Genomic DNA, 54,386 nt, shown 5'->3' with positions numbered 1-54,386 from the left:
AGTACCCCTTTTATTTCTTTTGCTGCCTGATGAGATAAAAGGGAGTAATAATAAGTGGATCTTGTCGACGATCCTAAGTCTTTTTCGTTCCTGTAATATAAACAGAATAAAACCTCTTATAACACAAAATTCTAAAAATCTAATACATAACCCTTATCGCCAACACAAATCATTCGCATTACGATCCCTGTTCCTTTTTCAGTGTCAGAAAAATATTATGGAAAACGTATCTGAACAAATGATTTTCGCCAGTGACAATGTGACTGCATTTACAAACCCTAAAAGCGAATCAACTTTTATTTTCAATCAACAAAACCTTGTTGATTATGAATCGGGTTCTATTCAAGCATTATCCTATGTACATCAAGCAATTAGTAGTAATCACAAAGTCTTTAATGGCAAGCTCGCTAATGAACTCAAAGATCTTGTCAGCAAAGTAAACTTAGATTCACCCGTAGGCAATACACGACAAGCATTAGAAGAACTTAAACACATTTATTTAAACAATGCTGTGTATTTCCACAACCCAAAATATGTCGCCCATTTAAATTGCCCTGTAGCGTATCCCAGTGTGATTGCCGAACAAATTCTTAGCGCCATTAACTCATCACTCGATACTTACGACCAAAGTGGTGCTGGCACATTAATGGAACAAAAGCTCATTGACTGGACTTGCAAGCAAATAGGATTTAATAGCGAAGCAGATGGTATTTTCACAAGTGGTGGTAGTCAGTCTAATTTAATGGCGTTGTTAATCGCAAGAGACTACTACGCTCAAACATTTCAAAATACCTCGCTACGTGATTCTGGGTTAACTGAACAAGCGACTCGCTATAAAATATTCACCTCTGAAGTCAGCCATTTTAGTGTGCAAAAATCCGCAGCCATTTTGGGACTTGGTTATGACGCTGTTGTATCAATACCAGTCGATAACGCATTTAAAATGGACACCCATGCACTAAAGCACGCCATCGAAAAAACCATTGAAGAGGGTGACACCCCTATTTGCGTCGTTGCCACCGCAGGTACAACTGATTTTGGCAGTATCGACCCACTACATGCAATTTCTCAATTATGTAAAGCACACAATATGTGGATGCATGTTGATGCTGCTTACGGCTGCGGGTTGCTGGTCAGTAAGCAACATAAAACAAAGTTAAACGGCATTGAAAACGCGAATTCCGTTACCGTGGATTATCACAAATCGTTCTTACAGCCAGTCAGCAGTAGCGCGTTCTTTATGCAAAATGGTCAACATTTTTCGTTACTTACCCACCATGCAGATTACCTCAACCCATTAAACACCGATACTGAAAAAACGCCGAACCTTGTTGATAAAAGTCTGCAAACCACACGTCGCTTTGATGCCCTAAAATTGTGGCTTACCTTACGTGTTATGGGCGCTGAGCAAATTGGCAACGTGTTCGACAAAGTGATTAAGCTCGCTAAGCAAACACACGCGATATTAAATCAAGATGATGAGTTTGAAGTGATCCATCAACCAGAGATCAGCACCTTGGTGTTTCGTTTTTACCAAGAAAGCTTATCCAATGAGCTACTAAATACCATCAACAATCAAATAAAGGAAAAATGCTTTAAAGCTGGAGAATGCGCAATTGCCCGCACGAAAGTAAAAGGCGTGCAATACCTTAAATTTACCCTACTTAATCCAACCACCAGCATTAAGCATATTTCTGAAATTTTATCTGAAATCAAAGCCCATGCGTATCTTGAACTCTCACAACAGGTAACGGACTAATACCATGCAACCAACCTATGATTTTATTGCGATTGGCCTAGGCCCCTTTAACCTTAGCCTTGCTTGTTTAACAGAGTCAATCAACGATTTAAACGGTTTATTCCTTGAACAACGTAGCGAATTTAATTGGCACCCGGGATTAATGATCGACGGTGTTCATCTGCAAACTCCCTTTATGTCTGATTTAGTGACCCTGGCCGACCCAACTAACCCATATAGTTACTTAAATTATGCAAAACAAAAAGGTAACTTATATCAGTTTTATATTCGTGAAGACTTTTTCTTACTGCGAAAAGAGTACAACCAATACTGCCAATGGGCGTCAAAATCACTTAGTAATGTTCAATTTGAGCGACAAGTCGTTCAGGTAGATTTCAATGAATCTGAGAGCCTTTATTGCATATTTGCTAAAGACAGTGCGGGTAATACACATCAATACTTTGCCAAACACCTTGTTTTAGGCACTGGGCCTGTGCCAAATTATACCGCTGCGGTTAATAAAAACGCAGACGATATTATCCACTCAGGGCAATACTTAGCTAACAAAGACGCGCTCACACAGGCTAAAAAATTGGTGATTGTTGGCTCTGGCCAAAGCGCGGCTGAAATCTATTATGATCTGCTAACAGATATTCGTTCACATAATTATGAACTCACTTGGGTAACACGGGCACCTCGCTTTTTCCCACTTGAGTATTCGAAGTTAACCCTAGAAATGACGTCGCCTAATTATGTGGACTATTACTATGATCTGCCACAAGTAAAAAAAGACGCATTAATTGCAAATCAAAAACACTTATATAAAGGCATAAATAGCTCTCTTATCAATGAAATTTATGACCTCTTGTATCAGTTAAAGCTCGATGGCGATGTACCAACGCGGTTACTCACTAACAGCGAATTAAAATCCCAATCAGGCCACAGCATAGCGTTTCAACAAACCGAGGCCGAGCACAGTTTCACACTTGAATTCGATAAATTAGTCATGGCCACAGGTTTTAGCTACCAAGACCCAGCCTTCTTAAGCGGTATTGAGTGTCAGATAAACCGCGATAACACAGGGCGTTTTGCTGTATCACGAGATTATTCTATCGACAAGCAACAACGTATTTTTGTGCAAAATGCAGAGTTACACACCCATGGCTTTGTCACCCCAGATCTTGGCATGGCATGTTATCGCAATAGCCAAATAATCAACCAGATTTTGGGCTATGCACACTATCAGGTTGAAACGCATACCACATTTCAAGAGTTTTTAGCGCCTGAAGCAACACCCTGCTCTGAAGGGGAAAATATGTAATGCGTATTTCGCTTAAAACCAGTTTGATTTTACTGACACTCATCTCAGTAATCTGCGACACCATGATTTTGCCTTTTTATCCTACTTTCTTTGCTGATCGTTTTGGCATAGATAATAGCCATCATGTAGGTGCTTATATTGCTGCTGTGTGCTTTACCGTTATGTGTGCTTTTCCCTACTGGGCAAAACTCGCCAAACGCGTTCATGAGGTACATATTTGGGTCGTAACCCAACTCATAGCAGCCTGCTTAGGTATTGCGTGTTTTTTTAGTACTGACATTGTTTGGTTCTGGGTTATTTCACTTGCGATGCTGGTATTTAAAGCCAGCTACCTACTGATATATCCATTTGTATTACGTTTAGAAGATCAACAATCCCATTTAGGTATTGTTGGCCTGTTTAGCGTATTGATGCATTTTGGTGGTATTGGTGGCGCATTACTCGGTGGTTGGGTAATTGATTTAACCGATATCCAAACCATTTATTTGATTATGGCACTGGGCGATATTGTACAAGTAGGTGTGTGTTTATACCTAAGTAAGCAACTCAAGCTGAAGTGGGCATTGCATCCAAAGGTTTCTTCGCCTGTATTACGTAAAAAAATACCAAATTTTATTTACACCATAGGTCTGGTGTCATTGTTCGTGTATTTTGCCGGGTTTCTTGCACGTCCTTATTTCACACTGTACTGGCAACATATTAGTGGTATCAGCAGTACCTTTATTGCCGGATTAATGTATGCAATTCCCGCTTGGATGGCATTGTTTGGGCTTATTCTCAGCAAAAGTCGCCGCTCACTTAACTGGACCAGCCAGCAACACATTCTTGCTGGGCTAGGGTTTGCAAGTATTGGTTTGTGGCTACAAGCATCGCCTGATTGGCAGAGTGTTATTGCTGGCCGTATTGTACTCGGCTATGCAATGTTTGTAATCACGGTGAAGCTTGAGGTGTTATTGTTTTCGCTCAGCCAACCAGAGCACTATGGCGAAGACTTTGCCAAAATCCATTTTATGCAAAACCTAGGGGTTATTGCCGCATCATTTTTAGTTGGATCTCTCGTACAACCCAACGCCTACGATACACCATTTTTAGTTGCATCAGGTGCAATGGCACTGACGTTTTTCGTTTTTATTGGCCTATTCAAAGTATTTACGCATAGCCCCACACATTCTCAACCATTACCGCAAAATCAGCCTACTTTAGAATCAGAGAAATCTTAAATGAAACAGATAGATCATGTTACTTTGCAAAGCCCACTTTTGGGTCAAATTAGCTTTAAGCCATTTTTACCAGACCACGACAGTAGCTTATTACACAGCTGGCTAACCCAACCCTATGCAAAATTTTGGGGAATGGAAAATGCTTCAATTGATGAGGTCAAAGCTTTTTATTCAACGCTGATAAACAGTGGACATGAAACAGCTTATCTTGGCTATATCAATGGCACTGCCCAGTTTTTGATAGAAATTTATGATGTGTCACAACACGAAATCGCCTCTCATATTGATATCACAGCAGGCGATATTGGCTTTCATATTTTATTAGCACCCAACACGCATCCTATTCGTGGTTTTAGCCATGATGTGATGCAACACTGTATGCAATTTATATTTGATGAATACCATGCAACGCGAATTTTAGTCGAGCCAGATTGTCATAATCACAAAGTCCACGCCCTTAATTTAAGTGTTGGTTTTCGTCACCTTAAAACCGTTCGCTTAAAACAAAAACAGGCTTTGCTGGGCGAACTAACTAAAACCGCGTTTAATCACAGTAAACAGTATGCTAATCATTTAAATAGCTCAATTCAGATAAATCACAGTTCGCCCGATGCGACACAATTCGCATCGCACATAAAAACAACACATTGGCAAAAAGCAAACCGACAGCTTATCGTTAAAATGATCACCGAGTTTTCTCATGAGCGGCTAATTACACCGTTTGAGTTAAGTACAGGTAGTTATTTGCTAACCAACAATAATGAGCTAGTGACTTATCACTTTTCTGCAAAGCAATTACCCCTTGATCATCTTATGATCGATGCATCGAGCCTAGTAAAAACAAATAACCAAGGGGAGCAGCAAGCTTTGGATGCCCTGGCGTTTCTATTGGAATTTGCCTCAAAGCTCGGATTAGCAGATCAGCAACTGGCTACCTACTTAGAAGAAGTATCTAGCACTTTAAGTTCAGCCTGCTATAAATACGCAAAACGATCATTCACCGCCCCCGAGTTAGTGCATCAGTCATTTCAAACGGTAGAGTCTGAAATGACCCATGGCCACCCCAGTTTTATTGCCAATAACGGACGCATTGGTTTTGATGCAACAGATTTTCATCAATACGCACCTGAAGCCGCATCTCCAATACAGATTATCTGGCTAGCAGGTGCTAAAACGCATACAGCATTTAATGCAATAAGTGATATCAGTTATCAGTCATTAATCGATAGCCAACTGGATTTAAGTGAGCAGTTACTCTTTGAAAAACGGCTTGCTGAAAAAGGCTTGCTACTGGATGACTACTACTTAATCCCAGTTCACCCTTGGCAGTGGGAAAATAAACTTGTTCACTTATATACCCGTGAATTAGCAAATAATACGCTAGTCTGTTTAGGTGTTGGATTTGATAAATACTTACCACAACAATCTATCCGTACCTTGTTTAACTTATCAAAGCCTAATAACTACTATGTGAAAGTAGCATTATCAATTTTAAACATGGGCTTTATGCGCGGTTTGTCGGCCAAATATATGGCGGTGACTCCGGCAATTAATCAGTGGGTCTATGATTTAGTGCTGAACGATACCACCCTATCTTCTCTTAATTTCGTACCGCTGCGCGAGCTTGCCACACTGGGCTTTAGTGGCAGTCATTACGAAGATAGTCAATTAGGGGATACACCTTATAAAAAAATGATCGCAGCCCTTTGGCGTGATAACCCTACTAATTTAATCGACAATTCAGAGCAACTTGCAACCATGGCCAGCTTGCTGCATCAAGATAATAATGGCAATGCGTATATAGTGGCCAAAATAAACGCATCAAAGCGCTCACCTGAGGCATGGCTAAAAGCGTATTTAAAAGCGTATTTAATCCCTCTGCTGCACTGCTTTTATAAGTACAAATTGGTGTTTATGCCGCACGGTGAAAACTTGATTTTAAGGTTTAAAGATCATGTGCCAGTAGGTGTCTTTATGAAGGATATTGGTGAGGAGGTGTGTGTGCTTAATTCACAAGATGAATTACCCGAAGAAATCGCACGCATTGCTATCACTATGCCAAAAGAGCTTGAACTATTGTCTATTTTCACAGATGTCTTTGACTGTATTTTCAGATACATGGTGCCATTACTCGCGCAAGAAAATTGCTTTACACCAAAGCAATTTTGGCAATTAGTTGCAACTGAAATTAACCAATATCAGGCAGCCCACCCTGAACTAAGTGAGCGCTTTGCACAGTACGACATATTCTGCGAAGAATTCGAACTCTCATGCTTAAATCGCTTGCAGCTTAAGAATAACAAACAAATGGTCGACTTAACGGACCCAGCAAATAGCCTGCAATTTGCCGGAAAGTTAGCCAACCCCATAGCATTGTTTAAAGACTAAATGGCCATTCAAACCAATAAAGGGTGCACTAAAGCTGTGTTGGCAACTTCAATAAGTACAGTGCCCGAGGTTAAACTAGTGGGTGATAGTGACATTAATTTTCACTATCATCCCAATGCTATCTCTTCACTTTATCGCACCTTGCAAGAAAAGTTCAGTCACACAACACGTGCGTACCACGTTGTGAATTTATGGCGACAACTTATTTGGCAACCCATCTATTTATCTGTGGCTAGTTGCTACCGCGCCAAAATAAGTACAAATCTTCATGAGCTGAAACAAGTACAAACAGAAAACATATTGTATGGTTTGCAGGTGACAAACATTGTGACTCACCACACACTGCAACATGCGATTAATGCCAATATCCATTCATTAAGAAGGTGTTTGGATCACGCCTTCAATACCATGAAGCAAGTCTGCCATCTCTCGTATGGACAGAGTGTAAAAATCGTTTGCGATATTCTGGCAAACGCTTTTGTCCGAGTGTCAGGTATCGCGCAAAGCGATGTATTAACCGCTGCACTGAGTGAGTGGCAACACGCCCTTTTTAATAAACAACATACTTTTTTAGATAGGCAAAGCAATTCACAAAAAATCAAGCTAGCAACCTGCTGCTTACATGTTCAAATCGAGCCCAATAACCCGTGTGAAAATTGCCCCAAAAATTCCATTAGGAGAACAACACATGCCAACTAATCGCTTGGTTTCCATTGATATCGCTCGTGGCATGAGTGTCATTATTATGATCTGTGTGCATACATTGTGGATGTATGCAGATAAAGACACACAATCGAGTTCTTTACTGGGTGATATTATTCACTTTCTCGGTAAAGGCACCGCGTCATTTCTTGTTGCTATGGGAATCTCATTGATGCTATCAAGGCGACAATCTAGTCGTGATTTACTTTTTCGTGGCCTAACAATTCTCGCAATTGGTTACAGTATGAATTTTCTAAAATTCGTACTGCCCATTATGCTGGGTGTCATGCCTGAGTCATTTGTCGCTGCTTATGAGTGGAAAACACCTTTAAGTTTCTTTCAATATCAATACCTCATCTTAACCGGTGACATTCTTCAAATGGCAGGCTTCTCGTTGATTATTCTTAGTGCTATTACGCAGTTTATTAAGAATGAGTGGGGGTATCTTATCGTTGCCTTGGCAATAGCTGTGAGCGCTAAGCCATTAAGTGGTTGGACGCCAGGCATTGCCGGGTTAGATTATTTAGCCAAAGTACTGTGGGGCAATACCTATCAAATATATTTTCCACTTTTCCCGTGGTTAAGCTGCATTTTGGTGGGCATGTTTATCGGTAAACGGTTTGTGCAAAGTCACAATAGTGTCGCGTTACACAGCGACTGCTTGAAAATGGGTATAACTTTGACCTTACTTGGTGGCGGGTTGATGGCATGGGATTTTGATTATCATTTTGGCAATTTTTTCCATACTGGATTTGGTGGTATCGCCTATTTAATTGGAGTTAACTTAATCGCTTTGTGGTGCCTCAATAAACTACTAAAAAGCGTTATATTCGAACGATTACATGGTCTATTTAGTTACTGTTCGCAGCATGTTACTAGCCTTTATGTAACCCAATGGGTGTTAATTTGTTGGGGCATGGCGATTGTTGGATACCAAACCATGAACTCGTTACAAACAATAATGTTAATGCCCTTAACGATTTCCCTAACGCTGCTTTGCCATTATGGCTATGTAACAGCTAGAAAGAACCTAAGTCTTAACAAATATGCATTGAAACGAGCACCGCAAGTTGAGTGATTTAGAGATTTAAAACCGCTTTTACATTTGCTAAATAAGTTTGCGATACTGGCACTTCGGTGCCGTTTTGCAAAACAAGAATGAGCTTGCGCCCGTCTTTTTTAGTATCTACCACGGCGTATTTGGCTACCCACCATGAGCGGTGAGTTTGAAAACCGTCATAATGCTCAAGCTTCGCGAGCGCATCTTTAAAACGCATTAATAACAGATGCTCGCCTTTATCTGTTTTTACATTTAAGTAGTGATCGTCCATTTGCAAACAAATTAACTTACCGCGTTTGGCAATGGGTAGCTCATTAATTAATTCATCAACGGCTTGGTTTTGAATGGTATCGACTTTTTTAGATTCTAATGCCAATTCTTCAGCACTTTCTTTTAGTTGCTGATGTTGTTGCATCATAAGTGTTTTAATTGAGCTTACACCGGCAATAATACCGCCGATGAATAAACTTGCGAGAAAAGACAGCGGCAGTGATTGCCAGTAGTTTTCAAACGCATCAAAAAAGCTTTCAATAATAAAGGGCGCTAAAAACCCCATAATTATGCTTGCTACTAGCGTAGAAATAACCAACCGCACCGGCGAGTTATTCAAGGGCTCAGGAAGCACCGTCATCAACCATTTCGAAAAAAAGTGCATAGTCGGTGAATAAACAGCATACCCTGTAAAGCAAATCACAGTCCAAAAAGTCCCAGCATACAGCATATCAATTTGATGCATACCAAAGGGTCTTAAAAACGTTAAAAACACCACAAAAACCGCAACCACCAGCGAATCGCTAAGCATATCTTTCGCTCGCCACAATTCGGTTAAAGACTGATTTTGTTGGTTTATTTTACGATTCGCCAATTTAACACCACCACATTCGACTTATTTTACGAAGTTTTCAGCAGCACTGACGAAGGCGCCATTGTTGCATTAAAAAATTCACTTTAACGTTTACCTCACGAGCAAATAACTGCTCGAATAATTAACTCAAATATAAGGACAAACAATGAAACTTTTAAAACTATGCGTAATTGCTTTAAACCTTTTTATTCTACCTATATACGCGCAAACGGTGCAATTTAATATTGAGGCCGTAAAACATGATACAGGCAAACTTTATGTACAGCTGTTTAAAGGTGAAGACAATTACAAAAAGGGCAAGGCATATAACGCAACCATTGTAAGCGCTAAAGCGGGCGACGTAATGGTGACGTTTAATGATGTTGAACCCGGTCAATACGCCATTCGCTTTTTTCATGATGAAAATGATAACGGCAGCCTCGATACCAATATGTTCAGCATTCCTGTTGAAGGGTATGGCTTTTCGAACAATGCGGTAATCAACTTTGGTCCTCCAAGCTATCGTGAAATGGCCTTTAACGTCGCTGAAGCACCCGTTTCTAATTCATCAAAAGTAAATTACTAGGAGCGTATAAGATGCAGCGAAGAGATGCGATTAAAAGCTTATTTGGTTTGTCTGTGGTGGCCGCATGCTCTCCACTGCCCACCTTTGCAAACCTAGCGAGCAAGCAATCAGACCCTTTAGTACTAAATGCCAAACTGTTTGCCAAAGCAAAAGCCAGCAACCCAAATTTAATTGGGTTTGAAGGCCTTGATAATGATTTACCGCTACAACAGCTTACCCTTGAAGGTAATCTGCCAAGCGATTTTAGAGGCGCGTTTTATCGCAATGGCCCTGCAGTGCATCAACGCGGCGAACAACGATACCTGCATTTGTTTGAAGGTGATGGCATGATCCAGCATTTCAACTTTACAAACAAAGGCATTACACATCAGGCAAAGTTTGTACAAACACCGAAATATCAGCAGGAGCAAAGCGCCAGCAGGTTTTTATTTTCAGGGCCTGATAGTCAGTTACAAAATAGCCTGTCGGTAAATAACCCCGACGCTATAAATACCGCAAATACCAATGTGATACCGGTCAATGGTGAGCTTTGGGCGTTGTGGGAAGCAGGCTCTGCAACCGCATTAGATGCAACAACACTGAATACCAAAGATTTTGTAAACTTAGGAAACAACTCCCGTTATGGGAACAGCTTAAAAGGGCTGGCATTTTCAGCCCACCCTAAGGTTGAAGCCGATGGCACTATTTGGAATTTTGGCAGTACCATTACCGGCGACATTGTGCTCTATCAGCTAAATAAATTTGGTATCACGCAAAAAGTAAACTTGCTCAAAACTGACTATCGCGGTGGCTTGCTGCACGACTTTCTGATTACACAAAACCATTTATTAATTATTTTACCGTCTTTAGACCGAGACAAAACCGACGAACGCTTTTTTGGCGCTATTCGCTTTAAAGATGAATTACCGATGCGGGTATTGGTGGTTGATAAAAACACCCTTACTTTAAAACGTGAATACCAGCTAGATGCGGGCTTTGCCTTTCATTTTGGCAATGCGTGGGAAGATGCACAAGGCACAATCCGTTTTGATGCTAGCCTTTACCCGAATATTGAAACGCTGCATTACATGAGTGAGTTAATGCGTGGCAATACACCCGAAGCAGCACCGGCAAAAACGGTTTTATTCACCTTAAATCAAAATGGCACATCAGATAAACAAACTGTCGATGGCATCAGCGAGTTCCCTCGTATTTACAGTCACTTAACTGGGCTAAAAAATGAGTTATTGGTGACGTTAACATCGATACAAAGTGATGTGTGGAGCGACAGTGTGCGCATTGTTAATGTAAATAATGGCAAGCAAGATACCTTTGTGTATGGCGAAGACTTTTTGGTTGAGGAGCATGTTATTGTTGATAACACACAACAAGAAGGAAGCGGCTATTTAGTGGGCACAGCGCTTCATGTGCCGTCAAAGCGCACCTGCGTTAATATTTTTAAAATAGGTCATGTTAGTGATGGCCCAATTTGCCGCGCTTGGTTGGGGCAAGCCTTACCGCTTGGCTTTCATGGTAATTTTATGGCGGTTTAACAATTCTTGACAATGCTTTATGGTGAACTTATCTATAATTCACAACTCAAAACAGAGACTTATTTAAAAAGGACGCACCATGAAGCCATTGTTTTATTTATCACTTTTAGCGCTTTCAAGTTTAGCATCTGCCAACAGCCATTTACCTAATCACCGCCATATTGCAATTACCGGCTACGGCGAAACCACAGTTAAGCCAGATATCGCTATTTTGCATTTTTCGGTAGAGCATACCGATAAAAAAAGCGCAGAGGCTAAAGCTGAAGTTGATAAACGCTTTAATACCCTGTTAAAAGGTCTTAAGAAATACAAGATTAGCGAAAAAGACATTATCGCATCACGCATTGCGGTATCACCGCGATACGAGTATTCGCAGCAAGAGCGCAAACAACTGCATGTTGGCTACTCTACAAGTCGCTCAATTCAAGTAACCGTGAACGATTTAACCATGCTTAGTGATGTGATGGATTTAGCGTTAAGCGTTGAAGTAAACCAAATTCAACGTGTTGAAATGGCTTCGTCAAAAGAAGAACAGCTCCAGCAAAAAGCAGTAGAACTTGCTATTGAAAATGCAAAAACCAATGGTGCAGCCCTCGCCAATTCGTTTGGCGCAGCACTTGGCAAAGTTTACAGTATTAACGCGCAAAATTACGACCAAATTAAGCATTACGGAACAATGGAAAAAATGGGTAATGCACGCATGATGAGTGCTGATATGGGGTCGGTTTCGCCCGGTACTTATTTACAAGACGACCTCACCTTTAAAGCCACAATTAATGTGGTGTTTGATTTAAAAAGTAAAAACTAATTTGTGGGTTAATAACAAACCAATTGCGAACACAATTAATACAGCAATAATTGCTAGAAAATAATGTGTTATCTAACGCTTAGGTTAGTTATAGTGGGCAGCGAATAATCGCTGCCCAAGGTTTTTAAATTACATGCGTAAATCCGATAAAAAATTAGATAACCAAATCCGCATTGCGCTCACTGCACTTTGCGAAGAAACCCTTAAAAACTTAGCGGGGTTTTGCTGGGTTACGCACACAGTTAACTTTCAAAAATTTCCGCAAAGTTTGCAAATTACCTGCGTTTTTGAAGACACAAATGCCTTATCCAATTTTACTAATAGCGAGCACTTGCACTCAGTCCGCTCGCAAATAGAACAAACGCTTAAACAACTAAATATTAATACTGCTGCTATCAAAGAGTGTGTTACTTTCGTAACCAAACAGGATGCACCTTAGTGCCTCTTTACACCTATAAAATGGAGTTTTTATGATTAGATTATTACTTTGCCTTATCGCATTTTCGCCAATTACCTTATTTGCTAATCAAAATGTGATTAGTGTTGATCGCGTAGTACCCCATAGTTTTGAACTGGCATTTCCAAACGAGCGCAATATCGAACCTGAATTAAGCGACTTCCATGTAAAAAATTTTGTGTTAATGAGCAACGAAAATGGTGAGCGTTTCGCCGTTGTGACCATTCAAAACCTTGCCAATGGCTCACGTACGCTCAATCATAAACATTTAATGGCACAAGTTAGCAATGGCGCGCGTATTCGCCCATTAGCATTTGAGCAAATGTTTAAAGACGATGAAACCTTATCGCTCACTATTCAGTTTGGTGAAAGTAATTTTCCATTATTAACCGTTTATTCTCGCACTAAAGGCTAAATTTCAAGGCGAACAATCGAGGCAAATAACATGATTACACGTAATAATGCAGGCTTAATTGTTGTTGATATTCAAGGAAAACTAGCAAGCCTAATGGCTGGCGGTGATGCCTATATTGAACATTGTTGCGCGCTTATCTCGGGCGCTAAAATTCTTAATCTTCCGATCATTTGGCTTGAACAAAACCCTGAAAAATTAGGTGCAACACACCCTAAAATAGCAAACTTACTGGCCGATATTACACCTATCACAAAATACACCTTTGATGCCTTTCGCGAGCCCGTGTTTATGCAAACAATTGAGCACGAAAGTAAGGCCCATTGGTTGGTCTGTGGTATTGAAGCGCATATTTGTGTTTATCAAACTTGCTCAAGTTTGCTGCTCAACAATTATCAAGTACACTTGGTGGGCGATTGTATTGCATCTCGTAAAGCAGAAAATAAACAGCTTGCCATCACTAAACTACAGCAATTAGGTGCACATATTACGGGGCTTGAAATGAGCCTGTTTGAATTAGTAAAAGATTGCCGCGACGAGCACTTTAAAGCGATATTAAATTTAATTAAATAAGCTGAGCTTAGGTTAAATAATATTAATGTTTCGTGTTGTTTAATCGCATGACTTACCTGAAACACGCGCTACTATGGTAAACTTGGCGCGTGTTTTATAAATAAAGTTGTTCCCTGCAATGATCCCGAGTAAATACCAACGTTTTGTCTTTTCTTTTTTTATGGCACTGTTAATGTCATTTTTAATGTCGTTTGTTATTACCTTATTCAATGTTGGCTTTGTTGATAATTTAATCTCACTCTGGCTAAAAGCCTGGGGTTTTGCATTTGTTGTTGCGTTTCCAACAGTTACCTTAGTTGCACCTGTTGTAAATAAACTCACCCGCCTTTTTGTTGCACAAGATTGATAAACAAAATTTAATTAAGTCATTTAAAAACATAATATTACAATCCATCACAATCGCTAGACTTGCGCTTTCATTTACGTCATTATTTCAAATTCTTAACAATAAAAATAAAGGACTAAAATGCAAGCGCCAGTATTTAAAGCGAGCCTAATTGCATCGAGCATTCTCTTACTCACGGCATGTGGTTCCGACGACAAACCGAATAAAGCTCCAACTATTTCAAGCAATATTGCCAGTGCCTACCCTGAGCGTGGTGATGTTGCTATTGCCATTACACTTTCAGACAGTGACGGTAGCATTAAGTCGTCAAATGTCGTGCAAAGTAGCGGCCCAACGGTCGAGTTCACATATGCTAATGGAAATTTAAGCTTTACTGCGCCAGAAGTTGCCAGCGATAGCGCTGTCGGTTTTACCGTAACCGCAAGCGACAACGACGGTGCCCAATCAACGCTTAACATCAGCACCACCATTACCGATGTAAACCGCGCACCAATTGCCGACGCATCTCAAGTACAGGTTGAATTTAACCAAGCGCGAGAGTTTGATTTAGGCATTTCAGATCCTGATGGCGACACGGTACAAATTGCAATTAAAACTGCGCCGCAACAAGGTGAATTAACCTTACTTGAAAACAACTTATTTTCTTATACGCCTAGCCTAAACAGCGCTGAAGACCAAGAGTTTGAAATCACCTTAAGCGATGGTGACCTTGAAACAACGCAGCTAGTCAGCATTCAATTAGTTGATACAAGTGCCCCTGTAATTGTGACCAAAACCCCTGAATCAAACGCACGTTTAGTCGCAGTTGATAGCAACATTACAATTTCATTCGATGATGTATTAGACGCAACCAGCGTTACCACTAATTCAGATGCACAATGTAGCGGCAGCATTCAGGTAAGTAACGATAACTTTGTTACATGTGTTGCGCTTGACGTAAGCTCGGCAACAACTGATGCTAACCCAACTGTTTTAACCTTAAACCCAGCTCAAAGCCTTTCTGCATCAAGTGATTACGTTGTAAAAGTAACGGGTGATGTTGCCAACTTCCACGGCACGTCGCTTGTTGAACAAAGCTTTACATTTAAAACTGAAAACAGTGATCTGCTTATTTCAGAAGTGTCATCGTCAAAATATTGGGAAGATAACCGTTGGGTAGAAGTTTATAACGGTACGGCCAGCCCTGTTTCACTTGCAGACTACCAAATTGTTGCCGAAAGCATTAACTATACCGATTGGAGTGATACTGGCGTAAGAGCTTTTGCACTTTCAGACAAAACCCTCGCACCGGGTGAGTTTATCGTGCTACAAGCAAAGCATGGTAACGGCTACTGGCAACAGAGTGTCGCTGAATCAGATCAGCTAATGTTAATTTCAGACGAATCAAATATTCACCCTGAATGGTACTACTCAGGCGGTTTTGTTGAATTACAAACGGTGTCTGGTACAACGATAGATTTTGTTAGCTTTGGCGAAAATGCCTACCTGCCAACTGACGCAAGCCAATGGCAAGCAGGTAATAATGCCGCGCCAATGGAAGAAGAGCTAGGTATGAGTGTTGTTCGCACAGCGCTTGATAGCGATACAAACTCAGCGCAAGACTGGCAAGTAAGCTATTACATGACGCCGGGCGGACAAAATGACGTAAGCTGTAATACCGATGACGACAACGACGGCATTCCAGATTGTGCCGAACAAGAAGGCGCAACCTTTGCAGGCCTACCACTTTATGAGTGGGGTGCTCGCGCGGGTGTAAGAGACATCTTTATCGAAGTCGACTACATGGAAAGTAATGACCCAGGTATTCAATTGCATCGCCAAGCATTAGATTCAGTTAAAGCGGCATTTGCAGCGCAAAATATTGCAATGCATTTTGATGCCGGTGATTTATACCACCAAGCTGAAGGTATTTCGCCAGCCGACTATGACTTAGGTGGTGGTAACCAAGTTGATTTTTACGCGCAAACTAACTTTGCAGGTTCAGCTGAAGCACCAAGTATTCTTGACCATAAAGTGAAAAATTTCGACATCAAACGTCGTCCTATTTTCCACTACATGCTAATGGCAAATAGTCAGAACGAAGATGGCTCGGCGGGTTCTTCAGGCCTTGCTGAAATCAACGGTAATGACTTTATTATTTCTATGGGTAACTGGGGTTTTAGCTTAGAAACCGAAATAGACCGAAATGTTGTTTACAACATGCAAGCAGGCACGATTATGCATGAGCTAGGTCACAACCTAGGCCTTGGTCATGGCGGTAACAACCACACCAATAACAAACCTAATCACCACAGCGTAATGAACTACTTGTATCAATTAAGTGGTTTATCAACTATCGGTGAAAGCGAAGGTGACCGTTACCACCGTCGTTTCTTCTCTGGTAACAACAACTGTTTCCCAGAAGACGCACAATTAATTGATGGCTTTACCTCTGCACCAGAAGATTTCAAAATCAGCTACTCACACGGTGTTAATGGCACAATTAACGAAGCTCAAATCGATGAGTCGCTTGGTTTAGTTAATGCGAATTCTGTTGCGGTTGATTTTGATTGTAACGGCAACAGCAGCGACGTATTAACTAACTACGACTTAAACTTTGATGGCCAATTAAGTGCCGAGCTTAACGACTTTAACGAATGGGATAACTTAGTACTTAACTTTACGCGTTATTGGAGTGGCGCAAATGGTGGCGCTACGGTTTCATCAAATGAGCAACAAAAGCCACAAAACGTTATGAACTCTGATCTACAAGAAGTTATTGTTGAGCAAGCGCCATCTAAGGAGCTGTTAAAAATGATTTCTACCGCTGGTAAATAACATGAAAAGAGTAACGATTGTAATCTTGTTGTTACTCTTGGTGGGCTGCTTTGATAGCAGCTCGCCAGATTGGCAATTGACTAACACGGGCTTAAATTACCAAAACGTTGCGGTAAATTTTAACGCGCAAACACTGGCAAATTGCAGTGATTGTAGATTAAAAAATACATCTCAACACTCGCCTCAAGGCGCGGTTAAATTTACCGGCCTCTACCAAAAAGATGCGTTAGTTGCCGCTTACGGAGAAAATACACAGTTAGAGGTTAAAATTCCAAACGATGCGGGGCGAACCGTGTTTAAGGTGTTGGCTAAAAACAGCGCGTGGCAATTAGAAAGTGAAAGCAACAGCTTTGCACTTAGCGAAGGTGAAGTCACAAATATTACCGTTTATGGTACTAATTACGTCATTTTACCGCTGAAACTCTCTAAGCAACGCATAAACTATATTTGGCTGAAGCAATAGGTTAGGGTTGAGTTGGCTAGTTAGTATGAAATTAGCCAACAACACACAACATATAAGTAAGGGGCATTTAATGAAAGTTTATTTATCAGGTGAAATCCACAGTGATTGGCGCGAGCAAATTATTGCTGGCTGCCAGGCTAAAAATCTCGATATTCAGTTTGTCTCACCAAATACAGATCACGAATCTAGCGATGCTGCTGGCGATTGCCTAGGCGAAGAAACTAACTCATTTTGGCGCGACCACAAATCAGCAAAAGTAAATGCAATACGTATTCAAAATGCTATTAAATCATGTGATTTAGCGATTATTCGCTTTGGTGACAAATACAAACAATGGAATGCCGCATTTGATGCAGGTTACTGCGCAGCCCTTGGCAAGCCCTACATTACGCTGCATAGCGAAGAAATTGTTCATGCATTAAAAGAAGTAGACGGCAGCGCGCAAGCGTGGGCTACATCACCATCACAAATTGTCGAAATTTTAGCGTACACGCTTAATTCATGAATTTAAGCCTGTTTGATCCAATCCAATTAGGATCAGTAACACTCAAAAATCGTATTGTTATGGCGCCTATGACGCGTTCGCGGGCGTCGCAACCAGGCAACATTCCTAATGACCTAATGGCAACCTATTATGCACAGCGTGCAACTGCAGGCTTAATTATTAGTGAAGGAACGCCTATTTCAGCGGTAGCGCGCGGCTACTCACTTACGCCAGGTATTTATACGGAACAGCAAATCGCTGGTTGGCGAAAAGTTACACATGCAGTACACGAGCGCGGCGGCAAAATTTTTGCTCAGCTGTGGCATGTTGGCAGGCGTTCCAGTACTGCTATCGAAGGATTACAACCACTGGCACCATCGGCGATAAAAGAACCCGACAAAGTTTACGGCCCACTATCAAATGGCGAACTTGGCATGATAGACACCACAATGCCAAAAGCCATGGATTTAAACAATATTCAAAATACGGTGGATGACTTTGTTATTGCTGCGAAAAATGCCATGCGAGCGGGGTTTGATGGGGTAGAAATTCATGGTGCACACGGTTACTTGCTAGATCAATTTATGCGCCGTTATGCCAATACACGCGATGATAAATACGGTGGCTCAATTGAAAACCGTATTCGATTAACAGTTGATGTGTGCCAAGCCGTGGCTAATGCAATTGGCAGCGACAAAGTGGGGCTGCGTATTTCGCCATTTGTTACCAGCAGCTTTCAACAGCATGACAGCGACATGCCAATCTTGGCCCTAGCACTTTTAAAGGCGCTCGCACCCATCAAGCTCGCTTATTTGCACCTATCTGAAAATATTGGTAATTATCAGCCAATCACCGATACGTATCGCAAAAAAATGCGCTCGCTTTACCCACATCCAATCATGTTAGCAGGCGGTTTAACGCAAGAGGTTGCTAACTGCTTTTTAAAGAAAGGCATGGCAGACGTATTTGCCTTTGGTACAGCATATATTTGTAACCCCGATTTAGTTGAGCGCATGCAGCGCAATATACCGCTAACGCAATTAGCCAATGATGCACACAGTTCGTTTTATGGTGGCGGTGAAAAAGGCTATACCGACTACCCAACCAGTTGCAGTTTTGCACAAAAATCCGTACGCTAGCGCCTCTCTCATCAAAATGGAATTATGATGACTAAACACCTCATTACTTTACTCTTATTATGTAACCTGTTTGCCTGTGCTATGTCGCCTTTTAACAACGACATTAAACAAGGGCATTTTCGTATTGAAAATACCAGCTACGATAATAGCCAAGGCAGAACAGAATATGTTTACCTGATGTGTCATAAGCACAAACCCGCTACTTGGGTTACTGCACGGCAATACCCTGCGGGCAAACACAATATTTGGGTAAAAGCGACTTACCAAGAGGCAAATAACCACAACTCGTACCAAGTTGCATTTGCCAATTTCAACCTCACCTTACCAGCTGGCGGAAACTATCAACTAGCACACACTATTCACGATGAGTCGATTTCAATTTGGTTGCAAGACATCAATACACTTAGCGCAAAATCAGAAGTGGTTACTGCTAAATTAACTCGCAACAATATTGCAAACAGCACTAAACTTATTAATCAATGTAAGCAAGGAACTGTTTAACATGCAATTTGAATCCATTTTTCATCATGCAGCGGCTGATATCACCGCGCTCTTTACCCATGTTTTTAGCGACGCTGACGGCGCAAAAGCAGGGTTACAAATCGGTGAACTGACCGAACGCATGCTTAACGACTGCACAAACGAAGAACTGATTGGCTTTGTAGCAAAAGAGCACAATACGCTTTTTGCCGCAGTACTGTTTAGTAAATTATGGATTAGCAATCAGCCAAATCTTACCGCGGTGATCCTCTCGCCCATGGCTGTTGCATCGTCGCAACAAGGCAAAGGCATCGGGCAAGCACTTATTAACCATGCGCTTACGTATTTAAAAACACACAACGTGGATTTTGTTGTAACCTATGGCGACCCTAATTTTTACAGCAAAACAGGGTTTCAAGCGGTGGCTGATACCGTGTTAATTCCGCCTTTTTTGCTGTCGTACCCCCATGGTTGGCAAGCGGTTGCGCTTGGCGATAAACCACTTAGCGAACTAACTGGCGAAGTACGTTGTGTATTGCCTCTTAATCAGGCGTGTTATTGGTAATTTATGAAAACAATCGGTCTTTTAGGTGGCATGAGTTGGGAGTCTACGCTCAACTACTACAAAGCCATTAACCAAGGTGTAAAAGCCGCGCTTGGCGGACTTAATAGCGCAGAAATTTTACTTTATAGTGTTAATTTTGATCATATTGAAAAACTGCAACGGGCAGGCGAATGGCAAAAAATGGGCGACATGCTAGCAAAGTCCGCGCAAGATTTAGAAGCAGCAGGTGCGCACTGCCTACTTATTTGTACCAACACCATGCATAAAGTAGCGCACCAAATTGAAGACAATATTTCGATTCCGCTGCTGCATATTGCCGACGCCACCGCAGCACAATTGATACAAGATAATATATCGCGCGTTGGTTTGCTTGGCACCGCATTTACCATGGAACAAGGCTTTTATAAAAACCGACTAACAGAAAAGTTTGGTATTGACGTTATTGTGCCCAACCAAGAAGATCGCGACTGTGTACATAGCGTTATTTACAACGAACTCTGCCTTGGCGAAATCAATCTTGAGTCAAAAGAACGTTACCTTGCAATAATCAATAAGCTTCACCGCCAAGGTGCGCAAGCGATAATTCTTGGCTGTACTGAAATCGCATTATTAGTATCACAAAACGATACGGAGATTCCCCTTTACGACACCACAGGCATTCATGCCGATGCCGCAGTGAAGTTTGCACTTAAAAACTAACTTTTAAGTGCAGCCGTGTGTTTTACAAAAACTCAGTTATTGGTGTTTACCAACCTGCCAACCATTGTGTGTTAGGTGTTCTTTTCCTGCCGCAACAGCGCCCGCTTCCATAGTTGTGCCCATGCTGTCGTTCCAGCGGTTTAAATAACCAAACAGTGATATAACACCCAAAATTTCAACCACTTCACCATCATCCCAGTGTTCTTTTAAATTTGCCGAAATCGCATCATCAACCGCGTTAGGCACGCTTGATGCTGCTAAGGCAAATTCAAACGCCGCTTTTTCAGCATCAGTGTATAAATCGGATGTTCTAAATTGCCAAATATGCTTTAAACGTTCATCGCTACCGCCATAACGCTCAGCCGCTAAAATTGTATGCGCTTCGCAGTAACGGCAACCGGTATTTGCGCTGGTGATGTAACCAATTAAACGCTTTTGCTCTGCTGTTACGCGCCCATCATTTGCCATTACCGCTTTGTTTAAATTAATAAATGCGCGGGCTATTTCTGGGCGAATTTGCATGGTTAAAACACTATTTGGGCAAAAGCCTAAGGTTTCGTTAAAGAACTTTGCAAGCTCTGCCACTTCGCTATCGTGATCGGGTGATAAAGGGGTTACTAACGCCATGCTATTTCTCCTGTCGATTATATTTATGTTGCATATGCAACATAAATATAATCGAGCCACTAAACCATGTCTAGTTTTTGTACATACTTATTTCTCAGTGTTTCACATCGGTTAAATATGCTATTTTGCAGCCATTACCGTGCCTAAATATAAAAATCAATAACGCGCTATGACAACAAACAAACGCCAAACGTCTTTTTCATTAAGCAGTAAAACCAATGACGCGCTTGATCTCTATCAGCAGGTTCCCTACCGCATTGCAACCGCCAGTAATTTACTGGTACTCGATAGAGACGCCTATGTAAAACAAATTACCGACCTAGACACCCGAGCAATTCGCGTACTATTAAATGTTGGCTCGTATGGGCCTATTAATGCGGCTGATATCGCTTACCAAACGCGCTTAGACCCCTACTCGGTAACCCGTGCGATTAACGGCTTGCTAAAAAAAGGGCTAATTTTAGCGTCGAACGACCATCAAAAAAGCCGCAGTAAACTGGTTGAAATCAGTGACAATGGCAAACCAATTTACCAAAAAATTTCTGACTATATGGCTAAGCGCTGCGATGCTGTATTAGCAGGCATTAGCGAAACGGAACAAGCAACATTAATGATGTTGTTAGAAAAAATAGAGCTCAATACCGAGAAAATGCTAGCAGGCAATGCCAACACTGTTGCGAAGCAAGGCGGCACCCCAACACGCGACCAAAGTGAACAAATTCGTTGGTTTAAACGCACACAAAAGCAATCGCAATAACGTAGCCAAACAAGGGAAATACCATGATCCGACTCGCTAACAAGGATGATTTAGCTGGCATTTTAAAACTCTATAACGAATTGCGACCAAGCGATCCTACGTTGCCCGATTCACTTGCCATTGAGCGCTGGCAACAAATAATCAATGACGACAGAACCCATGTGGTTGTAGCAGATATTAATGGCACACTTGCAGCCACCTGCGCGCTCAGTATTAATTTAAGTATTGCCGTTGGCGCACGCCCTTTTGGATTAATTGAGCATGTTGTAACGAGTCGCAATTTTCGCCGCCAAGGATTAAGCCAACAAGTGCTCAGTTATGCAATTGATTTAGCATGGCAGTTACACTGCTACAAAGTCATGCTGCTGTCTGGCGCAAAGCTAAATGGTGCCCACAAAGTGTATAGCGCAGTAGGGTTTGATGGCGATAGAGAACGGGGTTTTGTTATAAAAGCGCCAGATATGGCAGCGCAAAATAATTAATCAGCTCTTTAATCAAGAGCACAGTTTAAACCCTTTGCTTGGCTGTAAACACGCTGCACTAAGCAAACTTTTAGGCTTCTCTCGTATTTAAATTAAACCGCTGCCTTACGTAATCCAAAGTTTTGCGCCATTAAATAATGCCCATAAATACACGCAAAACTTAACGTTGTAAGCGCGAAGCTATACTGATAATCTACTGAAATAATTAAATAAAAAATAATTAGTCTGCACGAGATAAAGCGCTTAAATCATTATGCATACTAATACGCTGTTATATTTCCAAGGAGAACGGATGCAATTTCTAACCAATATGTTTCAAGATCTTCGAATATCTAAAAATTCAGTTGAAGGTAATCAAACAAAAATTCGTTCGTATCAAAATGAAGCGCATGTTGACACTCTTTCCGAAAAAATAGACCAACTTTATATTATGAACTTGGCAGCGTTAGAGCTATTAAATGAATTGGGTATATCTGAAAAACAAATTATGGAGAAAATTGAAGAAATAGATCTTCGAGATGGAAAAGCCGATGGCAAATTAGCACAGCCAACTGAGTGTTCTGATTGTGGTCACAGAATTTCAAAGCGTCGCACAAATTGCTTTTATTGTGGAGCAAAAATAAATAATTTAGGTTTCAAAGCAACTTAACAATTTGTTGAAGCTCCTTCGTCACTAATTTTTACCAAGTATTATCAACACTATTAAGTTTCAAGGAGTGAATATTGAACACAGGAATAGCGCTAATTTCAGTGATAGCAGGCGCTTTAATCTGCTCACCATTATTTAAGTACATGTACAAAGCTGTTGTTACTAACGCGCCTGATTTCGATAGTGGTTATAAAGAAGTGAAAAATAGAGATGCAACAGATGACTTTATTCATGCTAATGGCTCTAAAGATCAGACAGTAAACACATTTGCCGCATACAACCTAGTCGTGCTTCTGTTACCGCTAGTCCCTTCGTGTTTTATAGCGGTGCCCTTGTATTTCTTTTTCTCATGGTTATATGCGTTTATTTAAGTCTAACAAGGTGCTTAAGCTACGCCGCTTAACAAAATCATTAGCCATAAAAGGAGAGGTTTTTGTTTAACTCGTTCAAAAAATTAATAGCAAAAGGAAGTTGGCATTCATTAGCCGCTATTATTGTTGTGCTTGTAGCTGGGCCAGAAATCATGATGAGCATAGAGCTCATGGCGATGGTTGAGTTACTTGGTGCTTCAACTTTTGTTTTAATGTATGTTGCTGGCTTTAAGTTGTTTTTTACTAAGCTTGCAATTAAATATAGAAAATTCGAACGCCATTCTGTGTTAGTTATTCCGCCACTATCAATTTTAAAACAAATGCCGTCGTTAGCCTTTCATGCAATACCAGAACGCACTTTCAGTCTCTGCTTTTTTGGTTTTATAGCCGTTGGTATGGGCTGTATTTACACAAAAATGCTTATAGCTGCTTAACAAAACTAACAATCTGTTTAGCATAGAAAATACTGTTGGCTTTTATCCTTGCCTCACTTATTCTAGCTAAAACTACTTTGCGCTTTTTCGCTATAAAAGCGCAGTAATGCGAACATAAGGCGCAAAATCGCTCACTTGCAAACTCAACATAGGGATATACGTTTTGACATTGAATACCGTTATTTCGCTCGCACTACTTTTTGCTACAACTGCAGTTAATGCCATTGTGATAAGGCACGATGTAGACGATAAAAAGTACCTAGCGCTTGGCGAGCAGTATTCACCGTCTGTTGCTTATATTGCTGGTTGCGCCGCAACCGTAATTAATAACAACTGGCTGCTAACCGCAGCGCACTGTGTAGCAGGTAAAGAAAGTGACATTTTTACTGCGCGGCATATCAACAACCATTACCGCGTCGCAAAAATTGTTACCCACCCTAAATTTAAACGCGCAAATGACGAATTTTATGATGCAGCGCTGGTTCAATTAAAAGATCCCCTAAAAAACGCAAAACCAGCGGCGCTAAATCAGCAAAAAAATGAGATTGGCCAACAGGTTATTTTTGTTGGCAGAGGCACCTTTGGCAACGGGCAAGATGGCCTTATACGAGATGATGCTAAGCAGCGAGGCGCAACAAATACCGTAGCAAGTGCTAATGAGCATGTGATTGGCTTTACCTTTGATAAACCCAAAACGGCTACTCAGTTTGAAGGCATAAGTTCACGCGGTGACAGTGGCGGCCCTGCATTTGTTATTGTTGATAACACACCGATTGTTATTGGCATAAGCTCGTATCAGGTTGGCAATGGCACTCCTGAGGGGCACTACGGCGTTAGCGAATATTACACCCGAGTGTCGTCTATTTACCCTTGGCTACAAGGCGTTATCGACAATACAGCACCCGCTTTAGTACCAAATCACTCGCTGATAAATGCGGTGGTAAATAATGATTTAAGCGCACTAAATAAAACAATTACTAAATCTACACTCAATCAACACGCCGTAATCACCGAGGCGTTTTATCAATCGGTAATACTTAACCGTGTTCAAATGGCAAAAGCCTTGATTGATCAAGGCGCAAAATTTGAAAATATCATCATCAATAAAGATTCATTGTTTGCATTTGCGTTAATCAACAACAAGCACGACTATTTTCGCATGCTACAAAATGCCGCAGGCAACAAAAACCAACTGCATAATTCAAACAGCACCGTTCTGCCATTATTTATAACTAGCTTTCGTAAAGACCCTTATTTATTGGCAGGCGCGAAGCTACTAATACAGCAAGGCGCAAACCTAAATGCCCAAACTAAAGCTGGCGATACTGCATTAATACTTGCTGGCTGGAGCACCAACAATTTTGAATTAGTAAAATTACTGGTATCAAACGGTGCTGATTTAAATATCGCGAATAACAATGGCGACACACCCACCATTGATGCCGCGTACTTAGGAAAAATTGAAAATTTGCGTTACTTACTTAAAAACGGTGCCGATACATCACGCAAAAATAAGCGTGGCAAAACCGCGTTAGACGTTGCTAAAAGTAAAAACAATAAATTGGCTATTGCATTATTAAGTGCTGAGTTGCCGCAATAATAAAACGCATTTTATATAAGCAAGCTCGATACGTTGAGCATTTTGATAAACAAGTTAAATTGTGCAACACCACACTTGGCTCGATTATCTAACTGACGGTTGTAATACCTTGTTATAGTTAAATAAATTTACTTTATTATAATACTAAAGGTGTCTTTTTAGGCATTGTTTTAGGATGGTAGAGTGCCATTAGGTATTAGCGCGTTAATGCCGCCGCCTTTTTCCTTATCAGTGTAAAATAACACTTGTAATTTATTGAAAAAATTAAATAAAATAACTTATCAACCCATAAATTAACGGTTATGGATAACTTGCTTAAATCGAAATGCGCACTAATAAACGGTTAAGCGAGCAGACGTTTAAAACTTTTGGAAATGATCAATGAAATTATTTTTGCATTCACCAAGTTCAAGTTCTGAGATTACAGATATTTATAAACAGGCTTTTAGCGAGGCAGTTAGATTGTATGTCGTATCGGCATACCTTACCGAGTGGGATACAAGCCTAGAACTTAATTCAGAATGTAAAAAATTCAGAGTTATTGTTGGAAAGGATTTCGGTATCACTAAGAAGTCAGCATGTTTAGATCTAATGGGATGGCTTCCTGCAGAGAGAAAAAGTCAATTTTTGGTTGCAGATGCCATTGACGGCTTTCATCCAAAAGCAATTTTCTGGATTGATAAAAAAGGTAAATCTTTTTCCTTGATAGGGTCTTCAAATTTAACCAAGGCCGCTTTTGAGAAAAACTATGAAGCCAATATATATTCTGAAATTTCAAAGAATGAATTTACCAAGGCTGAAAAATGGATAATGGAAATCGAGGAGCAATCAGTAGTTGTTTCAGAGGATTGGCTTAAGGAATATCAAGAGAGAGAGACTGCTCCTAAGAAGAAAAGTAAAAAAAATAAAGGTGAAGGCTCTAGTATCATTACGCTAAAGCTACCAAACCCTTCGGGTTCTAAGCAGCAAGTAAAAATAAGAAGGAAGCAATTGGCTGCACATGAGAACTTAAAAGATAGGCTGGAGAATTACTTTCTAGAATGTAGTTTGGGTAAAATTAGTTCGTCTGAATTCTATGATCGATTACCAAGTGTTTGGAGCTGGGAATCAGGAAACAGACTTCAAGGGTCTGGCTGGGAAAGAAAAGGTAAGGCTAGTAACTTCAGAGAACTTTCAACTAGCTTCATGAATATACTGAATTCCAGATCAGATGACCGCGATGATATTGTTGTTCGTGAACTCGACCGCCTTAAAGCGTCAAAAAACGCAGCTAGAAAAGCATTTTTATCAGAGATACTTTGTTTAACATTTCCTGATAAATACCCAGTTCTTAATAAGCCTGTTCACAATTATATCTCAGATATTGCGTTTCGAGCACCAAAAGGAGCAAGTGAAGGTGCGGCATACATAGATCTTGCTAAAAAACTACGTGCATCACTTGCCCAAAATCCCAAACATCCTGCCAAAAACTTAGCAGAGCTAGATACTGTAATTTGGTTGGAATACGGAGAGTAATCGCTTAACAAAAGGCTGAAGCCTGACTCCTCAATCTGTCACTTTTTGTGCATAAAAAGTCAGTTTGCTACTTAATTGAGTCCAGCGTTATACGTTCATCAATAGTGGGGAATTTAATGTTACTTGAGTTAGTACACAAGTTTGGTGAAGCCTTTTTATCGGAGTTAGAAGAAGCACAATATTTGGGTGCTGAATTGAACTCTTTTCCTAGCGGATCTTGCGAGATAACTAGCCAAATGCTCGCATTGTATCTCTGTTCTAACGGCATTAACGATGTTGTATATACTAGAAATCAGACAAGCACTTTAAATGCAGGTTCTATTCATTATTGGGTTATTGCTGAAAACACCATTATAGATTTAACAGCTCATCAATTTGAAGAATTCAAAGGTCATTGCTTTTTACCTCTTGATTCCGAATTTCACGGGAGGTTTGAGCAATTGTCTGAACATAAACCAGACATAAATAGCCTATATCGGCAATCTGATGGTCAAAGTTATGAAAGTTTTTATTTTAATGTCATCAATCGTATAAAGAAACGCATAAAAAGTGCCTAAACCAAAGGTCGCAAAACAGCGAAATTGCGCTACTTTAACCAATGAAGCCAGAGTTATTGATCTTGGCTTCATGGTTCCAAGCCAACAAATCAACTGTTCTGACCCTTCTTCCGCTTTAAAAAACTAGGCACATTATGTACACCACATTTGGCACGATTATCCAACTTATATATGTAATACCTTGTTATAGTTAAATAAACCCAGTTCCATATACTACTAAAAGTGTCTTTTAAGGCGCGATTATGTGATGGTAGGGTGCAAGTAAGTAATAGCACCTAAATACTAACCTAGATTTACATTATTAGTGTGTGAACATACTAATAATGTACTGAAACGATTAAGTAAAAAGTTTATTTTTACGAATTTTAGGTTGAAAGCAAATATTGCATACATCCTTCTTTCCTTTAGGTATCGTATGCATAGTTTTTAGAAGGAATTAATAATGGCTTGTAGTTGTTGTGGTAAAAAACTGAATATTGGAATGATTCACAAGATAGATCCTACAACAGGGCAAAAATTTAAATCATGCCCGCACTGTTCAGATGCAAATGAAAAGGAGCATGTCTTCCACCCATATCCAGCATCATTTGGTAAAACACCAGCAAGAAAAACAGCCAGAAACCCTGATGGCTATCAAAGCTACTGTTATGATTGCCGTAGTTTAAAAAAAGGGCAGATCTCACACGTTTATCAAAATGGACGTGTTTGTGGTAGTTTTAAGTAGAGTTTAAATGCAATTATTTCAAGATGATGCAATATCATGGTTATCTACGCTAGCTGACGCTAGCGTAGATCTAGTTGTTACAGATCCCCCATACGAATCTTTAGAAAAACATCGTAAAATTGGTACAACAACAAGGTTAAAAGTAAGTAAAAGTTCAAGTAATCAGTGGTTTAATATTTTTCCAAATGAACGCTTTGAAAGTCTGCTCACAGAAGTTTTTCGTGTTCTGAAAAAAAACTCTCACTTTTATCTATTCTGTGATCAAGAGACTATGTTCATAATTAAACCCATTGCAGAAAAAGTAGGTTTTAAGTTTTGGAAGCCTATCGTTTGGGACAAAGTCTGCATTGGTATGGGCTATCACTACAGAGCTAGATATGAGTTTGTCCTGTTTTTCGAGAAAGGTAAAAAGAAACTTAAGGACTTTAGCGTGCCAGACATTTTAGAATGCAAACGAGTTTATAGGGGTTACCCAACAGAAAAACCTGTTCCACTACTAGAAACTTTGATAGCTCAAAGTACAAACCCCGGTGAACTTGTAATAGATCCTTTTTTTGGATCTGGTTCAACTCTTATTGCGGCCAACAACCTAAACCGAAAATCTATGGGATGTGATATTTCAGGCTCAGCTCATGAACACTTTCTCAACCGTATCAAATAAACTTCAGCCTAAAAAGCTTGTCACTGTTTTGATTTGATTCTGTTTTTTCACTATATATATTGTCTTCTTACGCCGGAATTAAACTAAAACTTAATAAGTCATGCAAAAGAAATCACATTGGGAAACGGTTTACACAACAAAAGCGTGTGATGCGGTGAGTTGGTTTCAGCCGCATGCGGTGACCTCGTTAAAGCTAATAAACCGTTTAAATTTGGCAAAAAGTGCTGCCATTATTGATGTGGGTGGCGGCGCATCAACGCTTGTTGATGATTTGCTGTTAAATGGTCATACAAATCTATCGGTGCTTGATATATCTGGGGCTGCGCTTGCAACGGCTAAAAAACGTATTGGCGAAAATTCAGCAAATGTAAAATGGATTGAAGCGGATATAACAGACGTAACACTGCCAAAACAGCAATTTGATGTATGGCATGATCGCGCGGTATTTCACTTTTTAACAACGCCTGAAGAGCGTAGCGCTTATATTACAAACGTGCTGCACGCGGTGAAGCCAAATGGCCACATTATTATTGCAACATTTGCAGAAGATGGCCCAGAAAAATGCAGCGGCTTGCCTATTGTGCGTTACAGTGCAGAAAGCTTAGAAGCCGAGTTTGGTGAGCATTTTGTACTTAAAGAACAACTGCATGAAACCCATAAAACACCGTTTGGTACAACGCAACAGTTTGTGTTTTGTCACTTTGTAAAACAAGTTTAGCAACGCATCGTTACTCAACATCTAACCCTTAAGATTTCTATCTTTTGGATTCTACATTCTCACACTCCCCCCTTTTCTTATGTATTTAATTTTGGACATGCCTGATTACTTACCCGAGGTATTTTCAACCATGTAATAACTCGTAATAACGGAAAAAGAAAACTCGTCTATTCTATTTTTACGCCCTTTATCAGGGACAGATAATAAAATTTTAGGAGAAATTTATGAGCGTAAGACCAGTGAAAATGACAGTTCAAAATTTTACAAATAAAGAACTTAAGCTTAAGTCAAAAAAAGCAGAACATGGGGAATTTGAAGTTGACCCACCACAATCGATAGAGACAACAGGGAGCTGGAAGTGTGACTGCGTGACAATTTTTGGACCTGGTCCAGAAGGTACCGTCGTCTATAAAGCTGCGGACGAAAGTTTTACCGTAGAATTTTACTTTAATCATCCGCTTGGAACAGCAACTAGCTCATACAGAATTATTCCTACCCCTTCGGATGCAATAACTCATGATATTAAAGGCAGTTTTAAAGGCCATGACCAAGATATCACTTTTGAGCTATATGCTAATTAATGGTTTGCGAATACCTACATGGAGGACGCGTATGTTGCGACTTAATTGTTTTTTATCTCTCTATTTATTGAGTTTATCTAATCTTTCCATTGCTAATGGCGTCGATTTTTCAAATGAAAATTGGATGTCACAACTAGATGATAATTTAAAGATCAGTCGAATAGTAATGCCTGGAAGTCACGATGCAGGAATGTCGGAAACACATCATTGTGACTGGGGCTCAAGTTTGAATACTGGAATGGTTAAAACGCAGCGGCTTAACATTGAGGGACAATTAGAATCAGGTTCTCGTTTTTTTGATATACGTGTGGATTATGATCACAGAGAATTAGTGACTTACCATCGTTCAGGCGACTTGGGTTGTAACGGTCAGTCACTCGAAAGTGTTATGAATCAATCCTTAGCGTTTTTAAAGAACTATCCGAGTGAAACACTGATTCTAAAGTTTTCCCACATAAGAAGTAATCGAGGTAAACAGCGCGAAATAAAAGACAGAATCGACCAATTTTTATCAACACCCACTTATAGTGAATATCTCTATACCAATCAGGACTACGAGGTGAATTTATCAAATATACTGCTTAAAAATACCCGTGGAAAAATGATATTGACGTTTGATTACGACGAAAATACAACAGCTAAACAGGGTCGCTTCCGTTATCACGACGGATTCCTCGAAAACGGCAGTAACAATGATGATTGCCAATTCAGAGGCCCGAACCTGACTGTCTGTGACCAATACACCAACACCACCAATCTTTCTAAAATGGAAAAAGATCAGATTGAAAAATGGAACCACTTCGGAGGATTGGGTCAGAACTTTATGTTCCTTTTGTCCTGGACGTTAACACCAGATGCGGGAACATTCTTAGGTGGCAGTATTGAATCTCTTGCATCGAAAGCTAATCAAGCCTTACCTGCTGCTTTAGAAAAGCAAATTGTAGATGAAAATCAGCCGCCTCCCAACATTATTTATATTGATTACATGAATACCCAGACAGCTAAAAACATTATTAAATATAACTTCTTAGACTAATTTAAGGACAAATTATGGACGCGAAACAAATATTAAATCCTCTTTTTGGAGTAACGATAGGTTCAACCGTTACATCTGGAACGACTAAATTTAAAGCCAGCGTTTTGACCCAGCCAGTTAGTAAAATGGTGAGTCAGGGTGAACATCAAAAAAGCATGTCTGGCGAGAGTAGTTATGTATATAGCGATAAAATGAATCAAGGCTCTTTTGGATTGTGCGGCTCTTACGGTATTTCTGGGGTTTCACAGGTGAAGTCATCTCTTTCAGCTTATGTTGGTAATTCATCAGCAACAGCAACTAAGTCGATTACTGTAAGCTATAACGCACAATCTGTGGCTGGAGTTGAGTACATTGATTTTCAGTCATTAACTGCCAGTGATTTTTTGGCAAGTTTAGATGATGCAACTCGACAAAATGCATTAGGGGTATTAGATGCATTTAATGACGTAGTAAAGGAAACAGCCAAATTAGACTTGGACCTAAATAAGCTTGATGAAAATGACGGGAGATTTTTTGAATTGAAGCCCTACCTGCAAAAGTGGATTGATTTATCTCAACGCTTTTGCACTAACTTTGGTGACGGTTTAGTTGTAGGTGTTACTTGGGGGGCTATGGGCGGGATCATTATGGAAATGACGTCAGGTAGTGAGTCCGAAACATGGAAATATGGGGGACAAGCAGATTTCTCTTATGCCAGTGTAGGTTCGTCTGTCGCTGTCAAGAGTACGTATGACGGAGGAACTTCTAATAATTATGCAGATGTAACGGTATCCTGTAATAGTTATGTAAGCGGCAGCGTGCTAGCCACACAAATTGATAAATGGTTTGAACAAGTTAGTAATAAAACTTTTGAGCAACTTGCTGATGTTAAAGTAATGGCTGTCGCCCCCAATATGACTATTAATCAAGGACCTCCTACTATACCTGATTTCGTTAAACCAAAGCCTAGCGAGAGCATTACTAGTAAAGTAGGCGACATCAAAGACCTTGATGGTTTAAAAGCATTTGCGACGGCTTCCGCATTTGACCAAGCTAAAAAACTAAACCCTGAATTGACCTTAAAAGAATTTATAGATGAGTCTGAACAACCCGCTAACATTGATGCTCTCGAGGAGCTTCAGGATAATGTTAATGACAATAACATCAATGTATTAGAGCCAAACGAAGAACTTCACCAAAATTTATTACTAACTTCAAAATCAGAACGTTTATTGAGCCAAAACGTTAGTACTAGTGCCAATTTGTCTGACTACGTACCTTTAGGTGTCTGGATAAGCAATTGGGCTGATATTTTTCCTTGGATGGCACAGGGGTATCTGAATAATGTTGAATATATAGAGGGCTCTGAAGAAATCCGAAAGCGTGTATTGCTGCAAGATCTTCAAACACTGGCGCGTCTATATTTAACAGCTGATGCGTCAGGTATAAAAAAAATAAAACGGCTAAATCGTTCTTTACCTGATGTGGAAACTTATGATATTGCCAATGGCTTCTCCAACGCTGCTGGCGAGTTACAAAATAATTACCATAAAGACAATATTTTGAGCTCTATCATACACAGCTTGGGAACAATTATTGGTGATATTTATAAATTCTGGAATGAGAATGCCTTCCTAAGAAATGCTGAATTAGCTTTAGGTTTAATTCATGAGGTCAAAGAAAATGGTCAACTCGTAACAAAATCAGTTAGCGATTTATCAAGCAATGAAAGTGCTGATAGTAAGTCATACAAGTTAGTATCCAATTTGTTTGAAGCTGCTTCAGGAAATTATGAGCAATTTGCAAGCACCCTTAAAGTATTGCCTTTAATTACTCCTGACAAAGAATTATGGGCGTTTGGTCCCGAGAAAGGGGGCCTTGTTGCTATTTATGATCATGAAATTACATTTTCTAAACCAGGCTTAGCAAAGTTTATAAAATTTGAAGCGAATAAAGAAACTAAAACCTTAACCAATAGAGATTTTAACATTACACTCTACCCTATTCCGTACTCAGCTGCTGCTGGTGAACATGTAGCATGGAAAGGTATATCATTGAGCACCAATATCAGGGCGGAAAGGAGCTTAACGGGCAGCCTTGCACAAATGGATAAACAACTGAGTGGACTAAAAGAATGGTCTTTCAGTAGCGACAACTGGGATAAATCCTGGAATGGCGAAAGTTACTATATCCAGAAAAAAGTTAAGAAACATTATATTGGACTGATTGATGAGATTAGCAATGTAATCTAATTTCTAACATATATCTTCTCTAGAATGTGGCTTACTTTTGGTTTTTCTAGAAGTAAGTCACTTTTCTTATACATGACTTGTAATAACTGAACATATATTTCGATAGCTTTTAGCATCAGCTTTAACACTAAATATTTTTCCCACCATAGTTGCTGAATTCGCGCAGCAAACATATTATTCGCTCGTTTAATTCACTGCCTTAATTTACTCGCTTAAATAAGTCACCAAATGTGGCAATAGATAAGTTGAACTTGGAGAAAAGTATTTATTTTCCGATTTTAGTGAATTAAGCGCTAAAAAAGCGGATAATTACAGCCATTATGTTTGCCTAGCTGCAACCACCTATTCGCGGCGACACACTTGGAACCTAATTCATGGAAATCAAAGTAAATTATCTTGATAACTTGCGCTTAGAAGCGCTGTTTGACGACTTTAACGTTATTGCCGATCAGCCTATTCGCTATAAAGGCGATGGTAGCGCACCTGGTCCATTCGATTATTTTCTTGCCTCATCTGCGCTGTGTGCGGCGTATTTTGTAAAGGTTTACTGTAACGCGCGCGATATTCCAACTAACGATATTCGCCTATCGCAAAACAACATTGTTGACCCTGAAAACCGTTACAACCAAATCTTTAAAATTCAGGTAGAGCTGCCAGAGAGCATTTCTGACAAAGACAAACAAGGTATTTTGCGTTCAATCGACCGCTGTACCGTTAAAAAAGTTATTCAAACCGGCCCTGAGTTTGTTGTAGAAGCGGTTGAAAACCTTGATGAAGACGCACAAGCCATGCTAATGGGTCAGCCGGAAGGCGACGCCAACACCATGATTTTAGGTAAAGATTTACCGCTTGAGCAAACCATTCAAAACATGACTAAGATTTTAGAAGACTTGGGCATGAAAATTGAAATCTCATCGTGGCGTAACATCGTGCCAAATGTGTGGTCGCTTCATATTCGCGATGCGGCATCGCCGATGTGTTTCACAAATGGTAAAGGCGCAAGCAAAGAAAGCGCGTTGTGCTCGGCACTTGGCGAATTTATTGAGCGTTTAAACTGTAACTTTTTCTATAATGATCAGTTCTTTGGTGAAGAAATTGCCAATAGCGATTTTGTCCATTATCCAAATGAAAAATGGTTTAAACCAGGGCCAGAAGACGAGCTACCAAGCGAGATTTTAGACGACTACACGCTGGATATTTACGACCCAGAGCAAGAGCTACGTGGTTCTAACCTAATCGACACTAACTCAGGTAATGTTGAGCGCGGTATTTGTTCAATTCCGTACACTCGCCATTCAGATGGCGAAACGGTTTATTTCCCGTCAAACCTGATTGAAAACTTATTTTTAAGTAACGGCATGAGCGCGGGTAACAACCTTGCAGAAGCCAAAGTACAGTGTTTATCGGAGATTTTTGAGCGCGCGGTAAAACGCCAAATCATCGAGCAAGAAATTGTATTGCCAGATGTACCTGAAGACGTACTGAACAAATACCCAAGCATTGTTGCGGGTATTAAAGGGCTAGAAGAACAAGGCTTCCCAGTCGTAATTAAAGATGCCTCACTTGGCGGCCAGTTCCCAGTAATGTGTGTTACCTTAATGAACCCGAAAACGGGCGGCGTATTTGCCTCTTTTGGTGCGCACCCAAGTTTTGAAGTGGCGCTTGAGCGAAGCCTTACTGAGCTATTACAAGGCCGTAGTTTTGAAGGCTTAAACGATGTACCTAAGCCAACCTTTAACTCTATGGCAGTACAAGAGCCAGAAAACTTTGTTGAGCACTTCATTGATTCAACGGGCACCATTTCGTGGCGTTTCTTTAGTGCTAAGCACGATTATGAGTTTGTGGAATGGGACTTCTCAGGCACGAACCAAGAAGAGTGCGATGCCCTATTCGGTATTTTAGAAGACATCGGTAAAGAAGCCTATGTTGCTGAATTTACAGGCCTTGGTACCGCATGCCGTATTTTGGTACCGGGTTATTCTGAAGTTTACCCAGCAGAAGACTTAATTTGGGATAACACCAATAAAGCGCTTTTATACCGCGACGATATTTTAAACCTGCATTCACTGTCTGACGACGAGCTAGCTGATTTAGTTAATCGCTTAGAAGAAAGCGAGCTCGATAACTACATTGATATCATTACCCTAATTGGTATTGAATTTGATGAAAACACAGTGTGGGGTCAGCTTACTATTCTAGAGCTTAAGCTATTAATTTACTTAGCGTTAGGCGATTTAGAAGAAGTTAATAACCTCGTTGAAAGCTTCTTACAGTATAACGATAACACCGTTGAGCGCGGCCTATTCTACCAAGCGCTGCACGCAACACTGCAAGTAGCACTCGATGACGAGCTTGAGTTTGAAGACTACCACCATAACTTTACTCGTATGTTTGGCGAGGAAGTAATGAACGCGATTATTGGCTCTATTAATGGCGATGTGCGTTTTTATGGTTTAACACCAACTAACTCGCAGTTAGAAGGCTTAGATAAGCACCTGCGCTTAATCGAAAGCTACAAAAAGCTGCACAGCGCTCGCGCAAAACTGGCGGGTAAGTAAACCGCACTAACATTAAAAAAGCCCGATTAATTCGGGCTTTTTTTATGCGTTCGTTTCAAGGCTTGCTAACTAGCAACTGATAAATCCTTGCTAGCTAAACTTGTACTGCTTCATGGCAAACCGCGTTATAAATCCAACCATCGCTGCATTAATTTGTAGTCTTGCTTTTGTTCAGCCAACTTATAGTTTTCGACAATGTACGGCTCTAATTGGTTATATATTTCTTTTTCGGTAACCGTTTTGGCTAGTAAGTGTCGGTAGGAGCGAATTAAATAGAAACGCTGCATCGGGATCGCTCTAGGGTATTTCAATTCTAATAACTGATCGATAATTTTTTGCGCCCGTTCATACTCACCGCCCTCTGTTAAATAATAAAGCCATTGCGTTCCTATATTAATGGCAGAGTTAGCGTCGTTACATTGTTCGCAATACTCACTTTGCCATGTTTCCTCTAAAAAGTGTGTGATATAGAACTCATAAAACGGTTTAAATTCGCTAACCGTGCCACGACCTAAAAAGCCTGCAATCTCTCGGGCATTATTTTGATGCTTAAGCATACGCGCATAAATCACTTTAAAATCACGTTTATATTTATCATCGCCCGTATTTTTTTTATGGTAGGCTGTTATTTCTTCCTGTGAGAAGTTCATTGGATCAATGTACTTAATTGGTACTGAATGCCACCAATCGGGTTTTGGCACAGCGGCTTCAAACTCAGGCCATTTAGGCCAGCTTTGCTGCTCCTTTGCTTCGCGATCACGTAACGCTTGATAACTCTCACCACAACCAACGATGATCAACATAAGTACTAAAACACTTACATTAAAATAGCGGGAAAAACGCATAACATCCCTTTAATTTGCTTAATAAAATAATGCTAGGCTAGCATATTTATACAGGTATGTAATTTTTACACACTTTTACTTTAAACCCTTTGTAATTTTTTCAAACGGGTAGTTATTACACGCTCTAAAAATCACTATCGTATTGAAATACATACAAAAAGCCTTAGGTACGATTCTTGTAACCCTATGTTATTTAGCTTTGAGGTGTTAATAGTATGAATGTCACTTTCATTTATTTATTGCTGGTTGTTGCGGCATCCGGTCTTGTTTATGTGTCTAAACACCCGTTATTTATTTTTGCTAGCAGTTGGATTCTGCTTTCAGTGTTAATCGTGTTTAGCGCTTACCTATTTGAAAAACCAAATTTCTTTCGCAAACGCGCAACAGGGCAAATTCCAGTAGTTATTAAATTGGTACTGTTGCCTTATTTACTGTGCGCACAGCTTTACAACGCGTGGCAGCGCTACAAAGACTCAGTGCCTGCGCTGCAACAAGTTGAAGACCAAATGTTTATCGCGTGTCGTTTATTTCCAAGCGATATTCCTATGTTAAAAGCCAATAAAATTGACGCAATTTTAGATGTAACTGCTGAATTTGACGGTTTAAATTGGTCGGCTGAGCAAGAAGGGTTGTACTACTTAAATTTACCGGTGCTTGATCATCAATCGCCTACTCGCGCGCAAATTGTTCATGCGTTACGTTGGATTGAGGCAATGCACACGCTTAACAAAAAAGTGGTGATCCACTGTGCCCTTGGTCGTGGTCGTTCGGTATTTTTATTATGTGCTTATTTACTTTATAAACATAAGCTCAGTACTCAAGGTGCACTTGATAGAGTAAAAAAATTGCGCCAAACCGCGCGTTTAAACCGTTCGCAAAAAAAACGCTTAAATGCCATTGCACACGTTGATTTACTCGCAAAAACAGAAACCCTACCGATGGTGATAAACCCTGTATCGGGCAGCGGTAAATGGTATCAATACGATAACCAAGTGATTGGTTATTTAACGCAGCGCTTTTTGCTTGAATTTCACTTTACCGAAAAAGATACCAACGTAAGTGCGCTCGCCCTGCGTTTAAAACGTAACCATAACAAAGTGATTGCCTGTGGTGGCGATGGCACTGTAACGGCCGTGGCCCATGCGCTTGTTAACAGCGATTGCCATTTAGGTTTTATTCCGTTAGGTACTGCCAATGCGCTCGCACACGTATTACTTGGTGTGCAAACTAAGTTAGAACCCATAACACTTGCATGCGAGGCCATTGTTAAAGGTAAAACACAGCAAATTGATACCATACAATGTAATGAACACACTGCTTTGTTGTTGGTTGCGTTTGGCTTTGAAGAGCAAATGATCAGCTTTGCTAACCGCGAAGAGAAAAACCAAGGTGGTCAATTTGCTTACATCAGCGGCTTTATTAATGCCGTATCTGAAAGCAAATCACAAAACGTGTGTATTGCTGTTGATGAGCAAAACGCAAAAGAGTTAGAGGTAAACAGTTTAGTTGTTGCCAATGCTGCGCCATTTTCTACCTTGTTAGCACAAGGCGGTGGTGAGCCAAATTATCAAGATGGCCAGCTCGATATCACCCTCATCGAACACGACGAAAACAACAGCGCAGCGTTTAGTCTTGCGCAACTTGTGTTTAACGGCCTAGAAGGTAAGAAAAAACACAGCGAAAACAACGTAAATCATGCACTTTGTAAGCGTGTTTGTTTACACCAACACGGTGACACAGTAAGGTATAGTATTGATGGCGAAATAAAAACGTGCGAAACACTAACCATTGAAATAAAAGAAAAATCATTATGGATTATGACAAAGTAATTTGTTTACTTTGTAGTGCAGTATTTTGAGGACATTATGAAAACAGTGTTATTAGTCGATGACGACTCGGAATTTAACGAATTAGGCGCGCGTATTTTTGAATATATCGGTTGCGAAGTGTACACCGCCGAAAGCATTGCAGAGGCCAAAGAGTGGCTCGCAAATACGCGCTTCGACCATGTTTTTTTAGATTTTATGTTGCCCGATGGCAGTGGTATTCACCTAATCGATTTTATTCGCGCGCAAGGCATTAATGTAAATATCACCCTAATTACAGGTCATCCTTCGGTAAAAACCGCTATTGCATCGCTGTGTGATGATCAAATCGACTACTTAACCAAGCCAATTCAAGCCGACGACGTAAAGCGTGTACTCTTTAAAGAACCTAAGGTTTCTAGCAAGAGTACAACGAAAATAGAGCGCCACTTTGGCTGTTTAATTGGTAAATCAAAAGCGGCGCAGCACCTCATCACCATGATTGAGCGCGTGGCTAAAACCAACGCAAATGTATTATTAATTGGTGAAAGTGGTGTTGGTAAAGAAGTTGTGGCAAAGGCCATTCATAACGCCAGCAAATGCCAAGGCGAGCAAGTGTCGGTTAACTGCGGCGCTATCACCAAAGATTTAATCGGCAGCGAGTTATTTGGCCATGAAAAAGGCGCGTTTACTGGCGCGGTTGCACAAAAGCAAGGTGTGTTTGAACAAGCTGAAAACGGCACTTTGTTTTTAGACGAAGTAACCGAAATGCCGATAGATATGCAACCTAATTTACTGCGTGTATTAGAAACCCAACATGTCACACGCGTTGGTGGTAACAAACAAATTCCGGTAAATTGCCGCGTTGTTTCAGCCACGAACCGCACCATGAACGAGATTGCCGAAAAGAAAGTACTGCGTGAAGATATTTATTTTCGCCTTGCGGTTTTTCCAATTGAAATACCGCCGTTGCGTGAACGAAAAGAAGATATCGAACTATTAAGCGAGTACTTTTTAGATGATTTAAACCGTGAATATAAAACTCAGTATCAGTTTTCACCGACGAGTAAACAAGTGCTATTTGCCCATCATTGGCCGGGTAATATACGCGAGTTAAAGCACAGTATTCACCGCGCGTTTATTATGGCTGATCCAAATAGTCAAACAATCGATATTGAACAAATAGAGCCATCGCCTTTTGCACAGCCACCAGCAAGCAATCAAGCTGCAGCTGTTCAGCAAGCCTTTACACCTAGCGCGCCTGCGGCGACCTATGATGCGCCAGAAGTTGATGTTGGAAAAACCATTGAAGCGGTAGAAAAAGAGCTTATTTATAAAACCCTTGAGTCGGTTTCGGGCAATAAAACACTGGCCGCTAAGTTACTTGGTATAAGCACTAAAACACTCTATAACCGATTAAACGCTTACGAAGAATCACTGTAAAACATGATTTGCGAGGAAACATGACTGACAACAATGAACAACTTAATACCTTAGTTCACGATGCACGAAAACCACTAAATCATATTTCAATGCATGCTGAAATTATTAAAATTTTGAGTGAAGATGCGGCGAAAAACAGCGAAATTAGCGATGCGGCGAATAAAATAATCGCCGCAAGCAAAGCCTGCAGCGAGCTGTTACAACAAATCGCGGAAAACGCTAAGTGAATATAATGAAAGCATTTTTCGATCGTGCCATTCACAGCATCGGCTTTGCATGGTGCGCATTTGTCATTATTGTACTGGCTATCATCTCAATTACCTTTGTTGGGTTACAAAACACCCAAAGCATTGCGCAAATTCAGCAAAGCTTTCAAAACACATCAAAAGTGATGCTGGCTATTGACCGTTTGCACATCGACTTACTCAACGCCGAATCAAGCCAGCGCGCTTATTTAATTACGCTGCAAGAAGACGATTTAGCACCTTACAAAAAGGCGTTAGATCAATTTTCTGAGAGTATTACGCAAGCCCGCGAAATTCGCTCTGAGAGCGATATTCAGCAAAAACGTATCGACAACTTTGTGCGCTACGCCGAAGCTAAGTTTGCCTTAGTGGGTGCTGGTATTCGCCACGTACAAACAAATTCTGAGCGCTCACCAAAGCGCCTGTTAAAAGATGTGCAAATATCTGATTTAGACTTACGCACCATTTATCAAGAGATCATTGAAAACGAAACGGTTATTCGCAATCACTTACTTACCCGCTTAAGTAAGGCACGTAAAACCTCTGAGGCAAACCTAATTTGGTTTGCAGCCATTAGTATTATCATGAGTAGTTTGCTTTTAATATTGCTCATTAAACACTTGCGCAATGTTAAGCAAAACGCATTAGAGCTTGAAAAAAGCAACGAATTACTTGAAGAAAAAGTACAAGAACGTACCCAAGCGCTGGAACTTTACGCCGAAGAGCTTGGCCGCAGTAACCGCGAGCTAGAAGACTTTGCGTTTATTGCATCACACGACCTACAAGAGCCGCTGCGTAAAATTCGTGCGTTTTCAGCGCGTATTACTGAACTTTATGCCAGCGCAATTGACGATAAAGGCAAAGATTACTTATCGCGCATGGATAATGCTGCTGCGCGTATGTCGTTGTTAATATCAGACTTATTAGCTTTATCGCGGGTAACGACTAAAGGGAAAGCCTTTGGTGAAGTAGACCTAAACGCTGTGCTTGAAGGTGTACTGGACGACCTTGAAATCGCCATTAACGAATCAAACGCCACCATTACGCTGGCAAGCATGCCAAAAATTGAGGGCGACGAAAGCCAGCTACAACAGTTATTTTTAAATCTGTTATCGAATGCGCTTAAATTCAGACAAGCCGACAAAGCGCCCGAAATCAAAGTAACTGTGTCAGAGGCCGACGCCCCAGCACAGCATTTAGATGAAATTACCAGCGAATGGATACAAATCGATGTGTGCGACAACGGCATAGGCTTTGAACAAGATTACAGCGATAAAATTTTCACCCCATTTCAGCGTTTACACAGTCGCACCGCTTACAAAGGCACAGGCATTGGCTTGTCGGTTTGCAGACGTATTGTAGAGCGCCATGGCGGCCAAATTACTGCGCACAGCGAAGTTGGCCAAGGTACAACATTTACCATGATACTGCCGATTGCAGCATCATCATTTCATTTAGAGGAAAATAGTCATGCTGGAAGCTGAAGTAAAACGAATTAATATTTTAATGGCCGACGATGACGAAGATGATCGTTTACTAACCCAAGACGCACTTGAAGAAAGCCGAGTCATCAACAATTTGTATTTTGTAAATGACGGTGTTGAGCTACTGGCGTATTTGAACAATCAAGCGCCGTTTGAAGATAAACAAAAATACCCGCGCCCTAATATTATTTTGCTCGATTTAAACATGCCACGTATGGATGGCCGCGAAGCGCTAAAGCTGATTAAAGAAAATGCCGAATTGCGCTCTATTCCGGTGGTTATTCTGACTACTTCAAAGCAAGAAGAAGACAAATTGCGTGGTTACGATCTTGGCGCAGCATCATACATTACTAAACCGGTTACTTTTGAAGGCTTAGTTGAACTGATGAAACAGCTTGGTAAATATTGGATTGAAATTGTTGAACTGCCATAGGGATTAATATGACAAGTATTGAGCGCGTACGTGTATTACTGGTAGAGGATGATGAAGACGATTATTTGCTTACGGTCGATTACCTTGAGCAAATTCCTAATTACCAATTTGATGTCACTTGGTTAAGTGACTATCAAGGTGTGCTCGATGAGTTAAAGCAGCAACCTGTCGATTTATGCTTTTTAGACTATCACTTAGGCGCTCATACGGGTTTATCTATTTTAGAAGCCGCTAAATCACTTAAGCTCAGTACTACGTTTATTATGCTTACTGGGCAATCAGACGAACGGCTTGATAAAGAAGCGCTTGCTCACGGCGCAGATGACTTTTTATTAAAATCTGAAATAAGCAGCCCACGCTTTAATCGCGCGATTTTATATGCGCTATCACGACGCGACTTGGAGAACGAGCGTTTAGAGCGCTACAAAGCCGAGGCAGATAGCCGCGCAAAAGACCGTTTTATGGCGCATTTAAGCCATGAGTTACGCACACCGCTTACTTCAATTATTGGTTACACTGAGCTGCTGCGCGACAACCGCCAACTTAGCAATATTAAGCCCGAATTAGACATTATTCATAACAACAGTCAGCATTTACTTAACTTGCTGAACGACGTACTGGATTTATCAAAAATTAATGCCAGCAGTTTAAATATAGAAAAATCACCAACCGAGCTCGGCCCGTTAATTGCCGATCTGCAAAGTTTGTTTTCAATGGAAACAAAGAAAAAAGGCATTGCGCTTAGCATAGTAGCAAAAGGCGACCTGCCGAAAGCGATTATGACAGACGCTAAAAGGCTAAAGCAGATCTTAATTAACCTTGTTTACAACGCCATCAAATTCACCCCCGAAGGCAAGGTTGAGGTGGTGTTTAAGCTGGTGCAGCAAAGCCAGAACTATTACTTGAATGTGGCTGTACAAGATACCGGTATTGGCATTGCAAAAGAAAAACAAAAGCAAATATTTAAGCCGTTTGAGCAATTACAAGACACCATTACCCGCACCTCTGAAGGTGCCGGTTTAGGGTTGGCAATTAGTGCCGCTTTAGTTGAGCTGTTTGGCGGAAAAATTGCGCTCGAATCCGAAGTAGGTGTTGGTAGTACCTTTTGTTTTGATATTGATTTAGGCACTGACATTGGTGAATGTCAACCTCTGAGCCTAGCAGCAAGCAAAAGTGATGAAAGCAACGTTTGCCCATTATCACTTAAAGGCGATGTATTAATTGTTGAAGATCTGCCCGAGATCCAAACCCTATTAAAAAACCTAATTAGTAACACAGGTGCAAAGGTTGCCTGTGCAAATAACGGGCTCGATGCCGTTAACTTAGTGTGCTCAGACGAGCAGGCGTTTGATCTTATTTTTATGGATTTGCATATGCCCGAAATGGGTGGCAGAGAGGCCATTGTTACGCTCAGAAAGCAAGGTATTAACACACCGATTATTGCCCTCACCGCAGCTGCGCAAAAAGACAATATCGATACCCTGCTAGCGCTTGGTTTTGATGGCATTATTACCAAGCCAATTAATACCGAATTGCTTTACCAGTCTCTTGAAGCGCATTTACAAGCAAAACCATGCACCAGCGAAAAGCCCGCTTCTTCCGCTAATGAAAACGCAACTAAACAGCGTATTTTAGTGGTAGAAGATGATAAAAACACCCGTGACTTAATGTGTTTGCTGTTTGATTCTCTTGGCTGTGAAAGCCACAGCGTAAGCGGTTTTAGCGAATGCTGTGCCTTGTTAGACAACGACACCGCGTTTGATACGATTTGCCTCGATTTAAACCTGGCTGATGGCTCGGGTTTAACCCTTGCAAGTGAAATAAAGGCAAGAGAGTGTTATGCCAACCTAGTTATTGTTAGCGGTAGCGAACCCCCCGCTGAAGCACTTGCCAAACACCAAATTGAGCATGTGATCTTAAAGCCTGTGTCGTTAGCGGATTTAAAACAGGTGATTTAGTGCGCTAGCTTTAAGTGATGCGCCAACTAAAATGGGGCAAGTTTTCAATAAAAACCGCCCCTTTTGTATATTATTGCAAACTAAAGCGATATTATTGCGAGCATATCTTCGTCGTCTTCATCCATGCCCACTTCTTGAAAACCAAAGCGTGAGTAAAAGTCTTTCGCTACAGGATTTTTAGGGTTATAGCATATTTCAATCTCACACAACCCCGCTGTTAACCTAATCGCGTCAAGCGCTTGATTTAATGCGATTCTGCCAATGCCTTTATTTTGATGTTTGTGATCTATCATAAAGCGCCAAATAGACACTTTTTCTGGTGATTCTTGCACCCACATAAAAAAGCCAACAGCTTGGTTATCACAATAAATTGCTTTGCAGGTATAGCCCGAGTTGTAATGCGATTCAACCAGCGACCACATATTACACGCCACGTAATCTTGCTGATCTTCTGTTACATCTAAATCACACACTAACTCATAATTTGAACTGGTTATTTCTTTAAGTACTACGTCCATATATTCTCTAACTGATATACCTAGAGAAAAATGAACTCTAGGTAAGTTTAAAAGTAACCTGAACGCGGGTTCAGGTTAAATAAAACAAGAAGTTAGTAGACCACACAGACTAATAAAGAGTTCAAAACAACTGCTAAACGACACTTGTTAAGTGCTTTAACCATTAATGATGTGTGCGCCAGTAACTTAGACGTTGGTTACTGGCATTTGATAGTTACGCGAATAAAAGCGCAAATTGATTTACAAGAAAGATGCTGGCATAAAAGATAAATGCGATTGCGCCAGCCCAAAAAATTAACGTAAATACTTTGAGAGGTTTGAACGAATTTCTTTCCGGGTGCGGGCGTAAAACAAATAACAAAGTAAAAATTGTGATAGAAATTAAGGCCGTTAAAGGCAAACTCACCACCCATTGCAAAACAGTATATGCTGGCTCACCTTTCTTCGCATTACTGTTATTCGCTGCATACAATAAAATGCAGGGAATAAAAGAAAATAATACAGCCCAAACAATGCCTTTCTTAAACCTTCTAGTCCAATCATCTTTCAAATTTTTGTCATTTCTAACGGCATCAGCCGCGGCTAAAACAACAACAGATACGGCCCCTAAGCTTGAGAACAATCCTTCGTCCATTATTTTATTCCTTGTCTAAATATTAATTATCTTTTTTGTAGCATATAACAACACTCAAGCTATTGCTATATATAATATTTCCCAATTGATATACGTGTAATTAATAGGCATAAAAAAAGCACCTTTCGGTGCTTTTTGGTAGTGCAGTAATTGGGACAGGATTAAGACTGTTTTACAACGCGAAGGTTATCTTCTACGTTTTCAACGTCGTCTGCGTTTTTAGCAATTGTGATTGCTAGTTGCTTTTCAGCTTCTGATTCAACTTCACCCTTTAAGGTAACGTTTTGGCCTTCAACATCAACGTCAATGCTCGTACCGCTAATATCTGTATCGAACAATAAGCGTGTTTTGATTACCGTTGCAATTTTTGCGTCTACAAAGTCAGACTCAATTTGACCATCGTCTTTTTCTGACTTATTTTTGCTATCTGGTAGCACTGTTAAGCGGTTTTCAACCTCTTTAACACCGTCGATACCAATAACTAACTCTTGTGCCAGCTTTTTATCAACATCGTGATTTACTTTACCCGTAAGTGTTACCACACCTTTATCTACATCGGTGTTAATATCAAACGAATTTAGCTGTGTATTGAAAAGTAAGGTTGCTTCAGCTTTACCATCAATCCAAGCGTCGCTTGCTTCTTTTTCCCACTGGTTGTCTTTCGCGTTTACTGAAAGAGCAGTTGTAGATAAAACAGTAACTAGTGCAAGTGTATTAAATGTACGATTCATAATAAATTTCCTTTTTGCTGAGTTCGATTTACTTAATGCACTTCACATGCCAGAATTTTTAACATTAAATATCAGTAACTTAAATAAATTAAGACATTTACCAATGTAGCATTTACATAACCAGTGTGAAAAAAATCCATGTACGTTTTACACAAATACACAGTGCCACTATTACAAAAACCTCACAACACCTTAGCCTTACTCAATTTAGCTACGCTGGCATATAAACTGCGTAACCCAAAGTAACGTCATTACATTATTAAAGGAGCAGTTATGTCGATTACATTGGAGAAGTTTTGGTCTCTTATAAATGAAAAGCTCACCCACTGGCTTGAAATAACCATAAAGAATTTGCCCAACCTGGTGATTGCACTCGTAATCTTTATCGTATTTTTAATGTTATCCAAATGGATATCGGGCTGGGTAAAGAAGTTACTTAACCGTATTTTTGAATCATCGCAAATTGCTGGCCTTATTACAGGCATTTGTCGCATGGTGATTATTGTAATTGGTTTCTTTTTCGCACTCGACATTATGGGGCTCTCAAAAGCGGTAGCATCATTACTTGCAGGTGCAGGTATTATTGGCCTTGCTATTGGCTTTGCTTTTCAAGATATGACGGAGAACCTAATTGCCGGCATTGTAATGGGTATTCGTAAACCCTTTCGCGTTGGCGACATAATAGAAGCAGGCGATACCTTTGGCACGGTTGAGCGTATTAACCTGCGCAATACCTTAATAGAGAACTTTTATGGACAAATGGCCATAGTGCCCAACAAAATCCTGTTTAAGAACGAGCTATTAAATTACTCGCGCCTACGCAAACGTCGTATTGAAATACCTGTGGGGATTTCTTACGCAGACGATGTAGATAAAGCACGAGACGTGCTTACCGATGCTATTAATGATCTTGATGGCGTAATTAAACAATCTGAAACTGCAGTGTATGCCAGCGAGTTTGCTGACAGCTCAGTAAACCTGCTTGTATGGTTTTGGATAGACTACCCAGGCGAGGTTGGCTTTATGGAAATGCGCCACAAAGCGGTTGCTACTATTCATAAAACACTTGAGCAAAACGACATCCTTATTCCGTTCCCAATCCGTACGTTAGACTTTAACGCAAAGGGTGGCCACTCTTTGCAAGATATACAGAGTCAAGATAAGTAAAAACTTCATAGTGCCTGTAAATGTGTCGCAGGCACTTTTCCATAAAAACCGACAAGCACTTGATTTTAATTGATTTTATTTTTGGCACACGCCATGCATTAATAGATTGAACCGTTAAGAAAATTGAAAAGGAGCATTTATGTCAAACTCAAATTACAACTTAACCCCGGTAAAAGAGCTTGTGAAAGTTTTAAATGGCGGTATCGAATTTTATAAAGAAGCCAAATCAAAAGTTTCTAGCCAAAGTCTTGAAATCATCTTCGAGCGCATGATTTCTGAGAAAGAGCGTGCCGCGGCTGAATTACAACCTTTAGTAGTGCTTGATGAAGGTGAAGTCGAAACGGATAACGATTTCATGGTGTCATTACGTGAAACATACACAAAAGTGCTCTCGGTGATAAGCACAGACAAAGAGCACACGTACATCTCACAACTTGAAGAAGTAGAGGACCGCGTTCTTGAAAAAATTGAGGCAGCACTAGAAGAGCCTCTGCCAGCGCCTTACTTCAGTACGCTTAAGCTGATTCAAAACAGCATGCAAGCGTGTCACGACGAGATGAAAGCACTACAAGAAGTAACCGCTTAATATTTTGAACTTAACCCAAATTAAGGAGGATGTATGCTTGGTTGGTCACTTACATTTATTGTTTTAGCCATTGTTGCCGCTCTTTTAGGATTTGGTGGCATTGCAGGCGCCGCAGCGAGTATCGCGAAGATTTTGTTCTTTGTATTTGTCGCTCTGTTAGTTCTGTCGCTAATTTTACCCAAAATAAGGGCGCCCAAGGCCTAAGCGGGCCGTAAAACCGCTATTACTCAATTAATTTTATAAGGAAAAATATCATGAAAACATTAATGACAATGACAAAAGTAATTGCACTTGGTGCCGTATTTACATTAACGGGTTGTTCTGAAGGCCCAGCAGAAGATGCCGGCGAGCGTATTGACGAAGCCATCACTGACGCGCAAAACAAAGCAGAAGATCTGTGTGAAAAAGCGAAAGAAGAGATTGGCACTGAAGAACAAAACTGCTAATAGCTTTGCAACCACAGAATTTATTAATCTGATTTAAACCCCAACGAGTAGGCCTAAGCGACTATCATCATCCCCTGATAGTCGCTTTTTTTATTTTAAAATTTAAACCACACCACGTCGTCAAACCATAACATCTAAAAAATAACTCTCTGATATTTCATACTTTAATAGATTTATGATTCAACCACTGTTCAAAATAAGTTAAAAATACTTTTACCTGCATTGGTAAATATTGCCTGCTTGCATAAATGGCTTGTACGCCCACAACTTCAGTATCGCTGTGGTTAAACCCTCGTACGTATTCATCTAATAGCAATACAAGCTTGTTGTTAGAGAGATCTTCTCTTATGTCGATCAACGATTTAAATGCTATGCCATGACCTTGAACTGCCCAATGCCTTATTACTTCACCATCAGAGCACGATAAATGCGGTGCTACCTTTATTAACTGCCGTTTGTTATTAATTTCAAAGTACCACTCGTTTAGTGGTTGTCCTGAGCGCTCTAAAATCAAACATCGATGCTTTAATAACTCTTTCGGGTGTTGCGGTAATCCATAATTTTTTATGTAATCGGGCGAGGCACATAGCACTCGTCGATTTTTAGCTAACGGCCTACTAATAAGGTTACTGTCTGGTAAATTACCAAACCTAAAAGCGATATCTACCCCTTCATCGATGATGTTAATTAAGCTGTCAGTTAACATTAAATGAGGTGAGACATCTGGGTGAATACTGCTAAATTCTGCAAGGGCGGGGGCTACATATTGTCGGCCGAAATCAGATGTTGCCGATATTCGTAAATGTCCTCGCAAGGTGTCTTGCGATTCTTGAAGCATGTTTTCCGTATTTTCTACCTCTTCAATTACACGTAAACAGCCAGCATAAAAACGTTCACCAACATCAGTTAACGAGATACTTCGTGTATTTCGCGTCAATAACCTCGTGCCGTAACGCATTTCAATTTGGTTAATGCGTGCTGTCATGCTTGCAGGTGAAAGCCCTAATTTTCGTCCAGCTGCCGCCAATCCTCCCGCTTTTACAACGTGAACAAACAACGCCATATCATCAATTTTAGCCATAATTCTTCAGTTATTCTGAATAGTGATTTAACTCTACGAACAATTATCAACTTAGTCAAAATAGTTAAACTGAATACATCGCTTTAAGGAGGTTGATATGCAATTTAATCACGCACTATTGCTAGCATCGGATTTAGATGAAATGTCTCAGTTTTTAATACGAGCACTTGGTTTGCAAAAAGGACGACGTCCGCCATTTGGTTTTGCAGGTGTTTGGTTGTATGACGAGCTCAATGTGCCTTGTATCCACATTGCAAAAAGAGATGACATTAACCCTGAGCAATCTTTTTATTTAGGGCACAACGAAAAGCATAGTTCAATACCGAGCTTGCCAACGGTAGATCATTTAGCGTTTACCTCAAATAACTATCAAATGATAAAAGAACGTTTAACAAGGTTAAACATGCCATTTGTTGAACGAGAAATCCCCGAAGCAAACGAACATCAAGTATTTATTAAAGGTCCTGATGGCCTAAAAATCGAAATTCTATTTTCGAGCAATGACATTCACTCATAAGGTTAAGAATATGAAAAACGCATTATTTAACACCGGTAAACTTGGCAACCTTAATACCAATAATAAAGTGGTGATGGCACCTATGACGCGTTCTCGTACCGCGCAACCTGGTGACATTCCAACGGACTTAATGGCAACTTACTATGCACAACGGGCAAGTGCAGGCTTTATCGTCTCGGAGGCCACCCAAATTTCTGCACAAGGCAAAGGATATTCTTTTACGCCCGGTATTTATACACAAGCCCAGATCGACGGTTGGAAAAAAGTAACCCATGCAGTGCATAACAACGGAGGCATTATTTTTTCTCAGCTGTGGCATGTGGGCCGCATGTCACATTCTGTGTTTCATCAAGATGGATTACCCGTTGCTCCAAGCGCCTTAGCACCTGATGCACAAGTATGGATAGTCGGTGATGATGGCGTTGGCCGTATGCTTGACTGCCCTACTCCACGCGCATTATCCACACAAGAAATTAAAGACATTGTTGCCGACTACCGCAAAGCGGCAGCAAACGCGATAGAAGCAGGATTTAACGGTGTAGAAGTGCATGCAGGAAACGGTTATTTAATTGACCAGTTTTTACGCTCTACATCTAATAAACGTGATGACGAATATGGTGGCAGCTTAGAAAACCGTATTCGCTTTGCATTAGAGATCATCAAGGCTATTAGTGATGAAATAGGTGCTGAGCGCACAGCGATAAGGTTAGCGCCATTTATAACCCAAAGAGGCATGAACGACCCAGAAGCAATCGATGCTATTTTATTGTTAGCAAAGTATTTTGACGAATTGGGCATTGCTTATATTCACCTTGCCGAGGCTGATTGGGATGACGCCCCGACTGTTACAGACACGTTTCGCCAGCAACTTCGTAAAAATTTTTCTGGTGCAATTGTTGTCGCTGGTAATTACACGCCCGAAAAAGCAAACGAACTTATAAACGATAATTTAGTTGATTACGTTGCATTTGGTCGAAAGTTTCTAGCAAACCCCGATTTACCTTATCGCTTAGAGAACAACCTACCGTTAAACGAAATTTCAGATCCAAGCTCTTTGTTTGGTGGTGATGAACGTGGGTACACCGACTACCCTATTTACGGCGAGCAATAAGCATTCAACGGCAATCGGACTGAAGGTTGAACTTAACCTTCAGTTTTGTATAAGCAAGTTTGAACGTCGCTATTTATTATCTCAAGCTGTAGTGAATAATAAGACGTGCTAAAAAGGGAACCTAAGTTTATGTAACTAGGTTAGAAAATAATGCACCCACGCTATCGTTGGCAGACAATAACCGGGCACATTATGTTAAGGAACTGATTTAACAATTATGGCAATGAGTAGCGCAAAATGCGCTTAACTACCGAACCATATTGTTTGAAAAAACTACCTGTGTTGTATTGAATACCGTGTTCACGAAATACTTTTTGCACTTTAGGTGCAATTTCACGGTAACGTTTTGCAGGCATATCTGGAAATAAATGGTGCTCTATTTGAAAGCTTAAGTGCCCAGTTAGAACATGAAACCACTTACTCCCTTTAATATTTGATGAACCCAATGCTTGACGGTAATACCACTGCCCTTTTGTCTCGTTTTCGCATTCTTTTTCACTGAATGTTTTAACATCGCCAGTAAAGTGGCCACAAAAGATAATAGTTGATGTCCATAAGTTACGTAGCAAATTGGCAATTAGATTACCCACTAATACCCATAAAAAGAATGGCCCTGCTAACAGTGGGAAAATTAGATAGTCTTTAATTAATTGGCGCGCGCCTTTACTAAAAAACCGTGTTTTTAGTTCGCTGTGTGGCACTTTATAATCGCGGTTCTCATTTTTCTTACCAAAAAACACACGCTCAGCGGCAAGCTCGTGATACGACACGCCCCACTGAAATAACACACTTAAATTTAGGTAAGTGATAAATTGCCAAAGGTTTTTTACTCGCCAGCGAAAGTCATTTGATAAGCGTAATAAACCATAACCAAAGTCGCGATCTTTACCGATAATATTGGTATAGGTGTGATGCTCAAAGTTATGTACACGGTTCCAGCTTTTACCATCGCAGGCAATATCCCACTCGTACGCTTTAGAGTTAATGTGCTTGTCGTTCATCCAGTCGTACTGGCCGTGCATTACGTTATGACCAATTTCCATATTGTCGAGTATTTTAGCCGTTGCAAGGGCAAGCACACCAACAAGCCAAAGCCACGGCGTAACAAAGCCAAGCACCAATAAAATGCGCCCCGACCATTCTAAAATCCGCTGAATAAAGATTACACGGCGAATGTAATTTGCGTCTTGCTCACCCACTTTCGCCATGGTTGATGCTTGAATATCATTTAGCTGCTTGGCTAATAAATCATAATTTGGTTCTGCTACTGTGTTCACGCTTTAAACTCCACATCTGACACCACTTGCGATACACATAATTGAATTAACTCTTCACCGTAATCTGATAATTTACCGGTGCGCATATCTCGCACTACGCCTTTTTTCTTTACGCATTGGCATTGATGGCAAATACCCATGCCACAGCCATAAGGCACATTAATCTTGTTTGCTTGAAACTGCGTTAAAAGCGGCTGTTGGTTGTCGGCTGTAAATTTAATGCCGCCATGATCCACCTGAAAATGCGCTTTTTCATCACTCAGTAGGTGCAAATTAACTAACGAGAAATGTTCACTTGAAACGGATAACTGATGGGCTTCTGCATAATTTTGAATAGTTTTATAAAAATCATTTGGCCCACACACCAGCCACTTTGAATTATGAAACTCGGATAGCTTTTCAATAACATCGCCATCACTACTTCGACTAAATAAGGTAAAGGTAAAATAGGGTAAGCGATTGCTTAAGCTCTCAAGCTCTGCAACCAGTAAATGCTCACTTGGTTTTGCGTAGTACACCAAATGAATAGGATTTACTTGTTCGTGTAAATTTTGATGCAACATCGCAATAAATGGCGTAATGCCTGAGCCAGCAGCAAACAGAGTAACCGCACCGCTCTGCGGTAATAAAAACGTTCCCTTTGGTTTTGAAATATTAACCCACGAATTAACCTGTAAGCGCGATAAATAAGGGGTAAATGCGCCTGCACCTTGCTGCTTCACCACTAAACGAATTACCCCTTCGTGCATCGCCTGATTTGGACTTGAAGCAATAGTAAATACACGCGTTACTAATCGGCCGTTTATCTCTAACGTTAGTTCAATGTGCTGCCCCGCTTTATGAGTTGGCCAACGGGACTCTGTTTTTAACTCAATCGCAAGTGTTCGATTAGCAATAGCCTGAACTGCAACCACTTTGGCTCGATAATAACCATCGCGCCAGCTTGGCTTAAATAATTGAATTACAGGCTCAATATATCCCGCCATCGATGTGTGATGGAAAAACTGTTTACTGAACCAATTAGAAAGTGGGTTTAACAAAACATTCATATTTTAGGCTTACACATGTACGCTCAATCAGCGCACAAGTGTACGCTGAACAGGTGTTTTTTTTCAAGCCCCTCAACAGGTAAAAATAGAGTTTTTACTTTAGAAACCTAAGCGAGCACTCTTTTCCCCTAGCTGCTAACACATGCCTTTTATGAGTTTAAAACCAAATAAAACAACAAGTTAAAACTTTAAACGCTTGATAAACCAGCTATTAAAACAGCGTTTTTCACATAGGATTATTTTTAAAAAATTTTGATGGGTTTGGTTTGAAAAAAATCTTCTACTTGGGAGTTTAAGAAAATAATTGGAGTTCACTTTGTAATATCTGAGTATATAAACTCACCTAACTCCAGAATTCCAATTTTAAGATTTAATCGAGTTTCAATAGCTTGAATAATGAACTTGTTTTTGTCGAAATCAGGTATGTATAAACTCAGCTAACTCCAGAATCTGAACTTAGATTAAATTGATTAAAACAGTTAATTAGGCTAATTAAACCGAAAAAATGGCAGCTTCTTTTTCTAAATTAGCGTTATTTTTATCGATTATTTTTTCAGTATATTTGAGGCTTAGATTTGTTGAGAATGACGGTTTTGAGCGTTCAAAAGATTCTCACCTATCGCTATTAACCAAGTTCTCAAAAACAGATGTTTCAACTAACACGTTTTCCCACAAAACGTGTTTATGGAATGCCGCAAAAGAGCGAATTGCAGCCTTTGAATAAACTATTCCATTTCCATATCAAATTTTTCGTTGTTAGAAGTAAAAATCATGCCTATTCGATTTCTTAATGATTATTTCCCCCTTAATAATATTAACAGGCAATTTGCCTGTTTTCTGCAACTTACAAAATGTTAATTTTCAAATAACTATCTGACTAGTAACAACTAATTATTAGTGTTATAAATTGCTTTAGAATGT

At 40.3% G+C, this 54,386-nt stretch carries 56 protein-coding genes; 47 read left to right on the top strand and 9 right to left on the bottom strand.

Features of this window, described 5'->3' with window-relative positions:
* Positions 1–217: 217 nt before the first annotated feature.
* From L1068_RS19110 to L1068_RS19085, 6 genes are read left to right on the top strand one after another with little or no spacing between them, the layout of a single operon-like run.
* Positions 218–1,759 carry an aspartate aminotransferase family protein gene (locus L1068_RS19110; protein ID WP_237131496.1) on the top strand — a complete coding sequence of 514 codons (1,542 nt, stop codon included), beginning with the start codon at positions 218–220 and terminating at the stop codon, positions 1,757–1,759.
* Between the two features lie 4 nt (positions 1,760–1,763).
* Positions 1,764–3,059 (top strand): SidA/IucD/PvdA family monooxygenase, encoded by a 1,296-nt coding sequence (locus tag L1068_RS19105; RefSeq protein ID WP_237131495.1) that lies wholly within the window; start codon positions 1,764–1,766, stop codon positions 3,057–3,059.
* A complete protein-coding gene (locus L1068_RS19100) occupies positions 3,059–4,279 on the top strand; it encodes an MFS transporter (protein WP_237131494.1) in 1,221 nt (406 codons plus the stop codon). The genes L1068_RS19105 and L1068_RS19100 overlap by 1 nt, the downstream gene beginning before the upstream one ends.
* A complete protein-coding gene (locus L1068_RS19095; RefSeq protein ID WP_237131493.1) occupies positions 4,280–6,667 on the top strand; it encodes a GNAT family N-acetyltransferase in 2,388 nt (795 codons plus the stop codon). It begins immediately after the preceding gene.
* On the top strand, positions 6,668–7,366 hold the full coding sequence (locus tag L1068_RS19090) for a hypothetical protein (RefSeq protein WP_237131492.1): 699 nt from the start codon (positions 6,668–6,670) through the stop codon (positions 7,364–7,366). It abuts the gene before it with no gap.
* A complete protein-coding gene (locus L1068_RS19085; RefSeq protein WP_237131491.1) occupies positions 7,356–8,447 on the top strand; it encodes a heparan-alpha-glucosaminide N-acetyltransferase domain-containing protein in 1,092 nt (363 codons plus the stop codon). The genes L1068_RS19090 and L1068_RS19085 overlap by 11 nt, the downstream gene beginning before the upstream one ends.
* A 1-nt stretch (position 8,448) precedes the next feature.
* Here L1068_RS19085 and L1068_RS19080 read toward each other — a convergent pair whose 3' ends face one another.
* Positions 8,449–9,294, bottom strand: a complete 846-nt coding sequence (locus tag L1068_RS19080; protein ID WP_237131490.1) for a LytTR family DNA-binding domain-containing protein — start codon at positions 9,292–9,294, stop codon at positions 8,449–8,451.
* Positions 9,295–9,439: 145 nt separating this feature from the next.
* Here L1068_RS19080 and L1068_RS19075 point away from each other — a divergent pair, with 145 nt between their 5' ends.
* The 14 genes from L1068_RS19075 to L1068_RS19010 all read left to right on the top strand — a co-directional run bounded on the left by L1068_RS19075 (position 9,440) and on the right by L1068_RS19010 (position 20,634).
* Positions 9,440–9,859 (top strand): DUF2141 domain-containing protein, encoded by a 420-nt coding sequence (locus L1068_RS19075; RefSeq protein ID WP_237131489.1) that lies wholly within the window; start codon positions 9,440–9,442, stop codon positions 9,857–9,859.
* A gap of 11 nt (positions 9,860–9,870) precedes the next feature.
* The gene (locus L1068_RS19070; protein WP_237131488.1) at positions 9,871–11,391 is read left to right on the top strand and encodes a carotenoid oxygenase family protein; all 1,521 of its coding nucleotides are present in this window, start codon (positions 9,871–9,873) and stop codon (positions 11,389–11,391) included.
* 79 nt (positions 11,392–11,470) lie between these two features.
* Positions 11,471–12,199: an SIMPL domain-containing protein gene (locus L1068_RS19065; RefSeq protein ID WP_237131487.1), complete on the top strand. Its 729-nt coding sequence runs from the start codon at positions 11,471–11,473 to the stop codon at positions 12,197–12,199.
* 133 nt (positions 12,200–12,332) lie between these two features.
* Positions 12,333–12,638 carry a Fis family transcriptional regulator gene (locus L1068_RS19060; protein ID WP_237131486.1) on the top strand — a complete coding sequence of 102 codons (306 nt, stop codon included), beginning with the start codon at positions 12,333–12,335 and terminating at the stop codon, positions 12,636–12,638.
* Positions 12,639–12,669: 31 nt separating this feature from the next.
* The gene (locus tag L1068_RS19055; protein WP_237131485.1) at positions 12,670–13,071 is read left to right on the top strand and encodes a hypothetical protein; all 402 of its coding nucleotides are present in this window, start codon (positions 12,670–12,672) and stop codon (positions 13,069–13,071) included.
* 30 nt (positions 13,072–13,101) lie between these two features.
* The gene (locus L1068_RS19050; protein WP_054977865.1) at positions 13,102–13,641 is read left to right on the top strand and encodes an isochorismatase family protein; all 540 of its coding nucleotides are present in this window, start codon (positions 13,102–13,104) and stop codon (positions 13,639–13,641) included.
* 118 nt (positions 13,642–13,759) lie between these two features.
* Positions 13,760–13,987: a DUF2798 domain-containing protein gene (locus tag L1068_RS19045; RefSeq protein WP_010558608.1), complete on the top strand. Its 228-nt coding sequence runs from the start codon at positions 13,760–13,762 to the stop codon at positions 13,985–13,987.
* 120 nt (positions 13,988–14,107) lie between these two features.
* Entirely contained in the window at positions 14,108–16,804 is a 2,697-nt protein-coding gene (locus L1068_RS19040) for an Ig-like domain-containing protein (RefSeq protein ID WP_237131484.1), read from the top strand.
* A 1-nt stretch (position 16,805) separates the two neighbouring features.
* Positions 16,806–17,267, top strand: a complete 462-nt coding sequence (locus tag L1068_RS19035) for a hypothetical protein (RefSeq protein ID WP_237131483.1) — start codon at positions 16,806–16,808, stop codon at positions 17,265–17,267.
* 70 nt (positions 17,268–17,337) lie between these two features.
* Positions 17,338–17,772, top strand: a complete 435-nt coding sequence (locus L1068_RS19030; protein ID WP_010558605.1) for a YtoQ family protein — start codon at positions 17,338–17,340, stop codon at positions 17,770–17,772.
* On the top strand, positions 17,769–18,890 hold the full coding sequence (locus L1068_RS19025) for an alkene reductase (RefSeq protein ID WP_237131482.1): 1,122 nt from the start codon (positions 17,769–17,771) through the stop codon (positions 18,888–18,890). The genes L1068_RS19030 and L1068_RS19025 overlap by 4 nt, the downstream gene beginning before the upstream one ends.
* A gap of 27 nt (positions 18,891–18,917) precedes the next feature.
* Positions 18,918–19,391, top strand: coding sequence for a hypothetical protein (locus tag L1068_RS19020; protein ID WP_237131481.1), 474 nt, complete (start codon positions 18,918–18,920; stop codon positions 19,389–19,391).
* A 1-nt stretch (position 19,392) separates the two neighbouring features.
* Positions 19,393–19,935: an N-acetyltransferase gene (locus L1068_RS19015; RefSeq protein WP_237131480.1), complete on the top strand. Its 543-nt coding sequence runs from the start codon at positions 19,393–19,395 to the stop codon at positions 19,933–19,935.
* 3 nt (positions 19,936–19,938) lie between these two features.
* Entirely contained in the window at positions 19,939–20,634 is a 696-nt protein-coding gene (locus L1068_RS19010; RefSeq protein WP_237131479.1) for an aspartate/glutamate racemase family protein, read from the top strand.
* Between the two features lie 36 nt (positions 20,635–20,670).
* On the opposite strand, the gene L1068_RS19005 is transcribed toward L1068_RS19010, so the two are convergent.
* Positions 20,671–21,261, bottom strand: coding sequence for a carboxymuconolactone decarboxylase family protein (locus L1068_RS19005; RefSeq protein ID WP_237131478.1), 591 nt, complete (start codon positions 21,259–21,261; stop codon positions 20,671–20,673).
* Between the two features lie 169 nt (positions 21,262–21,430).
* Here L1068_RS19005 and L1068_RS19000 point away from each other — a divergent pair, with 169 nt between their 5' ends.
* From L1068_RS19000 to L1068_RS18930, 15 genes are all read left to right on the top strand, one after another.
* Positions 21,431–22,018 (top strand): MarR family transcriptional regulator, encoded by a 588-nt coding sequence (locus tag L1068_RS19000; RefSeq protein ID WP_237131477.1) that lies wholly within the window; start codon positions 21,431–21,433, stop codon positions 22,016–22,018.
* Between the two features lie 23 nt (positions 22,019–22,041).
* Complete coding sequence (locus tag L1068_RS18995; protein ID WP_237131476.1) at positions 22,042–22,500, top strand: GNAT family N-acetyltransferase; 459 nt, start codon at positions 22,042–22,044, stop codon at positions 22,498–22,500.
* Between the two features lie 292 nt (positions 22,501–22,792).
* Positions 22,793–23,149 (top strand): zinc ribbon domain-containing protein, encoded by a 357-nt coding sequence (locus L1068_RS18990; RefSeq protein ID WP_237131475.1) that lies wholly within the window; start codon positions 22,793–22,795, stop codon positions 23,147–23,149.
* A 74-nt stretch (positions 23,150–23,223) separates the two neighbouring features.
* Positions 23,224–23,520 carry a hypothetical protein gene (locus L1068_RS18985; protein ID WP_237131474.1) on the top strand — a complete coding sequence of 99 codons (297 nt, stop codon included), beginning with the start codon at positions 23,224–23,226 and terminating at the stop codon, positions 23,518–23,520.
* Between the two features lie 62 nt (positions 23,521–23,582).
* Positions 23,583–23,954: a hypothetical protein gene (locus tag L1068_RS18980; protein WP_237131473.1), complete on the top strand. Its 372-nt coding sequence runs from the start codon at positions 23,583–23,585 to the stop codon at positions 23,952–23,954.
* Positions 23,955–24,117: 163 nt separating this feature from the next.
* Positions 24,118–25,554, top strand: a complete 1,437-nt coding sequence (locus tag L1068_RS18975; RefSeq protein ID WP_237131472.1) for an ankyrin repeat domain-containing protein — start codon at positions 24,118–24,120, stop codon at positions 25,552–25,554.
* Positions 25,555–25,935: 381 nt separating this feature from the next.
* Complete coding sequence (locus tag L1068_RS18970) at positions 25,936–27,069, top strand: phospholipase D family protein (protein WP_237131471.1); 1,134 nt, start codon at positions 25,936–25,938, stop codon at positions 27,067–27,069.
* 116 nt (positions 27,070–27,185) lie between these two features.
* On the top strand, positions 27,186–27,626 hold the full coding sequence (locus L1068_RS18965) for a hypothetical protein (RefSeq protein ID WP_237131470.1): 441 nt from the start codon (positions 27,186–27,188) through the stop codon (positions 27,624–27,626).
* A gap of 442 nt (positions 27,627–28,068) precedes the next feature.
* Positions 28,069–28,350: a hypothetical protein gene (locus L1068_RS18960; RefSeq protein ID WP_237131469.1), complete on the top strand. Its 282-nt coding sequence runs from the start codon at positions 28,069–28,071 to the stop codon at positions 28,348–28,350.
* A gap of 7 nt (positions 28,351–28,357) precedes the next feature.
* Entirely contained in the window at positions 28,358–29,011 is a 654-nt protein-coding gene (locus tag L1068_RS18955) for a site-specific DNA-methyltransferase (RefSeq protein WP_237131468.1), read from the top strand.
* A gap of 100 nt (positions 29,012–29,111) precedes the next feature.
* Complete coding sequence (locus L1068_RS18950; RefSeq protein WP_237131467.1) at positions 29,112–29,729, top strand: class I SAM-dependent methyltransferase; 618 nt, start codon at positions 29,112–29,114, stop codon at positions 29,727–29,729.
* Between the two features lie 224 nt (positions 29,730–29,953).
* A complete protein-coding gene (locus L1068_RS18945) occupies positions 29,954–30,310 on the top strand; it encodes a hypothetical protein (RefSeq protein ID WP_105172441.1) in 357 nt (118 codons plus the stop codon).
* 31 nt (positions 30,311–30,341) lie between these two features.
* Entirely contained in the window at positions 30,342–31,346 is a 1,005-nt protein-coding gene (locus tag L1068_RS18940; protein WP_237131466.1) for a hypothetical protein, read from the top strand.
* A gap of 14 nt (positions 31,347–31,360) precedes the next feature.
* Positions 31,361–33,577, top strand: a complete 2,217-nt coding sequence (locus L1068_RS18935) for a hypothetical protein (protein ID WP_237131465.1) — start codon at positions 31,361–31,363, stop codon at positions 33,575–33,577.
* Between the two features lie 374 nt (positions 33,578–33,951).
* The gene (locus L1068_RS18930) at positions 33,952–36,135 is read left to right on the top strand and encodes an OsmC domain/YcaO domain-containing protein (RefSeq protein ID WP_237131464.1); all 2,184 of its coding nucleotides are present in this window, start codon (positions 33,952–33,954) and stop codon (positions 36,133–36,135) included.
* A 125-nt stretch (positions 36,136–36,260) separates the two neighbouring features.
* Here L1068_RS18930 and L1068_RS18925 read toward each other — a convergent pair whose 3' ends face one another.
* Positions 36,261–36,980 (bottom strand): hypothetical protein, encoded by a 720-nt coding sequence (locus L1068_RS18925; protein WP_237131463.1) that lies wholly within the window; start codon positions 36,978–36,980, stop codon positions 36,261–36,263.
* A 215-nt stretch (positions 36,981–37,195) separates the two neighbouring features.
* Here L1068_RS18925 and L1068_RS18920 point away from each other — a divergent pair, with 215 nt between their 5' ends.
* From L1068_RS18920 to L1068_RS18895, 6 genes are read left to right on the top strand one after another with little or no spacing between them, the layout of a single operon-like run.
* Complete coding sequence (locus tag L1068_RS18920) at positions 37,196–38,809, top strand: diacylglycerol kinase family protein (protein ID WP_237131462.1); 1,614 nt, start codon at positions 37,196–37,198, stop codon at positions 38,807–38,809.
* A gap of 36 nt (positions 38,810–38,845) precedes the next feature.
* On the top strand, positions 38,846–40,228 hold the full coding sequence (locus L1068_RS18915) for a sigma-54 dependent transcriptional regulator (protein ID WP_237131461.1): 1,383 nt from the start codon (positions 38,846–38,848) through the stop codon (positions 40,226–40,228).
* 20 nt (positions 40,229–40,248) lie between these two features.
* Entirely contained in the window at positions 40,249–40,455 is a 207-nt protein-coding gene (locus L1068_RS18910) for a hypothetical protein (RefSeq protein ID WP_010558585.1), read from the top strand.
* A gap of 5 nt (positions 40,456–40,460) precedes the next feature.
* On the top strand, positions 40,461–41,957 hold the full coding sequence (locus L1068_RS18905; protein WP_237131460.1) for a sensor histidine kinase: 1,497 nt from the start codon (positions 40,461–40,463) through the stop codon (positions 41,955–41,957).
* The gene (locus tag L1068_RS18900; protein WP_237131459.1) at positions 41,944–42,390 is read left to right on the top strand and encodes a response regulator; all 447 of its coding nucleotides are present in this window, start codon (positions 41,944–41,946) and stop codon (positions 42,388–42,390) included. Before L1068_RS18905 ends, L1068_RS18900 begins: the two co-directional genes overlap by 14 nt.
* Positions 42,391–42,398: 8 nt before the next feature.
* On the top strand, positions 42,399–44,348 hold the full coding sequence (locus tag L1068_RS18895) for a response regulator (RefSeq protein ID WP_237131458.1): 1,950 nt from the start codon (positions 42,399–42,401) through the stop codon (positions 44,346–44,348).
* Positions 44,349–44,428: 80 nt separating this feature from the next.
* Here L1068_RS18895 and L1068_RS18890 read toward each other — a convergent pair whose 3' ends face one another.
* From L1068_RS18890 to L1068_RS18880, 3 genes are all read right to left on the bottom strand, one after another.
* Positions 44,429–44,866, bottom strand: a complete 438-nt coding sequence (locus L1068_RS18890; protein WP_237131457.1) for a GNAT family N-acetyltransferase — start codon at positions 44,864–44,866, stop codon at positions 44,429–44,431.
* Positions 44,867–45,080: 214 nt separating this feature from the next.
* Positions 45,081–45,500 (bottom strand): hypothetical protein, encoded by a 420-nt coding sequence (locus tag L1068_RS18885; protein WP_237131456.1) that lies wholly within the window; start codon positions 45,498–45,500, stop codon positions 45,081–45,083.
* Positions 45,501–45,661: 161 nt separating this feature from the next.
* Positions 45,662–46,231 carry a BON domain-containing protein gene (locus L1068_RS18880; protein ID WP_237131455.1) on the bottom strand — a complete coding sequence of 190 codons (570 nt, stop codon included), beginning with the start codon at positions 46,229–46,231 and terminating at the stop codon, positions 45,662–45,664.
* 273 nt (positions 46,232–46,504) lie between these two features.
* Between L1068_RS18880 and L1068_RS18875 the strand changes: the two genes are divergently transcribed.
* The 4 genes from L1068_RS18875 (at position 46,505) to L1068_RS18860 (ending at position 48,430) form a co-directional block, all read left to right on the top strand.
* The gene (locus tag L1068_RS18875) at positions 46,505–47,398 is read left to right on the top strand and encodes a mechanosensitive ion channel family protein (protein ID WP_237131454.1); all 894 of its coding nucleotides are present in this window, start codon (positions 46,505–46,507) and stop codon (positions 47,396–47,398) included.
* Positions 47,399–47,537: 139 nt separating this feature from the next.
* Positions 47,538–47,984 carry a PA2169 family four-helix-bundle protein gene (locus L1068_RS18870; protein WP_237131453.1) on the top strand — a complete coding sequence of 149 codons (447 nt, stop codon included), beginning with the start codon at positions 47,538–47,540 and terminating at the stop codon, positions 47,982–47,984.
* Positions 47,985–48,017: 33 nt separating this feature from the next.
* A complete protein-coding gene (locus tag L1068_RS18865; protein ID WP_082428442.1) occupies positions 48,018–48,188 on the top strand; it encodes a DUF1328 family protein in 171 nt (56 codons plus the stop codon).
* A 62-nt stretch (positions 48,189–48,250) separates the two neighbouring features.
* On the top strand, positions 48,251–48,430 hold the full coding sequence (locus tag L1068_RS18860; protein ID WP_232732431.1) for a hypothetical protein: 180 nt from the start codon (positions 48,251–48,253) through the stop codon (positions 48,428–48,430).
* A gap of 157 nt (positions 48,431–48,587) precedes the next feature.
* Here L1068_RS18860 and L1068_RS18855 read toward each other — a convergent pair whose 3' ends face one another.
* Positions 48,588–49,511 (bottom strand): LysR family transcriptional regulator, encoded by a 924-nt coding sequence (locus L1068_RS18855; protein ID WP_237131452.1) that lies wholly within the window; start codon positions 49,509–49,511, stop codon positions 48,588–48,590.
* 97 nt (positions 49,512–49,608) lie between these two features.
* Here L1068_RS18855 and L1068_RS18850 point away from each other — a divergent pair, with 97 nt between their 5' ends.
* The gene (locus L1068_RS18850) at positions 49,609–50,028 is read left to right on the top strand and encodes a VOC family protein (RefSeq protein ID WP_237131451.1); all 420 of its coding nucleotides are present in this window, start codon (positions 49,609–49,611) and stop codon (positions 50,026–50,028) included.
* A gap of 10 nt (positions 50,029–50,038) precedes the next feature.
* Positions 50,039–51,139 (top strand): alkene reductase, encoded by a 1,101-nt coding sequence (locus L1068_RS18845; RefSeq protein WP_237131450.1) that lies wholly within the window; start codon positions 50,039–50,041, stop codon positions 51,137–51,139.
* Positions 51,140–51,354: 215 nt separating this feature from the next.
* Here L1068_RS18845 and L1068_RS18840 read toward each other — a convergent pair whose 3' ends face one another.
* Both L1068_RS18840 and L1068_RS18835 read right to left on the bottom strand, forming a co-directional pair.
* Positions 51,355–52,347, bottom strand: coding sequence for an acyl-CoA desaturase (locus L1068_RS18840; RefSeq protein WP_237131497.1), 993 nt, complete (start codon positions 52,345–52,347; stop codon positions 51,355–51,357).
* Positions 52,348–52,412: 65 nt separating this feature from the next.
* Positions 52,413–53,465 carry an iron-sulfur cluster-binding domain-containing protein gene (locus tag L1068_RS18835; RefSeq protein WP_237131449.1) on the bottom strand — a complete coding sequence of 351 codons (1,053 nt, stop codon included), beginning with the start codon at positions 53,463–53,465 and terminating at the stop codon, positions 52,413–52,415.
* Positions 53,466–54,386: the final 921 nt, after the last annotated feature.

It is taken from the genome of Pseudoalteromonas sp. MMG024, from assembly GCF_021654175.1.
In the GTDB taxonomy this organism is placed as follows: domain Bacteria; phylum Pseudomonadota; class Gammaproteobacteria; order Enterobacterales; family Alteromonadaceae; genus Pseudoalteromonas.
The sequence above is the reverse complement of the archived record's forward strand: the minus strand, read 5'-3'. Positions and strand labels throughout refer to the sequence as shown.

What these genes read in the sequence shown, in the direction of transcription:
- L1068_RS18960 (WP_237131469.1), top strand. Translation starts at nt 28,069, where the DNA reads ATGGCTTGTAGTTGTTGTGGTAAAAAACTGAATATTGGAATGATTCAC.
- L1068_RS19050 (WP_054977865.1), top strand. Translation starts at nt 13,102, where the DNA reads ATGATTACACGTAATAATGCAGGCTTAATTGTTGTTGATATTCAAGGA.
- L1068_RS19040 (WP_237131484.1), top strand. Translation starts at nt 14,108, where the DNA reads ATGCAAGCGCCAGTATTTAAAGCGAGCCTAATTGCATCGAGCATTCTC.
- L1068_RS18920 (WP_237131462.1), top strand. Translation starts at nt 37,196, where the DNA reads ATGAATGTCACTTTCATTTATTTATTGCTGGTTGTTGCGGCATCCGGT.
- L1068_RS19025 (WP_237131482.1), top strand. Translation starts at nt 17,769, where the DNA reads ATGAATTTAAGCCTGTTTGATCCAATCCAATTAGGATCAGTAACACTC.
- L1068_RS18945 (WP_105172441.1), top strand. Translation starts at nt 29,954, where the DNA reads ATGAGCGTAAGACCAGTGAAAATGACAGTTCAAAATTTTACAAATAAA.
- L1068_RS18995 (WP_237131476.1), top strand. Translation starts at nt 22,042, where the DNA reads ATGATCCGACTCGCTAACAAGGATGATTTAGCTGGCATTTTAAAACTC.
- L1068_RS19070 (WP_237131488.1), top strand. Translation starts at nt 9,871, where the DNA reads ATGCAGCGAAGAGATGCGATTAAAAGCTTATTTGGTTTGTCTGTGGTG.
- L1068_RS18865 (WP_082428442.1), top strand. Translation starts at nt 48,018, where the DNA reads ATGCTTGGTTGGTCACTTACATTTATTGTTTTAGCCATTGTTGCCGCT.
- L1068_RS19090 (WP_237131492.1), top strand. Translation starts at nt 6,668, where the DNA reads ATGGCCATTCAAACCAATAAAGGGTGCACTAAAGCTGTGTTGGCAACT.
- L1068_RS18955 (WP_237131468.1), top strand. Translation starts at nt 28,358, where the DNA reads ATGCAATTATTTCAAGATGATGCAATATCATGGTTATCTACGCTAGCT.
- L1068_RS18965 (WP_237131470.1), top strand. Translation starts at nt 27,186, where the DNA reads ATGTTACTTGAGTTAGTACACAAGTTTGGTGAAGCCTTTTTATCGGAG.
- L1068_RS18885 (WP_237131456.1), bottom strand. Translation starts at nt 45,500, where the DNA reads ATGGACGAAGGATTGTTCTCAAGCTTAGGGGCCGTATCTGTTGTTGTT.
- L1068_RS18890 (WP_237131457.1), bottom strand. Translation starts at nt 44,866, where the DNA reads ATGGACGTAGTACTTAAAGAAATAACCAGTTCAAATTATGAGTTAGTG.
- L1068_RS19085 (WP_237131491.1), top strand. Translation starts at nt 7,356, where the DNA reads ATGCCAACTAATCGCTTGGTTTCCATTGATATCGCTCGTGGCATGAGT.
- L1068_RS18950 (WP_237131467.1), top strand. Translation starts at nt 29,112, where the DNA reads ATGCAAAAGAAATCACATTGGGAAACGGTTTACACAACAAAAGCGTGT.
- L1068_RS19035 (WP_237131483.1), top strand. Translation starts at nt 16,806, where the DNA reads ATGAAAAGAGTAACGATTGTAATCTTGTTGTTACTCTTGGTGGGCTGC.
- L1068_RS18990 (WP_237131475.1), top strand. Translation starts at nt 22,793, where the DNA reads ATGCAATTTCTAACCAATATGTTTCAAGATCTTCGAATATCTAAAAAT.
- L1068_RS18940 (WP_237131466.1), top strand. Translation starts at nt 30,342, where the DNA reads ATGTTGCGACTTAATTGTTTTTTATCTCTCTATTTATTGAGTTTATCT.
- L1068_RS18900 (WP_237131459.1), top strand. Translation starts at nt 41,944, where the DNA reads ATGCTGGAAGCTGAAGTAAAACGAATTAATATTTTAATGGCCGACGAT.
- L1068_RS18860 (WP_232732431.1), top strand. Translation starts at nt 48,251, where the DNA reads ATGACAATGACAAAAGTAATTGCACTTGGTGCCGTATTTACATTAACG.
- L1068_RS18910 (WP_010558585.1), top strand. Translation starts at nt 40,249, where the DNA reads ATGACTGACAACAATGAACAACTTAATACCTTAGTTCACGATGCACGA.
- L1068_RS18855 (WP_237131452.1), bottom strand. Translation starts at nt 49,511, where the DNA reads ATGGCTAAAATTGATGATATGGCGTTGTTTGTTCACGTTGTAAAAGCG.
- L1068_RS19010 (WP_237131479.1), top strand. Translation starts at nt 19,939, where the DNA reads ATGAAAACAATCGGTCTTTTAGGTGGCATGAGTTGGGAGTCTACGCTC.
- L1068_RS18880 (WP_237131455.1), bottom strand. Translation starts at nt 46,231, where the DNA reads ATGAATCGTACATTTAATACACTTGCACTAGTTACTGTTTTATCTACA.
- L1068_RS19105 (WP_237131495.1), top strand. Translation starts at nt 1,764, where the DNA reads ATGCAACCAACCTATGATTTTATTGCGATTGGCCTAGGCCCCTTTAAC.
- L1068_RS18845 (WP_237131450.1), top strand. Translation starts at nt 50,039, where the DNA reads ATGAAAAACGCATTATTTAACACCGGTAAACTTGGCAACCTTAATACC.
- L1068_RS18850 (WP_237131451.1), top strand. Translation starts at nt 49,609, where the DNA reads ATGCAATTTAATCACGCACTATTGCTAGCATCGGATTTAGATGAAATG.
- L1068_RS18925 (WP_237131463.1), bottom strand. Translation starts at nt 36,980, where the DNA reads ATGCGTTTTTCCCGCTATTTTAATGTAAGTGTTTTAGTACTTATGTTG.
- L1068_RS18930 (WP_237131464.1), top strand. Translation starts at nt 33,952, where the DNA reads ATGGAAATCAAAGTAAATTATCTTGATAACTTGCGCTTAGAAGCGCTG.
- L1068_RS19045 (WP_010558608.1), top strand. Translation starts at nt 13,760, where the DNA reads ATGATCCCGAGTAAATACCAACGTTTTGTCTTTTCTTTTTTTATGGCA.
- L1068_RS18905 (WP_237131460.1), top strand. Translation starts at nt 40,461, where the DNA reads ATGAAAGCATTTTTCGATCGTGCCATTCACAGCATCGGCTTTGCATGG.
- L1068_RS19110 (WP_237131496.1), top strand. Translation starts at nt 218, where the DNA reads ATGGAAAACGTATCTGAACAAATGATTTTCGCCAGTGACAATGTGACT.
- L1068_RS18935 (WP_237131465.1), top strand. Translation starts at nt 31,361, where the DNA reads ATGGACGCGAAACAAATATTAAATCCTCTTTTTGGAGTAACGATAGGT.
- L1068_RS18875 (WP_237131454.1), top strand. Translation starts at nt 46,505, where the DNA reads ATGTCGATTACATTGGAGAAGTTTTGGTCTCTTATAAATGAAAAGCTC.
- L1068_RS18835 (WP_237131449.1), bottom strand. Translation starts at nt 53,465, where the DNA reads ATGAATGTTTTGTTAAACCCACTTTCTAATTGGTTCAGTAAACAGTTT.
- L1068_RS19020 (WP_237131481.1), top strand. Translation starts at nt 18,918, where the DNA reads ATGACTAAACACCTCATTACTTTACTCTTATTATGTAACCTGTTTGCC.
- L1068_RS18970 (WP_237131471.1), top strand. Translation starts at nt 25,936, where the DNA reads ATGAAATTATTTTTGCATTCACCAAGTTCAAGTTCTGAGATTACAGAT.
- L1068_RS19005 (WP_237131478.1), bottom strand. Translation starts at nt 21,261, where the DNA reads ATGGCGTTAGTAACCCCTTTATCACCCGATCACGATAGCGAAGTGGCA.
- L1068_RS19095 (WP_237131493.1), top strand. Translation starts at nt 4,280, where the DNA reads ATGAAACAGATAGATCATGTTACTTTGCAAAGCCCACTTTTGGGTCAA.
- L1068_RS19000 (WP_237131477.1), top strand. Translation starts at nt 21,431, where the DNA reads ATGACAACAAACAAACGCCAAACGTCTTTTTCATTAAGCAGTAAAACC.
- L1068_RS18870 (WP_237131453.1), top strand. Translation starts at nt 47,538, where the DNA reads ATGTCAAACTCAAATTACAACTTAACCCCGGTAAAAGAGCTTGTGAAA.
- L1068_RS19060 (WP_237131486.1), top strand. Translation starts at nt 12,333, where the DNA reads ATGCGTAAATCCGATAAAAAATTAGATAACCAAATCCGCATTGCGCTC.
- L1068_RS18895 (WP_237131458.1), top strand. Translation starts at nt 42,399, where the DNA reads ATGACAAGTATTGAGCGCGTACGTGTATTACTGGTAGAGGATGATGAA.
- L1068_RS19065 (WP_237131487.1), top strand. Translation starts at nt 11,471, where the DNA reads ATGAAGCCATTGTTTTATTTATCACTTTTAGCGCTTTCAAGTTTAGCA.
- L1068_RS19030 (WP_010558605.1), top strand. Translation starts at nt 17,338, where the DNA reads ATGAAAGTTTATTTATCAGGTGAAATCCACAGTGATTGGCGCGAGCAA.
- L1068_RS18840 (WP_237131497.1), bottom strand. Translation starts at nt 52,347, where the DNA reads ATGGCGAAAGTGGGTGAGCAAGACGCAAATTACATTCGCCGTGTAATC.
- L1068_RS18915 (WP_237131461.1), top strand. Translation starts at nt 38,846, where the DNA reads ATGAAAACAGTGTTATTAGTCGATGACGACTCGGAATTTAACGAATTA.
- L1068_RS19100 (WP_237131494.1), top strand. Translation starts at nt 3,059, where the DNA reads ATGCGTATTTCGCTTAAAACCAGTTTGATTTTACTGACACTCATCTCA.
- L1068_RS19055 (WP_237131485.1), top strand. Translation starts at nt 12,670, where the DNA reads ATGATTAGATTATTACTTTGCCTTATCGCATTTTCGCCAATTACCTTA.
- L1068_RS19075 (WP_237131489.1), top strand. Translation starts at nt 9,440, where the DNA reads ATGAAACTTTTAAAACTATGCGTAATTGCTTTAAACCTTTTTATTCTA.
- L1068_RS19015 (WP_237131480.1), top strand. Translation starts at nt 19,393, where the DNA reads ATGCAATTTGAATCCATTTTTCATCATGCAGCGGCTGATATCACCGCG.